Annotated in this window: 48 protein-coding genes and 3 pseudogenes (1 of these 51 running past the window's edge); 32 read left to right on the top strand and 19 right to left on the bottom strand. The window is 38.4% G+C overall.

Going from position 1 to position 57,671, the window contains the following annotated elements:
* The 8 genes and pseudogenes from CIK00_RS16600 to CIK00_RS16570 all read left to right on the top strand — a co-directional run.
* Positions 1 to 162, top strand: the 3' portion of a protein-coding gene (locus tag CIK00_RS16600; protein WP_193435484.1) for a tetratricopeptide repeat protein. Its footprint begins 2,034 nt before the window's first position; the window shows 162 of its 2,196 coding nt (coding positions 2,035-2,196); the start codon falls outside the window, past its left edge; its stop codon occupies positions 160 to 162.
* Positions 163 to 246: 84 nt separating this feature from the next.
* Positions 247 to 835 (top strand): annotated as a pseudogene (locus tag CIK00_RS21720) (AAA family ATPase); the annotation flags it as partial.
* A gap of 80 nt (positions 836 to 915) precedes the next feature.
* Positions 916 to 1,263 (top strand): annotated as a pseudogene (locus CIK00_RS21715) (AAA family ATPase); the annotation flags it as partial.
* Between the two features lie 8 nt (positions 1,264 to 1,271).
* Complete coding sequence (locus CIK00_RS16590) at positions 1,272 to 2,207, top strand: DUF58 domain-containing protein (protein ID WP_101769769.1); 936 nt, start codon at positions 1,272 to 1,274, stop codon at positions 2,205 to 2,207.
* Positions 2,207 to 2,731 (top strand): DUF4381 domain-containing protein, encoded by a 525-nt coding sequence (locus CIK00_RS16585; protein ID WP_101769768.1) that lies wholly within the window; start codon positions 2,207 to 2,209, stop codon positions 2,729 to 2,731. Before CIK00_RS16590 ends, CIK00_RS16585 begins: the two co-directional genes overlap by 1 nt.
* Complete coding sequence (locus CIK00_RS16580; RefSeq protein WP_101769767.1) at positions 2,721 to 3,827, top strand: VWA domain-containing protein; 1,107 nt, start codon at positions 2,721 to 2,723, stop codon at positions 3,825 to 3,827. Before CIK00_RS16585 ends, CIK00_RS16580 begins: the two co-directional genes overlap by 11 nt.
* Positions 3,820 to 5,523: a vWA domain-containing protein gene (locus tag CIK00_RS16575; protein WP_101769766.1), complete on the top strand. Its 1,704-nt coding sequence runs from the start codon at positions 3,820 to 3,822 to the stop codon at positions 5,521 to 5,523. The genes CIK00_RS16580 and CIK00_RS16575 overlap by 8 nt, the downstream gene beginning before the upstream one ends.
* The gene (locus CIK00_RS16570; RefSeq protein WP_101769765.1) at positions 5,523 to 6,857 is read left to right on the top strand and encodes a BatD family protein; all 1,335 of its coding nucleotides are present in this window, start codon (positions 5,523 to 5,525) and stop codon (positions 6,855 to 6,857) included. The genes CIK00_RS16575 and CIK00_RS16570 overlap by 1 nt, the downstream gene beginning before the upstream one ends.
* A 222-nt stretch (positions 6,858 to 7,079) precedes the next feature.
* On the opposite strand, the gene CIK00_RS16565 is transcribed toward CIK00_RS16570, so the two are convergent.
* Together CIK00_RS16565 and CIK00_RS16560 are read right to left on the bottom strand one after the other, a co-directional pair.
* On the bottom strand, positions 7,080 to 8,774 hold the full coding sequence (locus CIK00_RS16565) for an alkaline phosphatase family protein (protein WP_101769764.1): 1,695 nt from the start codon (positions 8,772 to 8,774) through the stop codon (positions 7,080 to 7,082).
* A 34-nt stretch (positions 8,775 to 8,808) separates the two neighbouring features.
* Positions 8,809 to 8,922, bottom strand: a pseudogene (locus CIK00_RS16560) (sulfatase); the annotation flags it as partial.
* 342 nt (positions 8,923 to 9,264) lie between these two features.
* Between CIK00_RS16560 and CIK00_RS16555 the strand changes: the two are divergent.
* From CIK00_RS16555 to CIK00_RS16545, 3 genes are all read left to right on the top strand, one after another.
* Entirely contained in the window at positions 9,265 to 10,584 is a 1,320-nt protein-coding gene (locus CIK00_RS16555; RefSeq protein ID WP_101769763.1) for an anaerobic sulfatase maturase, read from the top strand.
* A 63-nt stretch (positions 10,585 to 10,647) separates the two neighbouring features.
* On the top strand, positions 10,648 to 11,649 hold the full coding sequence (locus tag CIK00_RS16550; protein WP_233426572.1) for a HEAT repeat domain-containing protein: 1,002 nt from the start codon (positions 10,648 to 10,650) through the stop codon (positions 11,647 to 11,649).
* A 396-nt stretch (positions 11,650 to 12,045) separates the two neighbouring features.
* Positions 12,046 to 14,622, top strand: coding sequence for a glycosyl hydrolase family 18 protein (locus CIK00_RS16545; RefSeq protein ID WP_101769762.1), 2,577 nt, complete (start codon positions 12,046 to 12,048; stop codon positions 14,620 to 14,622).
* A gap of 123 nt (positions 14,623 to 14,745) precedes the next feature.
* On the opposite strand, the gene CIK00_RS16540 is transcribed toward CIK00_RS16545, so the two are convergent.
* From CIK00_RS16540 to CIK00_RS16535, 3 genes are read right to left on the bottom strand one after another with little or no spacing between them, the layout of a single operon-like run.
* Positions 14,746 to 15,249 (bottom strand): RNA polymerase sigma factor, encoded by a 504-nt coding sequence (locus CIK00_RS16540; protein WP_227990303.1) that lies wholly within the window; start codon positions 15,247 to 15,249, stop codon positions 14,746 to 14,748.
* Positions 15,231 to 15,926, bottom strand: a complete 696-nt coding sequence (locus CIK00_RS21190; protein WP_107249878.1) for a hypothetical protein — start codon at positions 15,924 to 15,926, stop codon at positions 15,231 to 15,233. Before CIK00_RS21190 ends, CIK00_RS16540 begins: the two co-directional genes overlap by 19 nt.
* Positions 15,927 to 15,937: 11 nt before the next feature.
* Positions 15,938 to 16,405, bottom strand: coding sequence for a DUF302 domain-containing protein (locus CIK00_RS16535; protein WP_101769760.1), 468 nt, complete (start codon positions 16,403 to 16,405; stop codon positions 15,938 to 15,940).
* Positions 16,406 to 17,171: 766 nt separating this feature from the next.
* On the opposite strand from CIK00_RS16535, the gene ygjK reads away from it, so the two are divergent.
* A complete protein-coding gene (gene ygjK, locus CIK00_RS16530) occupies positions 17,172 to 19,802 on the top strand; it encodes an alpha-glucosidase (RefSeq protein ID WP_101769759.1) in 2,631 nt (876 codons plus the stop codon).
* A 128-nt stretch (positions 19,803 to 19,930) separates the two neighbouring features.
* Here the strand turns inward: ygjK and CIK00_RS16525 are convergent, their stop codons facing one another.
* Positions 19,931 to 20,338, bottom strand: coding sequence for an NUDIX hydrolase (locus tag CIK00_RS16525; RefSeq protein WP_193435483.1), 408 nt, complete (start codon positions 20,336 to 20,338; stop codon positions 19,931 to 19,933).
* Positions 20,339 to 20,589: 251 nt separating this feature from the next.
* On the opposite strand from CIK00_RS16525, the gene eptA reads away from it, so the two are divergent.
* A complete protein-coding gene (eptA, locus tag CIK00_RS16520; protein ID WP_101769758.1) occupies positions 20,590 to 22,197 on the top strand; it encodes a phosphoethanolamine transferase EptA in 1,608 nt (535 codons plus the stop codon).
* Positions 22,198 to 22,327: 130 nt separating this feature from the next.
* Positions 22,328 to 22,687 (top strand): diacylglycerol kinase, encoded by a 360-nt coding sequence (locus CIK00_RS16515; RefSeq protein ID WP_045035391.1) that lies wholly within the window; start codon positions 22,328 to 22,330, stop codon positions 22,685 to 22,687.
* Between the two features lie 111 nt (positions 22,688 to 22,798).
* Here the strand turns inward: CIK00_RS16515 and speB are convergent, their stop codons facing one another.
* Positions 22,799 to 23,716, bottom strand: coding sequence for an agmatinase (gene speB / locus CIK00_RS16510; protein ID WP_101769757.1), 918 nt, complete (start codon positions 23,714 to 23,716; stop codon positions 22,799 to 22,801).
* A 103-nt stretch (positions 23,717 to 23,819) separates the two neighbouring features.
* Complete coding sequence (gene speA / locus CIK00_RS16505; RefSeq protein ID WP_101769756.1) at positions 23,820 to 25,739, bottom strand: biosynthetic arginine decarboxylase; 1,920 nt, start codon at positions 25,737 to 25,739, stop codon at positions 23,820 to 23,822.
* Positions 25,740 to 26,515: 776 nt separating this feature from the next.
* Here speA and CIK00_RS16500 point away from each other — a divergent pair.
* Entirely contained in the window at positions 26,516 to 27,433 is a 918-nt protein-coding gene (locus CIK00_RS16500) for a DUF808 domain-containing protein (protein ID WP_101769755.1), read from the top strand.
* A 92-nt stretch (positions 27,434 to 27,525) separates the two neighbouring features.
* On the opposite strand, the gene CIK00_RS16495 is transcribed toward CIK00_RS16500, so the two are convergent.
* Complete coding sequence (locus CIK00_RS16495; RefSeq protein WP_101769754.1) at positions 27,526 to 27,624, bottom strand: oligogalacturonate-specific porin KdgM family protein; 99 nt, start codon at positions 27,622 to 27,624, stop codon at positions 27,526 to 27,528.
* A 398-nt stretch (positions 27,625 to 28,022) separates the two neighbouring features.
* Between CIK00_RS16495 and CIK00_RS16485 the strand changes: the two genes are divergently transcribed.
* Both CIK00_RS16485 and CIK00_RS16480 read left to right on the top strand, forming a co-directional pair.
* Entirely contained in the window at positions 28,023 to 29,630 is a 1,608-nt protein-coding gene (locus CIK00_RS16485) for an NAD(P)/FAD-dependent oxidoreductase (RefSeq protein ID WP_101769753.1), read from the top strand.
* A gap of 448 nt (positions 29,631 to 30,078) precedes the next feature.
* Positions 30,079 to 30,756, top strand: coding sequence for a YoaK family protein (locus CIK00_RS16480; protein WP_101769752.1), 678 nt, complete (start codon positions 30,079 to 30,081; stop codon positions 30,754 to 30,756).
* A gap of 75 nt (positions 30,757 to 30,831) precedes the next feature.
* Here CIK00_RS16480 and CIK00_RS16475 read toward each other — a convergent pair whose 3' ends face one another.
* Entirely contained in the window at positions 30,832 to 31,725 is an 894-nt protein-coding gene (locus CIK00_RS16475; RefSeq protein ID WP_101769751.1) for a dihydrodipicolinate synthase family protein, read from the bottom strand.
* A gap of 274 nt (positions 31,726 to 31,999) precedes the next feature.
* Between CIK00_RS16475 and CIK00_RS16470 the strand changes: the two genes are divergently transcribed.
* The 8 genes from CIK00_RS16470 (at position 32,000) to CIK00_RS16435 (ending at position 39,071) form a co-directional block, all read left to right on the top strand.
* Positions 32,000 to 32,869 (top strand): MurR/RpiR family transcriptional regulator, encoded by an 870-nt coding sequence (locus CIK00_RS16470; protein WP_101769750.1) that lies wholly within the window; start codon positions 32,000 to 32,002, stop codon positions 32,867 to 32,869.
* A gap of 265 nt (positions 32,870 to 33,134) precedes the next feature.
* Positions 33,135 to 33,851: an N-acetylmannosamine-6-phosphate 2-epimerase gene (locus CIK00_RS16465; RefSeq protein ID WP_101769749.1), complete on the top strand. Its 717-nt coding sequence runs from the start codon at positions 33,135 to 33,137 to the stop codon at positions 33,849 to 33,851.
* The gene (locus CIK00_RS16460) at positions 33,848 to 34,744 is read left to right on the top strand and encodes an N-acetylmannosamine kinase (RefSeq protein ID WP_101769748.1); all 897 of its coding nucleotides are present in this window, start codon (positions 33,848 to 33,850) and stop codon (positions 34,742 to 34,744) included. Before CIK00_RS16465 ends, CIK00_RS16460 begins: the two co-directional genes overlap by 4 nt.
* 42 nt (positions 34,745 to 34,786) lie before the next feature.
* On the top strand, positions 34,787 to 36,265 hold the full coding sequence (locus CIK00_RS16455; RefSeq protein WP_101769747.1) for a sodium:solute symporter family protein: 1,479 nt from the start codon (positions 34,787 to 34,789) through the stop codon (positions 36,263 to 36,265).
* 77 nt (positions 36,266 to 36,342) lie between these two features.
* Positions 36,343 to 36,807 (top strand): N-acetylneuraminate anomerase, encoded by a 465-nt coding sequence (gene nanQ, locus CIK00_RS16450; protein ID WP_101769746.1) that lies wholly within the window; start codon positions 36,343 to 36,345, stop codon positions 36,805 to 36,807.
* A gap of 67 nt (positions 36,808 to 36,874) precedes the next feature.
* Positions 36,875 to 38,032 carry an N-acetylneuraminate epimerase gene (locus tag CIK00_RS16445; protein WP_101769745.1) on the top strand — a complete coding sequence of 386 codons (1,158 nt, stop codon included), beginning with the start codon at positions 36,875 to 36,877 and terminating at the stop codon, positions 38,030 to 38,032.
* Positions 38,033 to 38,174: 142 nt separating this feature from the next.
* The gene (locus CIK00_RS16440) at positions 38,175 to 38,831 is read left to right on the top strand and encodes an HAD family hydrolase (RefSeq protein WP_232574742.1); all 657 of its coding nucleotides are present in this window, start codon (positions 38,175 to 38,177) and stop codon (positions 38,829 to 38,831) included.
* Positions 38,832 to 38,852: 21 nt separating this feature from the next.
* The gene (locus CIK00_RS16435; RefSeq protein WP_101769743.1) at positions 38,853 to 39,071 is read left to right on the top strand and encodes a TIGR02450 family Trp-rich protein; all 219 of its coding nucleotides are present in this window, start codon (positions 38,853 to 38,855) and stop codon (positions 39,069 to 39,071) included.
* Here CIK00_RS16435 and CIK00_RS16430 read toward each other — a convergent pair.
* Both CIK00_RS16430 and CIK00_RS16425 read right to left on the bottom strand, forming a co-directional pair.
* Positions 39,068 to 39,544, bottom strand: a complete 477-nt coding sequence (locus CIK00_RS16430) for a methylated-DNA--[protein]-cysteine S-methyltransferase (protein ID WP_101769742.1) — start codon at positions 39,542 to 39,544, stop codon at positions 39,068 to 39,070. The two genes, CIK00_RS16435 and CIK00_RS16430, sit on opposite strands and share 4 nt — an antisense overlap.
* Before the next feature lie 66 nt (positions 39,545 to 39,610).
* The gene (locus CIK00_RS16425) at positions 39,611 to 40,534 is read right to left on the bottom strand and encodes a M14 family metallopeptidase (protein WP_101769741.1); all 924 of its coding nucleotides are present in this window, start codon (positions 40,532 to 40,534) and stop codon (positions 39,611 to 39,613) included.
* A 240-nt stretch (positions 40,535 to 40,774) separates the two neighbouring features.
* On the opposite strand from CIK00_RS16425, the gene CIK00_RS16420 reads away from it, so the two are divergent.
* The 6 genes from CIK00_RS16420 (at position 40,775) to CIK00_RS16395 (ending at position 48,070) form a co-directional block, all read left to right on the top strand.
* Entirely contained in the window at positions 40,775 to 41,311 is a 537-nt protein-coding gene (locus CIK00_RS16420; protein WP_101769740.1) for a Dps family protein, read from the top strand.
* Between the two features lie 503 nt (positions 41,312 to 41,814).
* Positions 41,815 to 44,658: a xanthine dehydrogenase family protein molybdopterin-binding subunit gene (locus CIK00_RS16415; protein ID WP_193435482.1), complete on the top strand. Its 2,844-nt coding sequence runs from the start codon at positions 41,815 to 41,817 to the stop codon at positions 44,656 to 44,658.
* Positions 44,655 to 45,185, top strand: coding sequence for a (2Fe-2S)-binding protein (locus tag CIK00_RS16410; RefSeq protein ID WP_101769739.1), 531 nt, complete (start codon positions 44,655 to 44,657; stop codon positions 45,183 to 45,185). The genes CIK00_RS16415 and CIK00_RS16410 overlap by 4 nt, the downstream gene beginning before the upstream one ends.
* Positions 45,182 to 46,453 (top strand): cytochrome c, encoded by a 1,272-nt coding sequence (locus CIK00_RS16405; RefSeq protein ID WP_101769738.1) that lies wholly within the window; start codon positions 45,182 to 45,184, stop codon positions 46,451 to 46,453. Before CIK00_RS16410 ends, CIK00_RS16405 begins: the two co-directional genes overlap by 4 nt.
* A gap of 74 nt (positions 46,454 to 46,527) precedes the next feature.
* Positions 46,528 to 47,508, top strand: a complete 981-nt coding sequence (locus tag CIK00_RS16400; protein WP_101769737.1) for an XdhC family protein — start codon at positions 46,528 to 46,530, stop codon at positions 47,506 to 47,508.
* Positions 47,468 to 48,070: an NTP transferase domain-containing protein gene (locus CIK00_RS16395; protein ID WP_233426571.1), complete on the top strand. Its 603-nt coding sequence runs from the start codon at positions 47,468 to 47,470 to the stop codon at positions 48,068 to 48,070. The genes CIK00_RS16400 and CIK00_RS16395 overlap by 41 nt, the downstream gene beginning before the upstream one ends.
* Positions 48,071 to 48,170: 100 nt before the next feature.
* Here the strand turns inward: CIK00_RS16395 and CIK00_RS16390 are convergent, their stop codons facing one another.
* The 3 genes from CIK00_RS16390 to CIK00_RS16380 all read right to left on the bottom strand — a co-directional run bounded on the left by CIK00_RS16390 (position 48,171) and on the right by CIK00_RS16380 (position 51,391).
* Complete coding sequence (locus tag CIK00_RS16390) at positions 48,171 to 49,223, bottom strand: succinylglutamate desuccinylase/aspartoacylase family protein (protein ID WP_101769735.1); 1,053 nt, start codon at positions 49,221 to 49,223, stop codon at positions 48,171 to 48,173.
* A 270-nt stretch (positions 49,224 to 49,493) separates the two neighbouring features.
* Positions 49,494 to 50,795, bottom strand: coding sequence for a peptidoglycan DD-metalloendopeptidase family protein (locus tag CIK00_RS16385; RefSeq protein WP_101769734.1), 1,302 nt, complete (start codon positions 50,793 to 50,795; stop codon positions 49,494 to 49,496).
* Between the two features lie 281 nt (positions 50,796 to 51,076).
* Positions 51,077 to 51,391: a hypothetical protein gene (locus tag CIK00_RS16380; RefSeq protein WP_101769733.1), complete on the bottom strand. Its 315-nt coding sequence runs from the start codon at positions 51,389 to 51,391 to the stop codon at positions 51,077 to 51,079.
* Between the two features lie 156 nt (positions 51,392 to 51,547).
* On the opposite strand from CIK00_RS16380, the gene CIK00_RS16375 reads away from it, so the two are divergent.
* Positions 51,548 to 51,988 carry a bifunctional diaminohydroxyphosphoribosylaminopyrimidine deaminase/5-amino-6-(5-phosphoribosylamino)uracil reductase RibD gene (locus tag CIK00_RS16375; RefSeq protein WP_101769732.1) on the top strand — a complete coding sequence of 147 codons (441 nt, stop codon included), beginning with the start codon at positions 51,548 to 51,550 and terminating at the stop codon, positions 51,986 to 51,988.
* 125 nt (positions 51,989 to 52,113) lie between these two features.
* Here CIK00_RS16375 and CIK00_RS16370 read toward each other — a convergent pair whose 3' ends face one another.
* From CIK00_RS16370 to cspE, 4 genes are all read right to left on the bottom strand, one after another.
* A complete protein-coding gene (locus CIK00_RS16370) occupies positions 52,114 to 52,425 on the bottom strand; it encodes a cation diffusion facilitator family transporter (protein ID WP_101769731.1) in 312 nt (103 codons plus the stop codon).
* 763 nt (positions 52,426 to 53,188) lie between these two features.
* Entirely contained in the window at positions 53,189 to 55,183 is a 1,995-nt protein-coding gene (gene tkt / locus CIK00_RS16365; RefSeq protein WP_101769730.1) for a transketolase, read from the bottom strand.
* Between the two features lie 81 nt (positions 55,184 to 55,264).
* Entirely contained in the window at positions 55,265 to 56,215 is a 951-nt protein-coding gene (tal, locus tag CIK00_RS16360; RefSeq protein WP_101769729.1) for a transaldolase, read from the bottom strand.
* A gap of 638 nt (positions 56,216 to 56,853) precedes the next feature.
* Complete coding sequence (gene cspE, locus CIK00_RS16355) at positions 56,854 to 57,066, bottom strand: transcription antiterminator/RNA stability regulator CspE (RefSeq protein WP_045028318.1); 213 nt, start codon at positions 57,064 to 57,066, stop codon at positions 56,854 to 56,856.
* Between the last annotated feature and the right edge of the window lie 605 nt (positions 57,067 to 57,671).

Here is a 57,671-nt window from a genome sequence, read left to right as displayed (position 1 = left end):
TTAGCAACAGCGTTCAGTTTGAGTGCAAATCCGCAGCATTTATTTGCCCAGTGTGATCTGTTGTTAAAAGCGAAATCATCACAAGCAAAAGTTTGTATTACTCAGTTGGAACAATACGCCCCTAAAAATGTCATTGATGCACTTAAGAAACGGCTTTATTGATGAGGACTATAACCAATAGTTATGGCGGATTTGATTAAGATAATACGCAGTCAATAATCAGGCAAGTGGGCATAAGGAGAAAACATGAATCAAACTCAACAGGCTATTACAACGCTTATATCTCAAGTCGAGGCATCGGTGATTGGTCAATCCGATGTGGTTCGTGCACTTGTTATTGGGTTATTAACGCAGGGACACGTTTTACTTGAAGGATTACCCGGCACAGCAAAAACACGCTCAGTTAAGTCATTGGCGGATAATTTACAGACCTCATTTGGACGAATTCAATTTACGCCTGATTTACTGCCTTCCGATGTAACAGGAACTGAAGTCTATCAAGAATTAAATGGTAAACCGCAATTGCATTTTCAAGCAGGACCTATTTTTAATAGCATTGTGCTTGCTGATGAAATTAACCGCGCACCCGCAAAAGTTCAAGCGGCGTTATTGGAAGCGATGGCAGAAAGAACAATAACCGTCGGTGATAAAACGCACGTATTACCAGAACTTTTTATGGTGTTAGCAACGCAAAACCCCGTAGAACAAGAAGGAACGTATCCACTACCCGAAGCGCAAATGGATCGATTTATTATGAAGATCAGCGTTGATTACCCTGATGATGATGCTGAACTTGAGATTATTCGCCTTGTGCGCCGTGAAGAAACTGATTCTAAGCTAACCGCTGAACCGGATACCGATAAAAATAACGCTAATACTAATACTAATACCAATATTCAATTAGATCCCTCCATTGTGATGCAAGCACGAGCTGAGCTTGCGCTAGTGGAAATATCTGAAATTAGCGAACGTTATATTGTGGCGTTAGTGATGGCAACGCGTAAACCTGAACGTTATTTAGCATCGTCACTTTCTCGTTGGATAGAGGTGGGAGCAAGTCCTCGCGCTTCAATTGCATTAGATAAATGTGCGCGTGCTTATGCATGGCTACAAGCGAGAGATTATGTTGAACCTGATGATATTCGAGCAATGGCACATGCTGTTTTAGGGCATCGGATTACGTTGAGCTATGACGCATTAGCTGATGGTGTGACTCAACAACAAGTGATAGATGAATTGTTGGATTATGTTGTTATTGGGTAGGGCTTTTTATGAGTAAAAAAAGCACAGACAGCCGTATTCATTGTGAATATAGCCAACTTATTAAATTACAATCTCAAGCGGGATTTTTCAGCTTATTACCCAATTTAAAAGCAGGTACAGCGTTGTCGGGTCGCCATTCGTCTATTTTTCGAGGACGGGGATTAAATTTTGAAGAGTTACGACATTACCAATTAGGGGATGACATTCGTAATCTTGATTGGAAAGTGACGCTGCGAACGGGAAAACCCCATGTTCGCTCATATACCGAAGAGAAAGATCGCAATTTTATTATTTGTGTCGATCAACGCAGCAGTATGTTCTTTTCATCCATTGATACCATGAAATCAGTGGTTGCCGCAGAATTGGCAGCATTGACCGCATGGCGCATTCTTAAAGATAGCGATCGTGTTGGGTTTATTATTAATACTCCTGATCAAATTCATTGGTTAAAGCCAAAGCGATCTCAAGCTGACCTGCTGCATCGATTACAGCTATTGTCTAATGTGAATCAATTGCTTGATGTCACCAGTAGCGATAACAATGAGGTTGGATTTACTCAATTTGTTACGTTATTAGGTCGTTTGAAACTCAAAGAAGCCACCATCATTATCTTAAGTGATTGGCATGGGGCCACGGTTGATGAAATTACCCATCTGAAACATCTACAAAAACATAATGATGTATTAGGGGTATTAATTTCTGATCCTTTTGAATCTCAGTTTCCATCGCAATACAGCCATTGGGTGGTGGGTGATGGAGCGTATCAACTTAATTTAAGTGATGCTAAGCGGTTTGACTTAGCCAATAAAGGCTTAGGTGAACATCAAGATTTAAAGAAAGAGCAATTAATTCAACTGATGGCGACAAAAGGGCTGCTACTGATTGAAGCGGATACGTCGGGTTATCATCTTGAACAATTTAAACGTGCAATTGGAGGCCGATAATGAGCATTCATGCGCCACCTAGTAATTACATGTTAAGAAATATGAGTGAGGTGACAATACCTGATCATGTGAGCTGTTTTCCTCAAACTATTGGCTGGAAAGTCGTTGCGGCTATTTTGATTGTTGTCGCTTTATATTATGTTATTCAATCGATTAGGTTGTGGTGGAATAACCGTTACCGCCGAGAAGCAATGGCTCTGATGACCGTCATGCAAGCCTCAATAAATAGCACCAGATTGCCTTTAGATATATTTGAAGTGATGAAAGCGGTATTAGTTTACCTTAATCCTCAAAAAGCCAATGCCTTTGGTGAAAAATTCCTTACTGATTTAGATGAGTATCGCTCACCACAAACTACACTCTTTAATGATGATCTTGGTCAGAAGTGGATGCGGTCTTTGGTGCAAAAACAGTATCCATTATCCAAGCAAGAATTATCAGCACTAATGACGTTATGCCAGCAATGGTTAGTCGAACATGCTGAACTTCATTTAAAGACAAATGGAGGCCAAAATGTTGTTTAGTCAATTGGAGTTAGTGAATCCATATTGGTTATGGCTATTACCATTACCGATTATTATTTATTGGTTTATTCCTGCTTATCGCACCCGTCAATCAGCGATAAAAGTGCCTTTTTTTGATGTGCTAGTACAAGCGTTAGATGAAACGCCGTCTGCGGGGGCAAGTCAGTTAAGTGCTAGTTATTGGCAAAAAACATTGCTAATTATTTCATGGTGCTTATTAATTTTCGCCTTAACTAAGCCGACTATTTTAGGTTCACCACAAACACGAGAAAGTTTAGGGCGAGATGTGATGGTGGTCGTGGACTTATCAGGCTCCATGGCTGAGCGAGATTTTGTCTCAAAAACAGCATCTGATAATGGTGGTGTTCAGAAAATATCACGCTTAGATGCTGCGAAAGAAGTATTAGCTGATTTCGCAACAACGCGTCAAGGGGATCGCTTAGGGCTGATTTTATTTGGCGATGCTGCGTTTGTGCAAACACCATTTACGGCGGATCAAAAAGTATGGTTAGCACTCTTAAATCAAACTGATGTGGCAATGGCTGGCCAAAGTACCCATTTAGGTGATGCAATCGGGCTTGCGATTAAAGTGTTTGAGCAAAGTGCATCTGCCGAACTTTCTATTTCAACCGAGCCTCAACAACAGAATGAAAAAAATGAGAAACCTCGAGAGAAAGTCGCGATTGTATTAACTGATGGTAATGATACTGGCAGCTATGTTGAGCCGATTGATGCCGCTAAAGTTGCTGCGGCTAAAAATGTTCGTATTCATATGATCGCCATGGGGGATCCCACCACGATTGGAGAGAAAGCATTAGATATGGATGTGATCAATCGGGTTGCAGAAGTATCTGGAGGGCAAGCATTTCAAGCTATTAATCGGAATGAATTAGAACAAGCTTATGCGGCAATTGGTGAGTTAGAGCCGCAGTTATATGAAAGCACCACATATCGACCTAAAAAGTCGATTCATCAATACCCGATTATGCTGATTGTAGTGATGTATCTGTTTGGCTTTGGGGTTGCAACGATGCGACGACAGTTGACATCATCGTCAAATAAAGCCGCACCAGACTCAGGAGAAAAACATGTTTAATTCCCTGATGTGGCAACAAATTGTCGATAATTTTCATTTTATTCGCCCGTGGTGGTTATTGCTCTTGGTTCCTTTTTCCATTGTGATTTATTTACGCTGGAAACAAGATTCAAACAATGAATGGCAGCAACAACTACCGCAACATTTGCGTCGAGTTTTAACCATTGGTGATAGTGGTTGGAAGAAACAATTACCGCTGAAGTTGTTAAGTGTATCCATGCTGGTGGCGATTATTGTGTGTGCTGGCCCGACATGGGAACGTGAAGCTTCACCTTTTGGGGAAGATAAAGCCGCTTTATTGATTGTGCTTGATAACAGTGAATCTATGTTACAAAAAGATCTTGCCCCTAATCGCTTAGAACGTGCGAAACAAAAGATTCGAGATTTAATTGCATTACGTCAGGGGGGTAAAACAGGGTTAGTCGTTTTTGCAGGTTCAGCGCATTTAGCGATGCCATTAACCAAAGATGATGCTGTTTTTGCCCCTTTTTTAGCGGCGATTCAGCCTGATATTATGCCGATGAAAGGGAAAAACGCTGAAACAACGTTAGCGTTAATTGAGCCTCAACTAGGCTCTGAAAGTGCGGGGACTGTTTTATTGATCTCTGATGGCGTAAACCCGGCAACGATTGAAGCATTTGAAACGTATTTCTCAACCAGTCCTCATCAATTATTGGTGCTGGCAGCGGGCAATAACGATCGCGTCAGTAATGAACCTCTTGATTTGGCATCACTTAAATCTCTTGCAAAAAATACGCAGGGGAGTGTAGTGGAAGTGACTATTGATGATAGTGATATCAAGGCACTTAACCGTAATATTGAACGCCATATGCAATTAAATAATGAATCTGCAATGCCATGGAAAGACATGGGGTATTTTTTGCTGTTTCCCGTAACATTATTGATGTTGTTATGGTTTAGAAAAGGGTGGTTAGTCAAGTGGTGTTTAGTGGCGGCTATTGTGTTTCCAAGTTTTTATTCAACGACCACTTATGCGGAAACAGTAAGCCTAAAAGCGGCCACAAATGAGCCGATAGCCGATGTTACGATGTGGGATAAGACAGTACATTGGTGGATGAATATTTGGCTGACGCCGGATCAACAAGGGCAATGGTATTTTAATCAGTTTGATTATTTAACCGCAGCAAAGCGTTATCAAGATCCTCTTAAAAAAGGCATCGCTTATTATTATGCGAGTGAATATAAATTATCTCACAGTACTTTTTTACAAGTAAAAACACCCCAAAGTCTTTTTAATGCTGCGAATGCCCTCGCAAGGCAAAGAGAATATGTTGCTGCGCGTGATCTTTATCAGTTATTGCTTGATAGCGGTGAACTTGAAACGGAATTAAAAGCACCGGTCGAAAACAATTTAGCCCTTATGCAAGGCATCGTTGATGAAGTAAATCGTATTAGTGAAAGCCAAAAAGGCAGTACTGATGGTCCTGAAGAGTCGTTTGAATTAGGTGATGATAAGCCTAAAACAGGGGATGGCGCTGATGAAAAAGTGGATGCTGCAATGATGGCAAAAGAGACGCTTAATGCGAATGAAATATTAGGCAGCCAAGAGCTTGCTGATAAATGGCTGCGTCGTGTAGAAGCTGATCCTAAGTATTTTTTACGTGCTAAATTTCAATTGCAGCTTCGTTCGCAATCAGTGGATATAAAAGATGTGTCTAACGAGGAGATTAAATAATGCCTCCCTATAATGCTCACCATTATTTTCAACGCTACGCTATCTATGTTTTGGTTATGCTTGCGCTCACATTGCTGTCAATAAGTGTTAATGCACAAGCAAGCACAGTCAATATGGTTGATAAATCAGATCAAGTGACAATAAAAACATGGTTAAGTGATACCGATAATATCCGCAAAAAAAAAGACAGCAAGACGTCAACCTATGCCGTTAATCAACAAATTATTCTCTATATCGAAGTGATTACACCACGATGGTTTACTGGCGGAACGCGAATCGCACCGATTGAAATACCCAATGTAGTAGCTAAACAGCGCAATCCATTAGCGATGAATTTTACCGAAAAAAAAGAGGGTATTACCTGGATCCATCAACGTTGGGAAATAACATTATATCCTCAAGCTGAGGGACATTTTGTGGTGCCCTCAACGGCTGTAACGGTACAAGTATCACGTCCTAATTCAACCAATGCCACAGGGGTTTTATATACTGAACCACAGGCGTTCTCCGCTATTATTCCATCAGGTTTATTAAGTGAGCAATCGGCATGGATTTCTGGGCAAGATTTCTCGGTTGAACAGCAATGGAGTCAATCTAACCCTGAATTAAAAGCAGGGGATGCGATCACGCGAACTTTAATCGTAAAAGGGTCGAATACTTTAGCAATGTTGATTCCAAAATTGATTCAACCAATAGCGACTGCGGATTATCAAATCTATCCTCAACCTAATCAATTAAGTGATTCACAAACTCGTGGTGATTATTTATCTGAGCGAAAAGAATCGGTTGTTTATGTTCTTCAAAATGGCGGTAATGTGAGTTTCCCTGCTATTCATTTAACCTGGTGGAATACTGATAACCAAACATTAGAAACTATTACCCTTGAGGGACAATCTTTTTATATTGCGCATACATTAAGCTCGTGGCTACACCAATATTGGCATAGATTAATCGCCTTAATTATTGCGATTGTGGTGATAACGTTGATTGGGTTTAAAACTATAACCTATTATAAAACACACCCGTTACCTGCTTGGTTTATTTATGCTAACGCCGTAAAACAACAGCAATGGAGCCAAGTGAGAGTGTTACTTTACCGCGTATTAAGAAAGCACAGTGATCAGTTACAATTAAAACAATATTGTGTGACGACTGATTGGCAACAAGATGCGACTCAGTTTCAATCGCACGGTATTACAAAAAAATTATCACTGTCTTTATGGCAACAGATCACTCAATCAGGGCGAGGTTTGAATGCTATTTGTGCAAAGTGTAAGCCCAAGCCTGTTTTTCCGCAATTGACCAAACAGCGAACAAAATACAAGAAAAATTAAGCGTATTAACACAAAAATGAGATGAGGTTGTTGTTTCATTTTGCGGATTACTTGTTGTGAGAATCATCCTCGTATTGATGAGCTTGAGGCAAGAAATATTGTTATAAGAGTGGCCATTAATGGTTAAGACAGTAAATAAAAAAAGCAGCATTAAGTGAATAATGCTGCTTTGTTATTTAAAGCGTTTTATTGTTATTTACGAGGTTGATATAACTTCAGAAGTTAGTTTTTGATCACTTCCGTTAATATCTGTCCTGTTGCGCCGCTAGGTTGTGTAATGCCTAAGATACTTGATAGTGTCGGGGCAATATCATAGGGCGTGATCTCACGGCTAATCTGTTTATCATCAATATTGTATCCCGCGAAGATCACCGGTACATAGGTGTCATAACGCCACGGTGAACCATGAGTAGAGGCGATAGTTAAGCCATCCATGTCATTGATAAAGTTTCGTGGCTGGTAAACGATATAGACATCACCTGAACGTGCTGGGTGATAGTTATTTTTAACCAACTGCATAGTATGCGTATTCGGTACTTGGTTTTTCTCTATATCAGTACTGGTAACGGCGTATGCAATTCCGTTTATTTTTAATAGTTCTTCTGCAACCACCATCTGAACTTTTTCAAGCGAGACGCCTTTCTTTTTTATGACGTTATGGTTTAGGTAAATATAAGGCTGAGCATACAAACGAATGGCATCCTCTCCTAAACTAAATTCAGTTTTTAAACGTGTCAGTAATTGAGGGGAGATTAATTGTTTTTGATCAAAGGTGGCTGGTTGGTGGCCCCCTAATGCATTAACAACCGCCGGTGCTTCTGATGCACCGTGATCGGCAGATAAAACAATCAGGGTATTTTCTAATCCAACCTGTTGATCAATATTCTTTAAAAGCTTGGCAATGGTTTTATCCAATCGAATTAAGTTATCTTCTGTTTCTAAGCTCGTCGGGCCATACATGTGAATGACATAATCGTTAGATGAAAAGCTTACCGATAAATAATCAGGAAACGTCCCTTTGCCTAAGTTTTCTTGTTTTAATAATGTGCTCGCAAAGTTCTCGGTGAGTTCATCACCCGCAGGGCTTACTGTTAGCGTGGTACTGTAATATTTATTGTCGACTGAGCTATATGGGTGAGGGAAAGTGCGTTTAAACCCATCGAGGTCAACTTTATAGTCTGGATTGCTCTCTTTAACCGTGTATTTCTCTGGGGGAAGAGAGAGCTCCCAACGTGTATTTGAATATTGCTCAGCCAGTTTTTGTTGATTCCAATATGTTACCCATTGTGGGTATTTATCGTAATAATAATTGCTGGTAACAAATTCTGATTGTGCTTTTGAGAACCAAAAGGCTTTGCCTAGGTGGCCTCCCAATGAAATAGCGCCTCTATCTTTTACTGATACTGAAAATATTTTCGATACGCCATTATTTGAAATTGCTAATTCATCACTAAACGTTGTCGCCAGAATTGGATCTGGTGAGCGTCCATCTTTGGTGGCTATTTTTTGGGTAGGATCTATTTCTGTTGCTTTATTGACGCCAGCACCGGCGTTTAACATTTGGTAATTGCCGTCTTCGACATTATAAACCAAGCGTTCTTTATTACGGTCGTACCAAACATTACCCACCATGCCATGAACACTCGGGGGAGCACCCGTTGCGAGAGATACGTGGCCGACAATGGTTTCAGTATTGCCGTGTTGATAATATGCATTAGTATAATAAGTGCCATTATCCATTAAATAACGAAAACCATCGTTACCAAAATTGGCTTTATAGCGTTCAAGTAAATCACCTCTTAGTGCATCAACCGTAATTTGTACTATCAATTTAGGTTTTGGCGGGGCTGCGAGAGAGGTTATTGGAATAAGTAACGCACTTGTGAGCGTTATATAACACAATATTTTATTTTTCATTATGGATTCCTTGCCAATATACGCGGGGAGCGTGTTATTTTTTTACGTCTTTTACTAAACGTAGTCCTATATCTGACATGATGATAGATTGGCTTGCAAAATTTCTGCGATAGTTTTCAGATTCATTGGCGTTATAAGAAAAGTTACCGCTATCAATACGAACCATGTCTTGATTTATTTGCTGAGCAATAGGGTGTGGTGGCGTTTTGGTACAACCTATTAAAAATGCACTTAGTAACATTAATGTTAATGATATTTTTGTTTTTGTAAAAAAAGAAGCTATAAACATGATGTTCTCAACAGTAATGATTGTCCGTTTATTATACAGTTAAAGAACTTTCTAAATTGGAATAATACAGATAACTAATTTGTTTGTTCTTTTTGTTTATTATGAAGTTAGAACTTATATCGTGGTTTGATTTAATAGATGGATTCGTCTATTTGTTAGATAACTTTGTACTATTAATTTTGTTATAAAATAGGAATTTAAATGATTATTACTCAAGGGCCTCAGTACCAAGGTAAAGCCTCAAAGCGATTACATGTTATGGCAAAACCCATTGGGGCTGTGTGTAATATCGATTGTACGTATTGTTATTATTTGAGCAAAGAAGACTTACTTGACTATAAAAAAGGGTGCTCTCCACAAATGGATGACGCGACTCTAGAAACCTATATTCAGCAATATATTGAAGGCCAAAATACCCCTGAAATTATTTTTTCATGGCAAGGTGGTGAGCCGACATTGCTAGGTTTAGATTATTTTAAAAAGATTGTGGTATTGCAGCAAAAATATCAACCTGAAGGCGTTATTATCTCCAATGACCTTCAAACCAATGGCACATTATTAACCCCACAATGGTGTGAGTTTCTGGTGGAAAATAATTTCTTGGTTGGATTGAGTATTGATGGTCCTGAGTTATTACATAATGCGTATCGTACCAATAAAGCGGGTCGAGGAACGTTTAAGCAAGTGATGAAAGCGGTAGATTTATTACATCAATACGGTGTGAAATTTGCCACATTAACGTGTGTTAATAACCTCACTAGCCGTAATCCTCTTGACGTGTACCGTTTCTTACGTGATGTGGTTAAATCACCTCAAATGCAGTTTATTCCGATTGTAGAACAAAAAAGTTTTCGAACTGTCGCCCCTCAAACTGAACAAACCAGTGCTCAATTACGCCAAGGTGATAAACGTTTAATACCCGGCAACAAACAATCGATTATGGAACCATGGTGCGTGTCTGATCAAGCATGGGGAGATTTCTTAATTGCTGTGTTTGATGAGTGGGCTCAGAACGATGTAGGTAAAGTGTTTGTTCAATATTTTGAAGCCAGTGTTGAAACATGGATGGGACGTAAAAACCCATTATGTACACTAGGTGAAATTTGTGGCAAAGGTTTGGCGATGGAACACAATGGTGATGTGTTCTCTTGTGATCACTACGTTTATCCTGAATATAAAATTGGCAATATTCACCATCAGAAATTAGATGAATTGGCTTATAGCCGTAAGCAACAACAATTTGGGTTTGCAAAAGCGAAAACCCTGACAATGCAATGCCAACAGTGTGAGTATAAGTTTGCCTGTCATGGTGAGTGTCCTAAAAATCGATTCATAAAGACTAAAGACGGTGAGCCTGGGTTAAATTATTTGTGTGCGGGTTGGCAAAAATTCTTTGCTCACGCGGATAAATCGATTGCTTATATATTGAATATGTTAGGGCATTCGGTGCAGCAAGGTAAATACAGTGATGCAAAGCGATTAGAAGCACAACGGGCGGCGGTTTATCATACTAAATTTTAATATAGTCCACTGTTTAATGAATAAGGCGGATAAAGAAGACGATAGTATGGAGTGTTACCCGTGATGAATAAGATCAAGAAATATGCAGCGATAGGATTAATGAGCGTGTTGAGCTTTTCTATTTCATCTTATGCTGCAACCGAGATGGCACCTACAAATCAAGTGCAGAATATGCCGATTGAACAACAATTGGCATATGTTGCTCAAAATAAAAATGAAACCGTTATAAAACGTGCCGAGGCGTTACGTCAATTGGCTCGTTACCCAAATCAAAACAGTTTGGTTGCGGTTGCGCGGGGGTTAAAAGACCCCAGCCCTGTTATTCGTGAAGCGGCGATTACGGGATCGAAATTATATAAATTTGAACATCGGTGGCGAATGCTTACGCCGCTTTTAAATGATGCTGAATTTAATGTGCGCATGGCTGCGACTGTTAATTTGTTGCGTAATTACCAGACGATGAATGTCGATCAAAAACATAATTTTGAAGCGTCATATCAGGATCTTGTCGCGTATTTACAGCGTCAACCTGATCAGCAATTGTTATTGGCAGATGCCTACCGTTGGCATGGTGAATGGAAAGAAGCTGAGGTTATTTATCAGCGATTAGTGAAAATTGACCCGAAAAACAGTCAAATTTGGCTTAATTTATCTGATAACTATCGTGCTCAAGATCAAGATGAAAAGGCTTTGGTTGTTTTAAAGAATGCAATTAAACAATTACCGCAAGAAGCGAGTCTATATTATGCAATAGCATTGACTCAAGTACGGTTAAATCAAAAAAAATCAGCGGCTGAATCAATGACGATAGCCACCACGTTGGCGGATAATAATAGTTATTATTGGTATCTTAATGGTGTATTACATCAAGATTTTGATTTAACTGTAGCGATAGCATCATTTGAAAAAGCCTATTTGATTTCGGGATCACCAGAACAATTGTATGCCTTGTGTGATATTTATATTAGACATGGTAATGAAAAAGCGAATGCATGTATCACTGAGTTAGAAAAATTGGCACCAGAGTCGGTGATTAAGCAATTAAAGCACAATCGTAAAGAATGATTTTCTTTGTCTCTGTGACGTTTAAATTTTATTACAATTAAGAATAAGGGAAATATAGGCATCAATTTATTTAAAAACTTGTTGATATGTTTTTAAATAAATTAAGTAATAAGGTAATTAAAAATAACAGATAAATAATTTCTTAATCACTATAAATAAAACAAAATCAATTTTAAATAGAATAATAAATAAATTATATCATGTTTTATATTTTTTATGTTTTATTGAAATATTATAAATAATTCTATTTTGGAATTATTGTATTGGTTTTTTCAGAGATTACGCTATTAAGTTATTCCCCTACAGACTAAATTCAATCAATTGCAAAATATTACTTTATTTATTTTTTTGTTTAAATAATATGCATCGCTCTTCTTACATCTCAGCGAAAAATAAATGAAAAATAAAGCACTATTAGCCTTAATGATCTCAACAGCGTTATTTTCTGGACAATCTCAAGCAGCAGCCCCGGGTAAACCAACTATTGGTTGGGGTGATTATAAATTTTCACTTGTAGAGCTTAATCGTGATGAAATTGCTTATAGTAAAATTGTAAAAGCGCTACATGATGAAATAACTGTTGATGTTTCATGGGATGCTTATTCAGGCGAGCCAGCAACCACAGCACGAGTATTAATTAATGGCTCTGAAGTTTGGATAGGTGATGGTGCTGCAAAGTCTGCTTCATTTAAAATGAATAAAGGCGGTCGTTATAAAATGCAAATTGAACTGTCTAATAAAGACGGTTCTGTTGTTTCAGATGAGAAATTACTGCTTATTGCCGATACTGATGGTAGCCATTTAGAACCATTAAAAACGGAATTTATTGAAAACAATAAAGCTTATCCAAATACAACCAATAAAGTTGTTGGTACTTATTTTGTTGAATGGGGTGTTTACGGTCGTAAATATACCGTTGATATGCTACCCGCTAAAAACCTAACACATATTCTATATGGTTTTGTACCAATGTGTGGTGGTGATGGGATTAACGACAGTCTTAAAACCATTAGCGGTTCTTTTGAAGCATTACAAAAAGCGTGTGCAGGCACTAATGATTTTGAATTAGCTATTCACGACCCGTGGGCTGCGATTCAAAAGGGCCAAACAGGTGTTGATGATTGGTCTGATCCGTATAAAGGTAATTTTGGTCAGTTAATGGCGTTAAAACAAGCCAATCCTGATCTGAAAATTTTGCCATCTATTGGTGGTTGGACATTATCTGACCCATTCTTCTTTATGGATGATGACGCTAAACGTGCCACTTTTGTTGCTTCAGCAAAGCGTTATCTACAAACATGGAAATTCTTCGATGGTTTAGATATCGATTTTGAATTTCCTGGTGGTGAAGGTGCAAACCCAGCGCTTGGTAATAAAGACAAAGACGGCAAGACATATAACTTGATTTTAAAAGATTTACGTACGATGTTGGATGAATTATCCGCCGAGACTGGTCGTAAATATGAACTGACTTCAGCCATTAGTGCAGGTCCAGATAAGATTGCAGTTATTGATTATAATGAATCTCAGCAATACTTAGATAATATTTTTGTGATGTCTTATGACTTCTATGGTGCTTTTGATTTAAATGATTTAAACCACCAGACGGCATTACATAAATCGAGCTTAAAAGAAGAAACTAAATATTATACGTCGCTAGGTATTGATGCGATGTTAGCCCAAGGCGTTGAACCTAAAAAATTAGTGGTTGGCGTTGCCGCGTATGGACGTGGTTGGACGGGTGTGAGTGGTTATACTGAAGGCAATCCATTTAGTGGTAAAGCCACTGGACCGATTAAAGGTACATGGGAAAATGGCGTTTTAGATTATCGTGATATTGCCAATAACCATATGGGTGAAGGTTGGACTTATAGCTATGATGAACAAGCTGAAGCCCCATATCTTTTTAACGCATCATCTGGTGATCTCATCACTTATGATAATGCTCGCTCAGCAATCGCTAAAGGTAATTACGCTCTTGAAAATAATCTAGGCGGTGTTTTTTCTTGGGAAATTGATGCTGATAATGGCGATATTCTAAATGCAATGCATGAAGGCCTTGGGCATGGTAATACTACACCGCCAGTAGAACCTGAAAATCAAGCGCCAGTTGCTCATGCGGGTGCTGATATTACCGTTATAGGTTCTCGTACTGTGATCCTTGACGGTACGAAGTCTTATGATCCTGAACGTGAAATATTGACTTATCAGTGGCAACAAACTGCGGGTAATAAGGTTGCTATTGTTAATGCTGATACTGCAAAAGCTGAGATTGATGTTACTGCGACAGAAAGCGATCAAGAGTACACATTTGTATTAACCGTCACTGATATTGAAGGGTTAACGGCAACTGATTCAATTGTTATTGCTCATACACCTCAACAAGAAAATCATGCGCCAGTGGTTACTTTAGATCGTTTATATAAAGTAAAATCTGGAGAAACCCTCAATATTACAGCACAAGCAACAGATGCTGATAATGATGCTTTGATTTTTGATTGGACTATTCCAACTGATTTAGCTGTTATTGGTAGCCATAATGCTGAAACTATTACATTAAAAGCGCCTCAATTAGAGCAAGATACAACATATGAAATTGTTGTTAGCGTAACTGATGGTGAACTTGATGCCCAAGCTAACAGTGTAATTACCGTTGCAAAAAAAGTGGGTGGTGATGTTGTTGATCCGGAAGAAGGTCAATACCCTGCATGGAATAAAGTAACAATCTATACAACTGAAACGGTAAGCCATAATGGACTTGTTTATCAGTCAAAATGGTGGAATCAAGCAAGTGAACCAACACCAAGTAATGAAACATGGAAATTAATCAGTGATGTACAGCTTGGTTGGGATACAAATATAGCTTATAGCGGTGGTGATATCACAACGCATTTGAACGCCTCATGGGAAGCTAAGTGGTGGACAAAAGGTGATGAGCCGGGTAAAGCGGATGTATGGGTAAAAGTAAAATAAGTCATCTTTATTAATCAAGACACGGTGAAATAACAATGTTGTGTTATTGCGATTAATGGGATCAAAAAGCCGAGTGTTTAAAAACACTCGGCTTTTATATAAAATGACCAATAAGATAAGACCTTATTTTTCCAGATATTCTTGCATCATTAATCGTCCGCGGTGAATCCTGCTTTTGACTGCCATTCTTGTTAGTAATAATTTATCAGCAATTTCACCAATCGATAATTCTTCTAAATCTCTCAATAATATGACAGATCTGTATTTCTCAGGTAGTGAATGAATAGCGGCAATGATATCTAATCGTAATTCAGGGCTAGAATAATAAGAAAATAATTCATGATAATCTTCTGGTAATTCATCTAAATTATTATTTGATTTCATTAGCTTAGAACACTCTCTTTTGATAATGATTAATAACCATCCAGGAAATGCTTCTACCGTTTTTAATGTCCCTATTCGTCGCCAAATAATAGCTAAAGACTCTTGGACTGCATCATCGACATCATTAGATGTACATTGTTTAAAAGCCATTTTCTTTAGTGTTGGTTGCCAGTCAATAAGCAGTTGTTCTGTTGCTTCTGAGCTTCCTTGTCTGGCCGCCTCGATTAGTTCATTTCTATCCATAATTGACGTTCTTTCTCATACAATGATTCAATATGTTTGGTGCTTTTTTGAGCAATGAGTCCAAATGTGGTTCCCCATGCAATGTGAGCAAGGTACACCGTTAATGGAAAAGCAATCGGCGCAAATTCTTGGCCAAAATAACCAACACCTAATATATTCATTACTGGGCTTAGCATAAAAGTAGTTGCTACAGTTATTGAATATAATGTGGCAAGCCACCATTTACCTTTGCCAAAAAGAACTAAATAGATGAATGTGAATCCAATACCATTCCAAAAATGATCACTCCAGCCAATTAAATTTGACCACCAGTTGGGTCCGACCATAAATTGATTGGTTAATTTAACACCCATAAGCATCGGTAAGTCCCCGGGCATGGCATTAAAATAACTGAAGCCAATACTTCTTACAATCTCCATGGCGATGGTGCCAATAATACCGGCCATAATAGATAGCATCATTATATTCATTAGTTGTTTATTTGGTGCTATGGCTGAATAAGCCAGAATGCTGAACCAAATAATCACGGCAGGTAATATTGCGTAAATACCTAACCAGTGGAATGTATACATTCCGGTTGCTGAGAGTGTAAAAGCTAAAGGTGATATTGAGGCTGCCATTAAGGCTACTAACATCACTATAGTATTACGATTATTTAACAATCTTAGTAGCCTCATGGGGTCTGCTCCTAGTTACGTGATGCTTGAGCAGCAATGTTCATGATTTTCTTTTCAAGCATTTTGCCTGGCATTTGTAACTTAGGTGAAATCATTGTTAATTGTTCTGCTGGGTTAAACCAACCAATTGATGTTTTATGGTTTTGCTCCCAAACATATAAACGTACTGGTACAACAGCACCCGCGGCTGGGAACATACTAAAAAGCTTTTTACCTGATTGTGGGCTACCGATTAAAAAGCTTTGTGCTCCTTCCATTTTCAATCCGGTCATTGACATCACTTTCGCTTGATCTATTTTCCCCATTACCATCATTTGGTTGTTTGTTGCTGCTTCTTGTATTGCTTGAGTTGTTTCAGCAAATGATTGTTGTGAAGCTACAGTCATAAATGCGTTTACAGGCGCGGCTACTGCACTTTGGCTAGCGATAAATAGAACAGAAGACATCAGTGTTGTTAGCAGAATATTTTTAGTTTTCATTAGATTTAATCCTTAAAGTAGAGACAAGATATTTTGTTTCTACTTTAAAGAGGCTAAAAATTTCAAAAAGGATTCAAAATATTTTAAATAAATTTAATATTAATATTTATCAATCAGTTACGATTGTTGTAAATTTGATTATTAAGAGGGCGTAGCAGAAAGTAGTCACTGATAAATGGGTTAATAATCCGGTGGTGCGTGATCATTATTATCATAAGTGCATAATATGGATGAATGGATTATCTTGGAGGTGATTATAATTACCAGTGATGAGGTTCACAGTTTCATTAAAAAAATGGCTGCTTAACTGTTACATTAATGGCTAAAAATGGTTACAAACGTTACATCAAGATTGTTTTTTCTGCGACTGTTTTGTTTTTGGATAGAGGATCGCATTACTTCTCTTTGTGGGGGTGTTTTTTGGTATCAACATCACATGGATTTTGTAAGAAATAATAATAAAATGCTTATTTGATAATGTTATTACTAGTTGAATTTTATATTCCTTTTAGGTCTTATTTTTATAGTGTGATATTCCTTCCTATATAAGCTCTTTTTTTAATAAAAAGTGTTTCAAAATATTTCTGTCATTTTTTTGTGCTCTATTTTAGTAAAATAATAAACGTGATTTACCTCAATTTTAGTTGTTTTTTTTACCTTTATTATCCACCGCAATTGCAGAGTACGGGTTGTATTCTGCCCACAAAAAATAGCTGTACGAATAATTATAAGATGCAGCTCATCATTAAATCTCGGGGGATTTTAAATGATTAAACAATCGACGGTAGCAAAAAAAACCTTATTAGCAGTGGCTGTGAGTTCGTTAATGTTTACTGCTGGGTGTAATACTGATGATAATGTAAATTCAATCAGTGAAGAGAAAGAAAAGCCACAAATCGCATTGAAATTTAAGAATATTCTTGATCGAACGGGTACACCTCAACATTTAGCTGAAGTGGGTGTTGGTGGTCATATGGCGTATACACCACTGCATGATGACGGTGCATGGCATGGACATTTATTACCGGATTTAAAAGCACACCCTGAAAATAAAGGTGGCTTTGGTGCGACAGCTATCACTGAAGAATATAATACCTCTGTCGCTGAATACTTTGATAAGTTATCGATATTAAAAGCGGGTCAACCCGTAGATTTTAGTGCGGAGGCTCATAGTATTCCGGGCGCATTAATTCAAACAATGACAGCCGACAGTATTAAGGTTGAAATGAAGTTACAGTTTGTATCTTCACGCTCATCGATTGTTGAAACGATTATTACTAATACGACGGGTGAAAATTTAGAACTCGTGTGGGACGGTAAACTGGTTGACGGTTATTATGCCAAAGATGGTAAACCTGATCCTAAATACAAGTCTACGGTTGCTGAACAACTCCCTAATTTGACCCGTGTAATGACATCGAATGATAGCGGTGACATTGATATTGCCTTTGGTAAAGAGCGTGAATCATGGATGGTTCGTACTAGCGGTAGTTCTGCATTTAATATTCATCGTAATATAGCGACCACAACCCATGTTAATGGCCTTGAATATCAGTCTGTTGCTGAAATTGGCGCGGAGCCAACTCATACGTTATATACCGTCTTTAGTCACACTCTAACGGCTGCTGAGTGGCAACAAGAAAAAACAGTAGTGAGCGATATTCTACAACACCCTATTCGTTATATGAATGCAACGACTGAGCGTTGGGAGCAATATCTTCAACATGGCTTAGTAAATAAAAATGCCACCGTAGATCAAGAACGTGTAGCAGTGAAAGCAATGGAGACATTGACCGCTAACTGGCGTAGTCCTGCTGGCTTTGTTAGCTATGATACGGTGACACCATCGGTTACTGCACGTTGGTTCTCTGGTAACTTAACATGGCCGTGGGATACGTGGAAACAAGCGTATGCGATGGCACATTTTAACCCTGATTTAGCGATGAATAACATTCGTACCGTGTTTGAACATCAAGTAAAAGCCGATGATATATTACGTCCTTACGATAAAGGCTATCTACTAGATGTGGTTGGTATGAACATGTCTAAAGAGCGTGGTGATGCGCTTGGTTTAACTGAAATGAATGATTCACAGTCATGGAATGAACGTAATACTAAACCATCATTAGCGTCATGGGCGGTGTGGGAAGTTTATACAACCTTAAAAGATAAATATAACCGTGCTGATGATGCTCAAGCGTGGTTGGATGAGATGTATCCTAAGTTGGTTGATTACCATAACTGGTGGTTAACAGCGCGAGATACCAATAATAATGGTATCCCTGAATATGGCGCTGCGGTTGATCCTGCACATACAACTGAAGATGGTCAGTTAATTTATGAATATAAAACGGCGGCTGATCCTGATAAATGGATTTCAGCTAAAGGTATTGCTGAATATAATAAATTATTAGAGTCATTCGATTACATTGATATCCATAGCCCAGCACAAACCGCTGCGTCATGGGAATCTGGGCGTGATGATGCTGCGGTGTTTGGTTTTATTGATACTATTGCTGATGCTCAAGGTCTAACTGACCTTAGTGAAATTGCACTTATTGATCAGCTTGGTCGTTATGCTCATAAACAACATGGGTTTGATAATACTTATGCTGTGAATGGTGAAAAAGTAACGTATGCCAATACGAGTGAAGATAATACGGCTAAATTAAACCAAGCGAAGAAAGATTGGCAGGTTAAATTTAGTGAAAACCGTGATGATAGTGGTCAATTAGTGGGTTATTCACTAATGCAAGAATCTGTTGACCAAGCATCATACTGGTACAGTGATAATAAATTCTTAGCACAAATTGCAACAGCATTAGGTCGTAATGATGCTGCGGCTGATTTTACTGCAAAAGCAGCAGAAACGAAAAAGTACATTAATCAATGTATGTTTGATCGTAATACTGGTTTTTACTACGACATTAATATTAATGCGACAGAAGCGGCACAATTAAATAATGGTTGTGCGGGTAACCCGATTGTTGCGCGTGGTATGGGGGCGGAAGGTTGGTCGCCACTGTTTAATGGTGCTGCTGATGAGATGACTGCCGCTGCCGTTGTGAAAAACATGATGGATACCGCTAAATTTAATACTAAAGTGCCATTAGGAACAGCGGCAAAAGATAATCCAGCGTATGGCGCAGATATTTATTGGCGTGGCCGAGTGTGGGTTGATCAATTCTACTTTGGTGTTAAAGGCATGACGAACTATGGTTATACCGCACAAGCGAATGAGATGGTTAATAAGTTGTTTAACAATGCGGAAGGCCTAACCCTTGATCGTCCAATTCAAGAGAACTACAACCCAGAAACGGGAGCCGTACAAGGCGCGAATAATTTCTCTTGGAGTTCGGCGCACTTATATATGCTTTATAATGATTTTCTAAAATAGGGTAATCAAGTTTTATTAAATATAAGCTTGATTGAGTAAAAGCAGGGTACTTTTCCCTTTGTACCCCTTAAATCACGCCAATACATGTTTGTGTATTGGCGTTTTTTATATGGATAATTTTACGATGATTAATCGATTAAATTTTGGGCTTTTAAATACGCAAGGATCATTAATGTTGCACTTGAGCTAATCTCGATATCATTACTGTTGATCCATCGAATTTCTTCAATTTCAGCTGCGGGTAATAAGTTGCCATTATATTCAGCGTAGTAGCATGTCATGTTAACCATTACACCTTGTGCTTTACCATGGGCTTGTGCTTGAAAACTATCGGCATAGCAGAGTGATTTAGGCACAAGATCAACCGATAACTCTTCTTGTATTTCACGAATTAATGCCTGAGCATCCGTTTCGTCCGCATCACGTTTTCCGCCAGGAATATAATAGAGTGATTTTCTATATGAGCGTACTGCAAGTAATTTACGTTGGTCAATATGAAGCCAGGCAAGCTTATCAATAGGTTGAATAGTGTTCATTATTTTTTCTAGGTGATTTTTAATATAGTGTTTTTAGCAAAAATAAAGAAAAGTGACTATCATTATATGATAGCATTTGTTCAGCAGGGCAAATGGTTTAGTTTTGTGTCTATTACTTATCTTTATAGACATAATCATCGCCCTTAATGGAACAATAATCGCCACGGTTGGCTTTATGCTTACCAGTGTCTCTCACCATCAATGTGCTGGTAGTTTATGTAATCGTTATGAAATATTAGGAATACTCCATAATGAATTTTCGTTTAACCAGTACCAATTATATATTACTCGTTGCTGTTTTTTTTGCTGCTGTACAAAATATTGCTTTATGGGAACATTTAAACGAATTGTTTTCAAAAAGCAGTACTAATGATGTGTTTTTTATTGCCACTATTCCGCTATTTATTCTTGCGGTATTAAATATCATTTTTAATTTATTATTGTGGCCATGGTTACAGCGACCTTTGCTTGCGGTATTGATCTTTATATCAAGCCTAGTGACTTATGCTATGTGTAGCTACGGGGTGTATTTTGATCATGGTATGATTGTTAATGTATTTGAAACGAATCCTGCAGAAGCTGGCAGTTATTTCTCTATTGCCGGTGTTATGTGGATAGTCGTGATTGCTATTCTTCCTATAATTATATTGTGTCAAATTAAGGTTGTTTATCGTTCTGTAGTAAAAGAATTAATTGCCCGCAGTCTAAGTATTATTGTTTCACTATTAATTATTGTTATTATTGCGGCGGGTTATTATAAGGATTATGCATCATTAGTACGTAATCACTCTGAAATTAAAGCGCTGATTAATCCGACCAATTATATTTCAGCCACTTTTCGTTATGCAAAATATCAGTTGATTGAAGCTAAAATGCCATTTACTCAGATTGGATTAGATGCCAAGAATACCCATCAAGGTGATAAACATAATGTTGTTGTAATGGTGGTTGGTGAGGCTTCTCGTTCAATGAATTATTCATTAAATGGGTATGATAGGGATACTAACCCGGAGTTATCCAAGCATAATGTCATTAGCTTTTTAAATGTAAAATCGTGCGGTACAGCGACAGCAGTATCACTACCTTGCATGTTTTCTGTGATGAATAAATCCAATTACAATGCGATAACGGCTCGTCATCAAGATACTGCCATGGATGTTTTACAGCGAGCTGGTATTAATGTGTCTTGGAAAGATAATGATAGTGGTTGTAAAGGGGTGTGCGATCGGGTTAAGCATATTGTGATCAAGGCTGATGATGATCCTAAACTTTGCCATGATGGTAGTTGTTATGATGCGGTGTTACTTAAAAATTTACAGACACAAATTGATATGGCTAAGCAAGATACATTAATTGTGCTGCATATTATTGGTAGCCATGGCCCGACATATGATGATCGCTATCCACCTAAGTTTAAAGTGTTTAAGCCAACCTGTAATACCAGTAACTTGCAAGCATGTAGTCGTCAACAGGTCACCAATACTTACGATAATACGATTTTATATACTGATCATATTTTAAGCAGTGTAATTAATATGCTTAAACAAGATGACAGTAAAGCTAACACTGCGATGATTTATATGGCGGATCATGGTGAATCATTAGGTGAAGATGGGGTCTATTTACACGGGCTACCGTATTCTATTGCGCCTAAAGAGCAAACTACAGTGCCTTTGATTTTATGGTTGTCGCCAGCTTATCAGCACAGCCAGCATATAAATCGTCAATGTTTACAACGTGAAGCTGTGGCTGGTGGTTTTTCACAAGATAATTTGTTCCATTCATTGTTGGGAATGATGGATGTTAAAACAAAAGTTTACGATGCTAAATTAGATATATTTGCTCAGTGTCGACAGTAGTGTTTTTTGACGAAATAAAAAGTAAAAGTGACCATAAGAATACTTTTACTTTTATTTAGTTGCTTAAAAGGTATTATTTGTCGCAAGTGAGTCATTTACTTACAATAAAAATAAAGAAAGAGAGATAACGATGAAACCTGGGGCGACGGGATTACAACGAATTATTGATGCGACTGGATATTCGATGCAGGGTTTAAAAGCAGCATGGATTAATGAAGCCGCTTTTAGACAAGAGAGTATTTTATTAGTTGTAATGACGGTTATTTCGTTTTTTATGCCAGTAACAAAACTTGAACGACTAATGATGATTAGTTCATTATTTATTGTTGTTATTGCAGAATTGGTTAATTCAGCGATTGAAGCAGTAGTTGATCGTATTGGGCCTGAACACCATGAATTGAGTGGTCGTGCTAAAGATATTGGTTCGGCGGCCGTTTTTGTTGCGTTAGTGATGGTAGCTATTATTTGGGGCAGTATTTTATTTTTATAGTCACTCTTTAATCGAGTTATAAATTAACGCCAGTATTTTTGATTATTAAAATACTGGCGTTTTTATGCTATTACGCAGCTACCATATTATGTGACTATCATATTGCATGATTTATTGTTTCTGGGTTGCCCAAAGATGCAATAAATCTGTCGCAATCGTGGCGGCGGCTAATGCCGTAATATCTGCATGATCATACGCAGGGGATACTTCAACCACATCCATACCTATTAAATTAATACCTTGTAACCCACGAATGATTTTCAGGGCTTTATCTGATGTTATGCCACCACAAACTGGCGTACCAGTGCCTGGTGCGTAAGCTGGATCTAAACAATCGATATCAAAGGTTAAGTAAACAGGCATATTCCCGACCGTTGTTTTTATTTGTTCAACAATCTGCGCCACACTCCAATCATTAGCCGTGTCAGCCGAGATAACATTAAAACCCAGTTTGTTGCAATGTTCTGTACGAATACCAATTTGCACTGAATGTGTAGGATCAATTAAGCCTTCATTAGGCGCATGATAGAACATCGTACCATGATCAAATTTACTGCCTTGATCGTAAGTATCAGTATGGGCATCAAAGTGAATTAATGCCATTTTACCAAATTGTTTGGCATGGGCACGCAACAGAGGCAGAGTAACGAAATGATCACCACCAAAAGTAAGCAGTGTTTTCCCTTGTACTAATAAACCACTGGCGTGTGCTTCTAAGCGTTCACACATTTGACCAGCATCACCACAATCAAACACTAAATCACCACAATCAGCGATTTTAATTGATTCTAATAAATTAAACGTCCACGGCCAGCGTTTACCTTCCCATGCTAGGTTAGTTGATATTTGACGAATAGCACCCGGCCCCATACGACTACCCGAACGGCCCGTGCTTGCCATATCAAACGGCACCCCAGTAATAATTACATCAGCGTCTGATTCTATTGGTGAGAAGTTTAATGGTTGACGTAAAAAGCCAAAAGCGTTGGCGTATAAAGAGTAATCTGGGTAGTTAGCGAGTGTTGCCATGATTTTCTCCAACAACAAGATAGGGCGAAGGCCCACTAAAAGTCCTATCACTACTTTTTATAGTGATAGGATGTTCTAAAATAGGACGACTAATTGTTTAGTCTTAAATTGCGCGAACATCTTCTAGATAAGTATATCCTTCGAGCCCATCTGCTAGTTCTTTGAGAATAGCGTCACGTTCATTTTCCGCCAGATGTTGCTCTGCCATTAGCTGATATTGACGTAAAAACTCATTAGCATCTAAGTGTACATAACGTAATACATCACCGACGTTATCGCCACGATTGATTTTTTCGATGTTATAACCGCCATCAGCCGTGCAGCGCACAACCGCAGTATCTGTATCCCCAAATAAATTATGCATATCCCCTAAAATTTCTTGATATGCGCCGACCATAAAGAAACCAATACGGTAAGGTTGATCGTCACTCCATGTTGGAACGGGTAATGTACTTTCAATACCTTGGTTTTCAACATATTGATCAATTGCACCATCGGAATCACACGTAATATCAAGAATAATTGCGCGACGCTCAGGGGCTTTATCTAAGTTGCTTAATGGCAAAATAGGGAACACTTGCTCAATTCCCCATGCATCTGGTAATGATTGAAATAGAGAAAAGTTTACAAAAAACTTATCGGCTAAACGTTCATGTAATTCATCCAGCAGTGGTCGGTGGGCACGGTTTTTTGCTGACAATGTTTGAGCAAGCTCATGACATAAACGTAAACTGATTTGTTCAGCCCATGCTCTATCAATAAAACTGATCATGCCAACGGCAAATAAGGCGTGAACTTCAGCTAAATCACTTTGGTTATCATGATAAAGCTCAACCAATGAACGGTGATCTGTATGTTCGGTTAGCTCTTTCCAAGAACGCCACATATTATGCAAAATATGCGGAGCATCCTCAGCAGGGGGATTGATCGATTCTACTTTGTAACTTTCAATACCCACTACATCGGTAATTAAAACCGCATGATGAGCAGTTAGATTACGGCCTGATTCTGAAATAATACGAGGCATTGATATGTTGTATTCTTTGCAGATATCACCTAAAACATACACTACATTATTGGCGTATTCATTGATGCTGTAGTTCATAGAACAGCTGCTTTGACTACGTGTACCTTCGTAATCAACCGCTAAACCGCCACCGACATCAACGGTAGATATACCCACACCTAATTTTTTAAGTTCGGCATAAACACGACCAGCTTCACCAACGCCATTACGTACATCACGGATATTGGCAATTTGTGAACCTAAATGGAAGTGCAATAGCTGCAAGCAATTGAGCATGTCACGTTGACGTAGAGCATCAATAACAGTTAATACTTGTGATGCAGATAAACCAAATTTAGATTTTTCACCACCGCTAGCTTGCCATTTGCCTTTACCTTGAGAAGCAAGACGTGCGCGAATACCTAAGCGAGGTGTTACGCCAAGTTCCGCTGCTTCTTGTAAAATAATATTGAGCTCAGAAAGTTTTTCTAGCACGATATAGACTTCGTGACCTAGCTTTTCACCGATTAATGCTAATCGAATGTATTCTCTATCTTTGTAACCGTTACAGACAATCACTGAGCTTGCTTCTTGCGCCATTGCAAGTACCGCCATCAGTTCTGGTTTGCTGCCAGCTTCTAAGCCTAATTGACGTTGTTGTTTAGCATATTGGCTTTTTAATATTTCGCTAACCACTTGTTGCTGTTGGTTTACTTTAATTGGATAAACCGCAAGGTAATCACCTTGGTAACCATAATTTTCAATGGCTTGATTAAAAACGCTACAGAGACTATCTACGCGGTGATGGAGAATGTCGGGAAAGCGGACTAAAACAGGTAATGATGCACCTGCTGCAATCAATTCATCAGCAAGTTGTGATAATCCGATAGTATTGGTTGGGTTATTAACATCGGGACGGGCGATAACAGAACCGTCTTGTGCTATATCAAAATAACCTTGACCCCAGTAAGGTGTATTGTAAACATTACGGGCATTATTAATTGTCCAATCACTCATTGTTTAATCTCTTCCTGAGCGAAAATACGCCGGCCTAAAAGTGCAGATGATAAACATCCCTGCGAGGCTGCAGTAAATATCGAAATAGTGTGATGACTGACGCGATAATGGTCAGAATAAAAGTGCTTTGTTATTGAAATCTAATGACACCATTGTCGGTGTTATAGCATTTTCAATTACAAGCTACTGGGACTACCTGAACTGGAATCATCATTACAAGTCATGAACAAGCGGGATGTTCTTCTTGATTGATTAGGTTTGGTATTAGCGGTTGCGTTATTGCATATTTTATTGAGGCTAAGAAATGCCCTCGAGTATAATGCAGCAAGAGTTTTCATTGTCATTACCCTTAAAGGTAGTGCTGTTACAACAAGCACAGTATGACAGGGAATAAGAGTGCCCGATGCAATCTCAGTCTACACCTCAAACCAATAATTGGGTGCGCTGCGATTAAACAATCGAATTGTTTTTAGCGCAAACAAAAAAGATTTATCGTTATCATAAAAGATGATTATTATTACAATTAAATCTGTAGATTAAAAGAAGTGGATAACCATAATAACAGTGTGTTTAGTAACAATTATGGTTAATTAATTGACGATTGAGCATTGTAAATTATTGAAGGTTAGGTCAACTGTTTCTTTGAAAATTAACGGCAATAAATAGTATATAATAGTAACAATTAGTTACAAATAATGTATTGAATTCGTTTGTTATATTTATAAATACGAAATTGTTAATTTAGAATAGTATAAGTTTTTAGTGAGGAGTATGCAGTGGCTGGCGCAAGTTTATTAACATTACTTGATGATATTGCAACCGTTCTTGATGACGTTGCATTAATGACGAAAGTGGCAGCACGTAAAACTGTTGGCGTATTAGGTGATGATTTGGCGCTAAATGCCCAGCAAGTATCTGGTGTGCGTGCTGAGCGAGAATTACCTGTAGTATGGGGCGTTGCAAAAGGCTCTTTTAAAAATAAACTAATTTTAGTTCCTGCAGCATTATTAATTAGCGTTATTGCGCCATGGTTAATTATGCCAATGCTATTGCTGGGTGGTTTATTTCTATGTTTTGAAGGTGTAGAAAAAATTGCAGAAAAATTATTTTCTCATGGTGGTGAAGAAGATCAACATGAGCATGAACAACTAGCAACAGAAAATATTGACTTAGTTGCTTATGAACGTGAAAAAATAAAAGGTGCTATTCGGACTGATTTCGTTTTATCTGCTGAAATTATCGTGATTGCGTTAGGTACGGTACAGAATCATCCATTTTTAACTCAAGCTATTGTGGTGAGTTTGATTGCGATTGTTATGACCGCCGGTGTTTATGGTGTTGTTGCTGGTATTGTGAAGCTTGATGATGCTGGATTGTACCTTGTTAATCACAGTAAAGGCGCTGGCTTACAACGTAGTCTGGGTTCATTGCTAGTGAATGTAGCACCTTATCTAATGAAAACATTGGCGATAGTAGGCACCATTGCAATGTTTTTAGTGGGTGGCGGTATTGTTGTTCATAGCATTCCGGCGGTGCATGTAATCGTCGAACATTTAGCACAGTTGGTGACTTTTACTGGTGCTCATTCGATTGTACCCCCGTTACTGAATGGCGTTGTAGGTGTGGTTGCAGGTACGATTGTGGTGATTGTTGTCACTATCGTGAATAAGATCCGTGGAAAATCAGCACATTAATTTATAGCAGTTAAAAACCTAAACGCTATAAAATAAAAAATGCCAGTGATGATAAGTCACTGGCATTTTTTGTTGGTTATTCGTTTAGATTATTACCATGTGTATTTAATATCCATGCGGTAACGCGTTTGACGATTGTCTGTTACTCGACTTTGGCTAACATTATCCACTTCTACGAATGGACACCACATTGTGCCTTCTACTGTTTTGTAGGTAGATAGTTATATATTTAGTGCAGAAATAAGCGATGGCATGGGTCGATCCAAAAACACCAAAACCAAACTTCCATAATCCACAAACATTTGGTCGTTGTCAGTTAGTGAAATAATTACCGTTAAGTAAAATTCAGGTAGTTAAAAAATAAGGTTTATATCGATATTTATATAATACGGTATAAGCCTTTTTTATTTTATGGGGATTTGCCTATTTTTTGTGGTGGTGTTTTCGATGGGAATATAATGCAAATATTGGGATAAACACTAAAGTCTGTGAGATAATACTTGGCTAAGGTATAAATCAGTCACATTAAGACTGGATTTATTCTCTCCGAGATATTTTTATTGTATTCCCAATCGAGTTAGTGGACTTAATGATACGTATTAATGAAGTTAAATTACCGTTAGATCATAGTGAAGTAGCTTTACATGATTTTGTCATCAACAAGTTATCGATAAATAAAGACCAACTAGTTGATATTCATGTCTTTAAACGCGGATATGATGCCCGTAAAAAGAATGATATCTATCTGATTTATACTTTAGATATCACGTTAAAAGACGTTGATGAAGAGCAATTATTAACGACATTTGCTGACGATCATCAGGTGAAAAAATCACCAGATACTAGCTATAAATATGTTGCTCAAGCACCTAAAGATTTAACTGAACGTCCAATCGTGATTGGTATGGGTCCGTGTGGTTTATTTACGGGACTGATTCTCGCTCAAATGGGATTTAACCCTATTATTTTAGAGCGCGGAAAATCAGTACATGAGCGCGCGAAAGATACTTTCCGTTTTTGGCGTACGCGTGAGCTAAACACTGAATCAAATGTGCAATTTGGTGAAGGTGGTGCAGGTACGTTCTCTGATGGTAAATTATACAGCCAAGTGAAAGATCCACATTTCTTAGGCCTTAAAGTTAAACAAGAATTTGTTGCAGCAGGTGCACCAGCTGAAATTATTTATGTTAGTAAGCCTCACATTGGTACCTATAAATTGGTAACAATGGTTGAAAAAATGCGCAGTAAAATCATTGAGCTTGGCGGCGAAATTCGTTTCGAAACTCGCGTTGAAGAAATCAATATTGATGATAACCAAGTTACTGGCGTGACATTATCAACCGGTGAAGTGATCCCATCAAAGCATGTTGCATTAGCCATTGGCCACAGTGCGCGTGACACCTTCAAGATGTTGCACGACAAAGGTGTTCATTTAGAAGCACAATCATTCTCGGTTGGTTTCCGTATTGAACATAAACAAGCAATGATCGATGCAGCGCGTTTTGGTAAAAATGCAGGTCATCCATTATTAGGTGCTGCTGATTATAAACTGGTTCACCACTGTAAAAATGGTCGTTCTGTTTATAGCTTCTGTATGTGTCCTGGTGGCGTGGTTGTTGCCGCTACATCTGAGCTTGAGTCTGTTGTGACTAACGGCATGAGCCAATACTCACGTAGCGAGCGTAATGCTAACAGTGCGATTGTTGTTGGTATTTCACCTGAAGACTTTGCTAATGATCCAATGCAAGGCATCGCACTTCAACGTCAGTTAGAGCGTAATGCTTATGTTCTTGGTGGCAGTAGCTATGACGCGCCAGCACAATGTGTTGGTGATTTCTTAGCGGGTAAAACCATTAGCCAAATGGGCGATGTTGAACCGTCTTATAAGCCAAATGTTAAGTTAACTGACCTAAGCAGCAGTTTGCCTGATTATGCGATTGAAGCGATTCGCGAAGCATTGCCTGCGTTTAATAAAAAGATTAAAGGTTTCTCAAATGCCGATAGCATGCTAACGGGTGTTGAAACGCGTACATCTTCTCCAGTACAAATTAAACGTGGAAAAGACTTCCAAAGCATTAATACTAAAGGTTTATATCCTGGTGGTGAAGGTGCTGGCTATGCGGGTGGTATTTTATCTGCGGGCATCGATGGTATCAAAGTTGCCGAAGCGATTGCGCTTGATATGTTAAATGCATAATTAGTTAAATCAAAAGGTGTAATAACAGCAAATCAGTACAATGTTATTGCACCTTTTATTGTTATTCCTCATGAGCCCTTGGCGGTTATTTTCTGGTTCTTCTTCTGCTTGTTGTTTTCTTTCCATTTTTTCTTCATTAAATGAAATAACGTCAGAATATCGCATTAATATAAAGCGAATTCTTTATATGTATTTTTTAATTGGTTTTTTTAAAAGTAAAAAACAACATATCTTCATTTTTTATTATTGACTATTGTTATAAAAATCAAACAATATTGGATTGTATTTTTATTATGTGATTTGCATCACTAAACTGAAGTTGCTAGCTATGCTGAAATATTTGGTTACAATAGCGTTCAGCAAGGGTAAATAGCCTCTTTAGATTAATAGAGTGCTAAGGGTTTACTGATAGTCATAATATGGAAATATAGTCGGATATACATAGTAAATGTTAAATGAAAGGCGGTTCTTTTTATCATTAATGCCATATTTGTTATTGTTTATTGCTGGTACTGTTGATTCGGTTGGGTTTTTACATCTAAAGAATGGCGTGTTTGCTTCTTTCATGAGTGGTAACTCGACCCATATGGGAATGGTATTAAGTTATCATGACTACCCACGTGCTGCTGTTTATATTGCAATTTTGAGCATTTTTATTATCGGTTCCATGTCAGGTGAATTAATTGCCTTGTCGGGACGTCGGTTCTATCGTGGCGTGGTGATGGCATCGGTATCGGTTGTGCTGATATTCGCCATTATTATGGAGTCTTATCTACCTTTTTTAGCGATTAATTTTATTCTATGTTATGCCATGGGAATGCAAAATATCGCGTTACGATTGACGATTGAAAAATCAATTCCACTAACGTATGCCACTGGGTATTTAGTTAATATCGGTCGGTTATTGGCATTGGCAATTGTTGGTCAAGGTGATCGTAAACGGTTGATGCAATACCTTTGTTTATGGGGTGCTTTAATTTGTGGCGCGATGAATGGTGGCTTTATAATGCAAATAATACCTCAATATTCATTATTTCCGCCATTAATATTAACAACTTCAATCGCTATGATATTGTTTTATATTGAACATAATCATCACTCAACCCCGATTGATACTGAACTGTAATATATATTAATTTGCACAGTAAAGAATAAACAAGCCAGCAAAAGTTGCTGGCTTTTTGTATATAAAAAAGAATGATTAAGACGCTAAAATAGCATCACGCATTTTGCACATCACATCTTGTTTTTGTTCTGCTGTTAATGTGCGTAATGGTAGGCGAGGGTTGCCGGCATCAATATCATGTAACATCATGGCTGTTTTACCCGCCGCGACACCGCCGTATTCAACTAAGACACGAATAAGCGCAATCACATTGTCCATTTTATTGATCACTGTTTGATTATCACCTTTAGAAAAAGCATCCATCATGTCGTGATAAAGTGGCGCAGCATAATTATAAGTACTGCCCACTGCACTAATTGCACCTACCGCTAATGCACCAGGGAAATATTCATCAACACCCCACGGCACATCAAATTTACTGTCACAAACGCGTAAACAACGTTGGTATTCATATAAATTAACGCTATTAAATTTAACGCCATATAAATTAGGGATCACTTTATCAGCAGCAATTAAGAATTGTTCCATATCAACCGTTACGCCACTCATTTCTGAGTGGTAGTAATAGAATCCTTTAGAAGGGGCAGCGTCAGCGACAGCTTTGCAATAATTAACTAAATCAGTAACGTTATTTGGTTTAAAGAAACAAGGACCAATGGCAGAGGTTGCATAAATGTCTAACTGATCAGCATGACGGGTTAATTCAAGTGTATCTGTAATGCTTAACGCACCAGTATGAATAATAAGTTTCAGTTGGCCTGCACTTGCCTGTACCCATCGCTCTGCAACCGCTTTACGTTCTGCAACTGAACAATGAATGCCTTCGCCAGTTGTACCTAAGACATAAGCACCAACAATGTTGGTATTAATAAGATGTTTAGCAATAGCATCAATAGCGACATAATCAATTTCACCATTGGCTAGAAATGGCGTATGAGGGGCTGCAATTAAACCTGTTAGCTTTTCCATGTCTAAGATCCTTATTTATGAAGTTTTACTTCTAAACTGTAATTATTTTGGAGTTGTATTATCATACGAAGTGATATTTGGGTTGGCAATAAAAAATAAACGACTTTGAGGGCTTTTAATGGAAACTGTGATCTATTGCTATTAATTGATTTTTTGAAATTTATAAAATATTTTTTATCGTTATTTGGCATTGGATTTGATTTTGGAGTAAAACTTCATAATGATAATACGATACAGATCGCCACCTAAGTTTGAAGAATGGCAAGGATAACGTATGAATGCAGCAACAGATGCAATTCAAGTGGGTAAAATTTTAGATACGTTAGGTAGTCTACGTGATAGCTTGACACCATCGGCACGTCGAATCGCTGATTATGTATTAGTACAACCTCAGCGTGTGACTGAGCTTTCAATTGCAGAACTTGCACAGCAAGCTAACGTTGGCGAAGCCAGTATTATTCGTTTTTGTAAAGGGATCAATTTTAAAGGTTTTCAAGATCTTAAAATGAAACTAGCGATTGAGGTTGCAACACCTCATGATACTGAAAAACACATGCTTGATACTGAACTAACCGCAGACGATGATGCTGAGCATATTGGTCGAAAGTTACAACAGACGATCAATAATGTATTAGGTGAGACATTAAATTTATTAGATTTTTCTGAATTAGAAGCGGTGGCTTGCGCTTTGCAACAGCAAAAACGGATTTATTTTTTTGGGGTTGGTTCCTCTGGCATTACTGCAGAAGATGCGAAAAATAAATTAATGCGGATTGGATTTGATGTGGATGCGTTAACCAATAATCATTTTATGTATATGAAAGCTGCATTATTAAACAGTGATGATGTTGCGATTGGTATTAGTCATTCAGGAACATCAAAAGAGACCATTAAAGCGTTAGCATTGGCCAAAGAGTGTGGTGCAATTACCGTGGCGCTGACGCATAATCCATTATCTCCGTTGGCTGAATTGTCTGATTATGTATTAATTAATGGTAATAGACAGGGGCAATTGCAAGGGGATTCTATTGGCACTAAAATAACGCAACTATTTGTATTAGATATGATTTATACTTTATTGGTTCGTGATAATCCTCAACATACACGTCAGCAGAAGTATAAAACAACTCAAGCGTTAGATTAAGTATTTACCTGAAATACCCTCAAGGTCACATTCAAATGTGGCCTTTTTTTATGGGTGCAATATAGCCTTGTTGGTTATTCAATAAATATTAATCGCAATTGATGAATTATTTTTTAACTGTGATTTACATCGTGAATTTGGCGTTATTTTAGGCAAAGAGTGTGCAATATCTCTCTATTTAAAAAGTTCATTATTGCGTCACTCCAACGATAACGACATGATGGAGTCAAACTTCATAACGTTGATATTTTTGGAGCTAACGATCATGGTTAAGCGTTCACAAACACTTCTTGCTCATATAAATAATGGTTTTATCTCTTCTTGCCAGCCTGTTGATGATAGCCCAATGGATCAGCCTCAGATTGTATCGGCAATGGCGCAATCATCAGTTTTAGGGGGCGCTGCGGGTTTACGTATTGAAGGTATTGCAAATTTACAAGCAATACGTCCTCATGTTGATGTGCCTATTATCGGTATTATTAAGCGAGATTTAACGGATTCAGCAGTAAGAATTACGCCATTTGTACAGGATGTTGCTGATCTTGCGGCTGCTGGGGCTGACATTATTGCGATTGATGGTACGCAACGTCAGCGTCCTGAAACGGTTGAAAATTTAATTAATGCTATTCATCAACATGGATGTTTAGCAATGGCTGACTGTGCGACTTTGGCTGATGGTGATATGTGCCACCAATTAGGCGCTGACATTATTGGTTCGACATTATCAGGTTATACCGACGGTGAGGTACCGACGGATCCTGATTTAGAACTTGTGATGGCTTTACACCAACGTGGTTATTTTGTGATGGCTGAAGGGCGTTATAACTCACCAGCGTTAGCGGCTCAAGCAATGACAGCGGGAGCGAATTGCGTCACTGTCGGTTCTGCAATCACGCGTGTTGAACATATCTGCCAATGGTTTAAAGAAGCGGTAAACACAGCCGCAACTACAGATGAATTATCCCTTAAGGATATCGCATGAGTGTTTGTTTAGCGGTTGATATTGGTGGCACAAAAATAGCAGCCGCATTAGTTGATAGTGCGACTAACCATATTGTTGACCGTCATCAAATCGTAACCCCTAAATCGCAACACCCCGCGGTATTTTCCGCAGCATTAGCCTCTTTATTAACGCCGTTTATCGCGCCGGCTGATTTTGTAGCTATTGCCTCAACAGGAATTATTAATAACGGGATTTTAACCGCATTAAATCCCGCGAATTTAGGCGGCTTAAATCGCTTTGAATTAGTTGACGAAATTCAGCACATTACAAAATTACCGACGTATGCAATGAACGATGCTCAAGCGGCGGCATGGTATGAATTTATTTCGTTAACCCCTAATAATAATACCCATAATATGTTGTTTATTACTATTTCTACCGGTATCGGCGGTGGATTAGTGTTGAATCAACAATTACAAACGGGTGCTCGAGGTATTAGTGGTCATATTGGACATACTGTTGTTGATGCTAATGGCCCTGTGTGTGGTTGTGGTCGTCAGGGATGTATTGAAAAAGTGGCTTCAGGTACGGCGATCGGTGAGCTTGGTACTGCCTTATTTAAGCGTCCATGTACTGGACAAGAGGTGTATCAACTGGCACTTGAAGGTAATAGTGAGGCGTTAAATATTATTCATTCTTCAGCGGCGGCGGTAGCGGAATTAATTGCCAATCTGACGATTAGCTTAGATCTCGATACGGTCGTTATTGGCGGTAGTGTTGGTCTTGCACCCCATTATTGTGAATATATTCAACAGTATTTAAATGAAAAACCAGAACTTTATCGACCTCGTATTATTCCAGCCAAGTCAGGCGGTGATGCTGGGTTATTAGGTGCTGCTCATTGGTTTGCACGACAAGAAAGTCATACATAGAAATTAATTATCTTCTCTCAACCCTAAATGGTGAGGCTTAATATGGAAATTCAAGCATTTGGTACAATAAATTACATTGTACTGTTCGCATATTTAATTGGTGTCATGTTAGTTGGTGTCTATTTTGCTCGTCGTCAGAAGACTGCAGATGATTATTTTAAAGCGGGTGGCCGTATACCGGGTTGGGCGGCGGGTATTAGTGTGTTTGCGACCACATTAAGTTCGATCACTTTTATGTCTATTCCTGCGAAGGCTTACACTTCTGATTGGACTTTCCTTGTTGGGCAATATTTAGCGATTCTTGTTTTGCCTATAGTGTTTTATTTCTATATTCCATTTTTTAGAAAACTGAATTTAACGTCTGTATATGAATACTTAGAGCGTCGTTTTGATATTAAAATGCGTTTATTCGCCAGTATATCATTTATGTTATTTCATATCGGACGTATTGCGATTATTACTTATTTAACTGCACTTGCATTAATGCCATTTGTGAATATTGACCCATTAACTATTGTCTTTTTAATTGGTGTGTTATGTATTGTATATACTTTCCTTGGCGGTATTGAGGGTGTTATTTGGACTGATGTTATTCAAGGTATTATGTTGTCAGTTGCTGCGGTATTAATCTTTATCACTATTTGTTTTCAAGTCGACGGTGGTGTGACTGAAGTATTCCGCTTAAGTGCTGAACAAGATAAATACTTCCCAAGTTCAAGTTTTGAATGGAGTTGGACCAACAGTACCTTACCGGTATTAATGATTGGTTTCTTATTTGCTAACTTACAGCAATTTACCGCCAGTCAAGATGTAGTGCAGCGTTATATCGTAACGGACTCTATTGAAGAAACGAAAAAAACCTTGATCACTAATGCCAAATTAGTTGCTTGTGTGCCAGTATTCTTCTTTGCTATCGGTTCGGCGTTATATGCTTTTTATAGTCAAAATGCACAATTGTTACCTGAGAATTTTAATACTGGCGGTATTCTGCCTTTCTATGTTATTTCTCAAATGCCCGCTGGGATTGCAGGATTGATCATTGCTGCTATCTTCGCGGCTTCACAATCAAGTATTTCAAGTAGCTTAAATAGTATTTCTGCTTGTTTCACCATCGATATCTATAACCGTTTTGGTGAAGACAAGAATATACAGCAAAGCTTTAATACCGCTCGTATTGTGACTGTTGTTGCAGGTGTCTTAGGTGTTGCCGCTTCTATTTACTTAATTAAAAGTAATGAAAGCCAAATATGGGATGCATTTAATAGTTTATTAGGATTAATGGGTGGCCCAATGACGGGTCTATTTATGCTGGGTATCTTTGTCCGTCGAGCTAATGCAAATAGTGCTTTATGTGGTGTTATTGCAGCCGTGGTTGCAGTGCTGATTGCACGTGGCTTTACTGATTTGAATTTCTTCTTCTACGGTGTCATTGGTACGTTAATGGTTGTGGTCGTCGGTTTTATTACTGCACCATTATTTAAAAATAAATCAGCTGAAGAATTAGCGTTAGTTACTGAATAATACTAATTCGGTTAAAAATAAACTTAAAATAAAGCGGGGAAGATGGATGCTTTTCCGCTTTTCAAAAGGATAAGAAAATGATTTTTGGTGAAATTAAACAACCGTTACATGCATTACCGATGGCTTTTCAAAAAGCGATAACGTTTATTAATACCCATGATATGGCGCAGTTAGAGAATGGCCGTTATGAGATAGATGGTGATCGTATGTTTGCTAATGTGATGAGTTTTGAAACCCAAGCTGCAGCCGCTAAACAAGGTGAAGTACATCAACAATATATTGATTTTCAATATTTAATCAGTGGTGAAGAGCGGATAGATGTGTCACTTAATTTAACTGACTGCATTCCTGCGACTGATTATGATCATGACAATGATTTTGCATTAGTTGAAACGATGCCTAACACCAGTTCTTTATTATTAAAGCCTGGTATGTTTTTAGCTATTTTTCCGCAGCAACCGCATAAACCAGGTTGTGTTGTTACGACCCCGATGATGATTAAAAAAGTGGTTATTAAAATTCATCAACAATGTTTGGTGTGATTAGCTACTAGGTGAGAGTAGGTACTTGGTGTGATTGTAATGATGATTAGCATTGATTGGAGATGGTATGAAAAACTCATGTACTCGATTCGCAATGGTGTGTGCTTTCCTTTCTTTATCGACTAGCGTTACGGCACAACAATTGTGGCCTGATTTACCGCAACCCATTAAAAATGGTATCAGTGCGCAAGCTGATAATATCGTTTATGTTGGTTTAGGTGCGGCGGGCCAGTCGTTTTATGCGATGGATACTGCGAGTAGTCACCCTCAGTGGCAAAAGCTAGCGGATTTTATTGGCCCTGTTACGGATCAAGCAACGGCTGCGGCAATTAACGGGAAAATCTATATTTTTTCTGGATCAGGAAAAGCTGCCGTAACCGATAAATCGCCCATTATTTTTGATAGCGTTTATGTTTACGATATTAATAATAATACGTGGAGTAAACAAAACACCCGTACTCCCGTTGGGTTATTAGGGTCGTCAGCTTATCCTCTTAATCAAACCGAGATTGCTATTTTTGGTGGCTACAATAAACAGCAATTTGATCAATATTTACATGCTGTTTCGACTATCGATAAACAGACTGAATCAAAAAAATGGCAACAAACCGTTACTGATTTTATGGCTCGAGCACCTGAATCTTATCAATGGAATCAAGCTATTCAGATTTACCATACCGACACCAATAGTTGGTCGACAAAAGGTAACAGCCCTTATTTAGCAAATTGTGGAGCGGCCTTGGTTGGGGATAAAGATCGTATTACGCTAATCAGTGGTGAGATTAAACCCGGCTTACGCACACCAATAGTTAAAACAGTGACCATTAAAGGGGATGACGTTAATTGGCAATCACTTGCACCTTTACCTGATGCTGCTAGTGGCCAATTACAAGAAGGTGTTGCTGGCGCTTATGCAGGGACAAATCAAGGTTCATTGATTGTTGCTGGTGGTGCAAATTTTATTGGTGCAAGGGAAAAAGTGGAGCAAGGTCATTGGTTTGCCCATGATGGTTTACGTAAACATTGGAGTGACGATATTTATACTTACCGTGGTGATAAATGGGCGTTAGTGTCTACAAAATTACCACAAGGGTTAGCCTATGGCGCGTCTTTTTCTACGCCAGATGGGGTGTTAATGGTCGGGGGAGAAAATGCCACAGGCCAACCACAAGCGAAAGTGTATCTGTTACGTTATGAGCAATCGGATGTGCGTATTATCGATTGATCTGGCTATAACCGTAACCTCAAGCTACTGTTTTATAAAGTAGCTTGAGGTACAAAATAAGACGTGATCGTACTCGCTGAATTTATTGCACTTCATTGCTATTCGATGCATATATTCTTACACTAGTTAGGGTTATTTATTGATGATGGAGAATGGTATGTATGCACCGATCCCTTGCAATATGATCTGTGGTGTTATTTTTGATTTAGATAATACATTGGTGAGTTCCGCATTAGATTTTGATTGGTTACGTCAGCAATTAGGCTGTACTGTGGAGACTGATTTATTAGAATACATTTCTGACATTTCTGATCTTTCATTACGAACACAGCTAGGAAATAAAGTGATTGAGTATGAATTAGCTGACGCTCGTCAATCAACGATTATGCCCGAATGTGAAAATTTACTGTTGTATCTACGCCAACAAAAAATCCCTACTGCTGTTGTAACACGTAATTGCGCTCAAGCGGCAAAGCTGAAGATTGATCACCATCAATTACAATTTGATCGTATTGTTTCACGTGAAGAATTTCCGCCTAAACCTGCTCCTGATGCGCTACTTGATATTGCTAAACAATGGCGATTAGCACCTAAAAATATACTCTATGTTGGTGATTATATTTATGATTTACAAGCAGCTTTTCACGCTAATATGCCATCATGCTTAGTGACTAATGGTGAGGAATTACCCTTTATTGATCAAGCTTCAATTGTGGTTCAACAACTTGATAGCTTGACGGATATTCTACGTGAGCAAGCATATATGTCGTTACAAGAGCATGATAGTGTGGAAGTCTAGTCTTCAGTTAGGTAATTAATTATGGCTAATCCAGTAAACTCAAAAGCGTTACTTCATAGTAAATGGACGAAAGTGGTTGTGGATCACAAAGAAAAACATTTTGAGATAGTCACCGTATTATTTAATGATAATCAGCAAGTCGAAAAATGTGTTATTCAAGCTGTAATGACAAATAAACTGTATGACATTGATTGGCATGATTTAAAAAATGACCAAGTATGGATCATTGGTTGGAATTAAGCATGCTCTTGTTCTAACGCCAACAGGGTTTGTTTTTTATCTAACCCGCCTGCGTAACCGGTTAATTTGCCATTTTTACCAATAACGCGGTGGCATGGAATGACGATTGATAACGGATTTTTACTGTTTGCCATTCCAACCGCTTGGCAGGCTTTAATATTACCAATTGAGATAGCAAGTTGCTGATAACTCCAACACACACCATATGGGATTGTGCTTAACGATTGCCATACACGCTGCTGGAAATCAGTACCTTTAGGTGCTAATGGCAAATTAAATTGTTGGCGAGTCCCCGCAAAATATTGTTGTAATTGCCGTTCACACTCAATCAATAATGGGTGTTGTGGCATATACGTTGCTGTTTCAGGTTGCGGTGTTTGATGCTGATAAAGAATTGCTGTTAGCGCATTGTCTGTGGCGTACAGTGTTAAGCATCCAATTGGTGAGTCCATAGTGTGGAAGTAAGTGCACATAATAAAAAACCTTCGCGCTACACTAAAAAATCAGTATAGCGCGTTAAATAGTGGATAAAAAAGAGCTTACGAATGGTGGTGTTTTAAGTATTCAAGAGCACCTATAATTGCCGCAACTTGCGCCATATTACACTCTTGATCCGTAACGCGTGGGCTGTCTGGATAAACTTCAGTTGTTGAAGTATACAAAGCGTCAGTTACGCTAGCACATAAACCTAATGCTTTTAGTGGATAATTAATCACACCTTCTTGGGTAATCGGCTCGCCAATAATGTTGCCGTCACTATCAGCAGGTGCAATATGAGTAACATGGCGCACTGAATCAATAATGGCTTTTTGGAAATCATGTTGTGGGTTTTCAGTATCACCAACACCATAAAAACCGTCAGGTACGATATCGGCGATATATTCTTTACCGTCACGTGCCGCAAGCGCGGGTCTAAACTCACTTTCATCACTATCAGTGGTTTCATGTAAATCAAGGTGAGCAAGAAAATGCGTATGTTGAGCTTGAACGAGTTTCATCAATGCTGCCGATTCTTCTGCTGGGCTATTGGCATAAAATGAACGGTTCGGATCAACAGCATTTGGGTTCCAACGATTGATCGTTTCATATCCCCACGGACTAACACAAGGCACCACCAGAATATTAAACTCAGTGCTGTATTGTTGTGCTTTTTGTGCCAAGAAAGTTAATGCACCATGGACACCACTGGTTTCATAACCATGAATACCACCCGTGATTAATACTGTAGGTTTAGTGTTGTCCCAATCACGCGTTTTAATCGCAAACAAAGGGTACTTTTCAGGTGAATAAGAGAGTGCACCGTATTGTTCAACATCGAACTCTTCACTTAGGGTATGAATATGGCTAACAACCTGCTCAAGATAACTACGCTTAATGGTGGTTTGTGCCAACCATGCTGCTTTTTCTGTGGCATTCCATTTTATACCTGGAGTGCCAATTTCGTATTCAAATGAATTATCCATTTTCTTACCTATATTATTATTGAAGTGTTTATTTTTAGAGGGTAAACAGCTGACTATATTTAAGCAAATTATCAAGCCAAAAAAATAGAAATACTTATAATTATACTGAAATAAAATCACAATTATTTAGTAGAAGAAAGTAAAGTTAGCTTGCATTAATCTGCTGTTATTGGCTGTTGTCATACAAATCAGACGGCTTATAGTAATGACGTTCACAAAATTATTACTAAGGAAAAGATGATGAGTACTAGAATCTTGAATAAAGTTCAAATTGAAGATGCTAAACAACACCTTACTCGTCCTCTAGCCACACCTACCGATTTATGTGTAGACGCGACTAAAGAGATTAGTGGTGCGTTAACTGCAATTTTAGCTGATGTATTTGCGATTTATATGAAGACCAAAAACTTCCACTGGCATATGAGTGGTGCACATTTCCGTGATTACCATTTAATGTTAGATGAGCAGAGTGCACAGTTATTTGCAATGACTGATGATATAGCTGAACGTGCACGTAAAATTGGTGGTCGTACTATACGTTCAATTGGTGAAATCGCACGTATGCAGCGTATTTTAGATAATGATGCTGATTATGTTGAGCCTGCCGATATGCTTGCTGAATTGTGTGAAGATAATAAACAATTAGCCGCAGAGCTTCGAGCAGCACATATTTTATGTGACGAGCGTAATGATTTTTCTTCAGTGAGTATGATTGATAATTGGATTGATGAAACAGAACGTCGTGTCTGGTTCCTTTATGAATCATACCGTCATTGATATAGCGAGATATAATCTAATTATTTCGTTTATATATAATAAAAAAGGATAGGTTTAATAACCTATCCTTTTTTATTATATATGGTTTAACCGTAATAAAAATGACGATACGTTATAGGTTAACTTAATAACTTATAAATCAATATTAATTTAAATATTTGTCATTTTTTGAATGAAGATCTCTTTAACGTTGTAAAAATAGTTTATTTATTGTCTGTTTAGTAATAAAAAACTATTGAATACAAACCTTGTTGTTATTTTTATGTTGCATTTATTTGATTTGAATAAGTATTCATACTTTTTGCTTTAATTGATTGTTGCGTATATGACGAAGAGGTATAAAATGTTAAAGATTAAGCATATCTATTGTGCATAAATAGTAATTTTGAGTTGATGTTCTTACTTTTGTTAATAACCATAAGCATTGTATGGTATTTAATGAAATAGAATGTTCATCTTGAAATATAATAAAAATTATAATGAGAATGTTGAAGGAGTTAATCATGTCAATGGAACTTTCGCGAAGGAGTTTTATTAAACATGGTATCATCGCTGGTATCTGCGTTTATACTGTTCCCGCTTTAGCCCGATTTAATCTTAATTTAGATGGTAGTAATAGTTTAGTTGCTCCTGAATTAGCGGCATCTTGGAAATCTGATTTTAAAGTACGTTTTAGAAGTGATGCTATTGCTAAAGTCACGGGTGAAAAAGTGTATGGACGTGATTTGCGATCAACCGATATTGATGGTTGGCCAAGCGAGCAGTCATGGGCTTTTTATATTCGTGCCGATCGTGCTGATCGTATCTATCAAGGTGTTGATTTAAGTTTATTACCTGCAAATGCTCAGCCAAGTAATATTGTTACTGGATCAACATTAACCAAAGATAAGATTGAATTACCTCAATTTTTTGGCACTAATATGTTGGTTACTGAAGGTGCAATGCCTGACTATATTGGTCAAGCCGTCATGCTACTTATTTTTGATGACTTTATCACTTATCATCGCGCTAAAGGTATATTGCAATTTAATAGTGAAATTATTAAATATGGTAAACAACAACCGTTAGTTGCCGCAGAAAAAGATCCGTGGGGCGTGTGGCGAATTACTCGTGAACAAGGTAATGCTGCGGGTGTCTTGCCTGATAAATACAGTCCATTAAAAAATGGGGTTAATTTCCCTAACTATGTTGACCATAAACCATTTTGGCCTAAACCTAATTCTTTAGGCTCAGCATTAGAGCAACAAATGGCGGTTGCTGACGATATTAAAGCAAGTTTAAAAGATGAAAATAATTTTGTTTTAGATCGTAATTATCAAACTCAATTTATTGATCCGATGTTCTTAGAGCCAGAATGTTTCAATGGTTGGTTTGATCCTAAAACACAGACCATGCATACCATTCCTTCATCGCAATCTCCTGGTAACTTCTTTGGTTTTGCAACTAAGATGCTTAACAATGGGCCTCTTGCGGGTAACGTTAAAAACTTAGTCGTACATTCACCTTTTATTGGTGGTGGCTTTGGCGGTAAAGATCACACTATATTGCCTTTCTATGGTTTATTAGCGGCGATGTACAGTAAACATCCTGTACGTATGGCAAACGATCGCTTTCAACAATTTCAATCTGGTCTAAAACGCCATCCTTTTAAGATGCACAATCAATTAGCGATTGATAAAACTACCGGTAAATTCCAAGGAATTGTGAGTTACATGGATCTTGATGGTGGTGGTCGTGAAAATTTCAGCTCTGTTGTTGCTGAAGTAGGCGCGAGTGCATTGCAGTCAATTTATTATTTCCCTAAAAATGATATTACCGCTGTTGCCAATGTGTCTGAAAACCCAGCGTCAGGTTCTATGCGTGGTTTTGGTACGTTACAGACAATGTCAGCCATGGAAATGATGGTCAATGAAGCGGCACAATTGCTCAATATTGATCCGATTGATTTAAGACTTCGTAATACAATTAAAACGGGTCAATTGAATACTCAAGGTGCAGTACCAACCAGTACTGAACATTATGTTGAGATATTAAAACAAGCTCAACAACATGAAATGTGGACCCAGCGCGAGCAGCGTCGTAAAGCGTATGAAGCGAAGCATCCCAATAAACGCTTCGGTACTGGTTTTGCGATTTGTACTAAAGACTATGGTGCGGGTGATGACGCGCCTTCAACCTATATTGAAATGGATAAGACCGGCCGCTTAGTGATGGGGATCTCTGCAGTTGAAATTGGCACCGGAGCACAAACATCACAAGCTGCTGTTTTAGCAGATTATTTTGGTCGCCCTGCTGACGCTATCAATCTTGCTGAAGTGCATGGTTGGGATCCTCTAAAAATGATCAATACCCAATCACCGTTTACGATGAGCCAAGCCTACCAAGATAAAATGCAACAAAATCCACGTTGGACACCGACGATTCCTTATGCATCGTCTGCATCGACATCGGCTTATTTCCAATCTAAAGCAACAGAAAATGCCGCTAAAGTTATTTTTGAATATGGCTTATGGCCTGCTGCAAAAGCTATTTGGAGTAAGTTGTACTACAGCGGTGATCTTGCTGCGATGGATTTTGGCGTAATGGAAGACGCTGTTTGGGTTGACGGTAAGTTAAGTGCTAAAGGCATGGAGCCATTACCCCTTGATATGCTAGCACAACATGTCCATCAGCAAGGTTTAGTAACGGGCGCAATGGTGCATACATTTAACCGTTGGGGTTGGGTTGATGCTGATTTCACTGTTGAAGGGCAGACTCAAACTTATCAACTAGATGCAATGGCCGTGAAATATGGTCATGGTGCTAATGCGAATAAGAAAAAACTAATGGCCAGCAATGGTTGGCATTTATTGGATCGTCGCAATGTTAAATACCCAGCGACGGTTCTAAATAATGCGATGGTAGTGTATTACGCTCCTTGTGCCGTATTAGTTGAATTAGCCGTTGAAAAGGGCTCTGGTAAGGTTGAAATCGTAGCAACCCAGACTTGGCTTGATGCGGGTAAAGTGATCGTCAAAGAACTGGTTGAAGGTCAAATTGAAGGTGGCTTAGTGATGGGTATTGGGCATGTATTGCATGAATATTTACCACCAGGTGAAGAAGGTCCGGGTAACGGTACTTGGAACCTTAATCGCTATCAAGTGCCATTAGCGACTGATGTGGGTGTATGGAAAATGAATCATACTATTTTGCCGCCATTTAATAATTCTGACCAACGTAAAGGTATCGCTGAAGTGGTGATGATCCCAATTGTCGCGGCTGTTACCGAAGCTCTTTACCAAATTACAAATAAACGTTTTTACCACTTACCTGTAACGGCTAATGATATTAAGGAAGTACTTGCATGATCACTGTAACAATGACTATTAACGGTAATGTTGTCGGTCCAGTTGATGTTGATGAATCAGTGAAAATGATTGATTTTCTTCATGAATATCGAGGATTAACTGGTACTAAATTTGGTTGTGGTATTGGTGTTTGTCACGCCTGCTCTATCATTGTGGATGATGCCGATGGTGGATCACACACTGAGCGTACTTGTATTAATGGCGTCGGTAATTTTAACGGTAAAAAACTGCGCACAGTAGAAGGTCACGCTAAACGTAATTTAATGGGACAAATCACTGCATTAAGCCCAGTACAGCAAACATTTGTGGATCATTTTTCTTTCCAATGTGGTTGGTGTACTTCTGGTTTTGTTAATGAATCAACCGTGTTAGTTGAGCAATTAACCAAACAACCTGTCGATAAAGATCAGGTTGAAGATGTGATTGAAAACGCATTGAAAAAACATATCTGTCGTTGTTCTGGTTACCGTAAATACTATGTTGGTTTGCGAGATTTAGTACTATCACAGCCGGGGTTAGTCAAATGAAACCGAGTTTAAAAATCAGTGTCGTTTGTGGTTTGTTATTAAGTAGCGGTGCGGTCTATGCAGAGGCATCATCAACGGATACACAAGCGCCATTATCTGAAAATATGGCACAATTGATTGCGCAAGGTAAATATTTAGCGGCTGCGGGTGATTGCAGTGGTTGTCATACTATTGAAAGCGGTCAAGCGTATGGCGGCGGGCGTGCATTTGATACGCCGTTTGGTACTCTATATTCAACCAATATTAGTAGTGATAAACAACACGGTATTGGTAATTATAGTTATCAGCAATTTGTTGATGCGGTACGTAATGGTGTTGCGCCTAAAGGTAATTTATATCCGGCAATGCCTTATACGTCGTATCACCGTATTAACGATCACGATATGCACGCGTTGTATGCGTATTTCATGCAAACCAAACCTGCGACTCAACCGAATAGAGAAAATGGGATTGGTTTCCCTTTCAATATTCGAATGGGATTAAAAGTATGGAATCTTGTCGCGTTTGATAAACCGACCTTTACGCCTACTGCGGATAAAACGCCATTATGGAATCGTGGTAAATATCTAGTGCAAGGGTTAGGTCACTGTGGTGAGTGCCATACTCCACGTAATTTTATGATGGCAACGGAGCAAGATCATCCGCTTGAAGGTGCGGTGGTTAATTATCTTAATGCGCCTAATATTACGTCAAAAAATCTGACTCAAGAACATTGGACATTTAATAATTTAGCGCAATTCTTAAAAACAGGGCAATCGCCTAAAGGCACTGCCTTTAATGATATGTTCATCGTTGAAAAACATAGTTTAACTCAACTTAATGATCATGATATTACTGCGATAACCAGTTATTTATTGAATCAAGCACAACCATCACAATCAGCGGTATCACAACCGAAGTTAACGTCACTTGTCGCATCACAATTTGATACTAAACTACCAGGATACCGTATCTATATGGATAAGTGCTCTGGTTGTCATGGTCAAAATGGACAAGGAACACCAAACGTAGCCCCTGCGTTACAAAATAATGCGACCATTGAAAACAGTAATATTTTTAATACCGTAGCTGTGTTAAATAATGGTATTGAGCGCCAAAGTTATAGCCAAGAGCAAACATATTATGCAATGCCGGGTTATAAGAACAGTTTGAATAATCAACAAATGGCTGATTTGATAACTTACTTACATAAGCGTTTTACTACACAGATGACAACCACAACGGTGAAGCAAGTGGCTGACATTAAAAAGCAATTAGCGACTAATTGATCATGCGATTAGCCTGCATTATTGCAGGCTAACTTTGGTACTGTTGTTATAGTAAACAAAGTGATAGACGACTTATGAATGCCTTAGATAAACACGTATTATTAGATTGTCAGACATGGCTACAACAAGGGAAACCGGTGTGGTTATGTACTATTTTATCCACTTATGGGTCGGCTCCTCGTCCTGTTGGCGCTTTATTTGCAACTGATGGTCATATTCGCTCTGGGTCGGTATCTGGCGGATGTATTGAAGATGCTTTTATGAATTTAATTCAACAACATGGTCTTGATAAACCATTACAAGTGTTTGATTATGGTACTCACTTAGCCGCGAATGGTAGCGAATATGAACTGCCGTGTGGTGGTCATATCTCTTTATTAATCGAACATTTATACCCTGATTATTGTTATTTGGTTGATGACTGGTTAATGGCTGCGGAACAAACGTCCACCTTTATTCGTGCTGTCAATATTGAGACAGAGCAACGCAGTATTGTGACGGGTACAGAGACTACGGCATATCCTTCACCCTGGTTAACGGTGCATTACCAACAACATTGGCAATTATTATTATTGGGTATTAGCCAAGTCAGTGAAGAAGTTGCACGGTTAGCGATCAGAGCTGGATTTACCGTAAGATTGTGCGATGTTCGTGAAAATTACAGTCAAAGTTGGCGTTGGACTGCGGCAGAGGGGGGCGTTGATGTTGAATGGTGCTCTGCGGATGCTTTTGTTGAGCGCTACACCAATGCTTATACCGCAGTGTTAGCACTTGCCCATGATCCTCGTGTTGATGACATGGGATTGATGGGGGCATTAGAGTCCAATGCGTTTTATATTGGCGCATTAGGATCACATGCGAACAGTGATCGTCGTCGTGAACGATTAATGCGAATTGGTGAATATACTCAGTCTGAATTAGCACGATTGCATGCACCAATTGGCATTGCCATTGGAAGCAAAACCCCGTTTGAAATAGCCATTGCCGTGATCGCAGAAGTTATTGCAGTAAAAAATGGGATTAATTGTGATTCATGGCATTATCACCATGGTTGATTGTGTGATACCGGCTGCGGGGCTGTCATCACGAATGGGGGCATGGAAACCCATGCTACCTTATTGTGATAGTACACTGCTCGATATTGCCATTGAACACGCCTTGGTCTTTTGTTCAAGAGTGATCGTGGTGGCGGGTTATCGCGCTGATGAATTGGTACAGCGATACCAACATCAGCCACATATTCTTGTGGTGGTGAATCCTGACTATCAACAAGGCATGTTAAGCTCGATTCAAAAGGGTATTGCAGCCGTCACTAGTTCTCGGTTTTTTATTACTCATGCCGATATGCCGTGTATCGATCCGCAGGTATTTACGCTGTTATCGCAAATGCGTTATGGGCGAGTGGTCTTTCCTGGTAATAAACAACAAACAGGGCATCCCGTTTTAATTGATGCTGCGTTAATTCCATGCATTTTAGCCTTACCTATCACGGCTAAAATGAAGCAAGTACTGCAAACAGGTGAAGAGCAATATTTACAGTTAGATGCCACGAGTGGTATTTATCATGATATTGATACACCTGAAAAATATCAGCAATTACTTCGGACATGCAAATAAACAACAAGTTATAAAATAAATACCATAAAAAAGAGAAGCCAAATACTTCTCTTTTTTTGTGGGTTGTTTTTTAATATTTAATGATATTGATAACGCTGATTTAACTGGTCATGCCCCATTTTAAATCATCATCAAGCTCTTCAATCGCATCGTAAAGATAAGACTCAACTTGCTCTTCTACTAAGCCATCAGGCTCTTCAAAGAACGCGATATGAAAAATAGCATCACCTTCGTTGACTAGCGGTAAGGTTTGTTGACCAATAACAATGCCACCTTGTGGTGCAATCACTGTTACTTGATTACTGCCAGAAGGATCACTGATAGTTGCAATAATTTGGTTTTTATCGACTTTTTCACCTAATGCCACATGCGAACGTAGTAAGCCATCAGAATCAGCACGTACCCAACGTGTCGCCTTTGGCACCATTGGTTCAATCACTTTTTTACTACGACTCGTGCGTACCATCTCTAAATGTTGCATCACTTTTAATACCCCTTGCACACCAGAGCCTACCGCATGGGCATCAAGTCGAAGCGCTTCACCTGCTTCAAAGGTGATCACGGGAATATTAAATTCTTCAGCGGCAGCACGCAGTGAACCTTCTCGTAAGCTTGCATCAACTACGACAGGAGAGCCAAAGGCCATTGCCATTGCTTTTGCTTGCGGATTATCAAGGTTAGCGCGAATTTGGGGCAAGTTAGTACGATAAATAGCGGCAGTGTGTAAATCAACCACATGCGTTGCACGCCGTACTACCTGATTAAAATAGTGATATGCCATACGACCCGCGATTGATCCGCGCTCTGAACCAGGGAAACAACGGTTTAAATCACGACGATCAGGTAAGTAACGGGATTTATGTATAAAACCGAAAACATTAACCACCGGCACCGCAATAATCGTACCGTGAAGTTTTGATAAATCTATTTTTTCAATAACTTGACGGACGACTTCAATACCATTGAGCTCATCACCATGGATGGCTGCATTGATCAGTAATACGGGGCCTGGGTGTTTTCCATGCAGAATATCAACGGATACGGACAGTGGTGAATGCGTATAAAGGCGAGCTATCTCTAGTTCACAGTTGGCATGATTTCCCGGTTCAACCAGTAAATCTGCAAATTCAAATGGAGTATTTTTTGTGGCCATAGATACGTCCTGTATATGGGTGATTAGACGATGACGATTGATTAATGTTTTCGCATTAATATTACGTTATAACATCTTGAGAATAATCATTAAGTCCATTTTAAAACAGGAACAATATCACGTTTAATTAGTTTTTAAGTAACACAAATGTATCAAGGCGTATCAAATATGAATATTAGTCGTTGTTATACTGTTTAATAAAGGCATTACCGTTAGTCAGTAATGCCTTTATGGGGATAATTACGAATATTTCAGTTCGTTGATAATCATTTAAATATTATTTTCTTTAGAGGATAACGGTTGTCGCATTAAGTGATTATATTGTGTGACATCAAGTTCAAAGGCTTTTTTTTGTTGATGTGATACGGATGATGCTAATGGGATTTTAGCTGTCAACGGGTTTACTGGTTTTCCACGTACTAATAATTCGTAGTGAATGTGGGGACCAGTGACGCGCCCAGTACGGCCTGATAACGCAATTTCTTGACCACGTTTTACACGTTGACCAACTTTGACCAAGATACGGCTATTATGTAGATAACGGGTACTGTAATTAGCACTGTGTTTAATAACAACATAACGGCCAGCATAGGGGTGATTGGTTACACGAGTAACTACACCATCGCCTGTTGCTAATACATGTGTGCCTACTGGTGCGGCAAAATCAACCCCATTATGTGGTTGAATACGTCTAGTGACTGGGTGACGGCGATAAGGATTAAACTGTGAGCTAATACGGAACCGCTTTGCTGTTGGGTAGCGTAAAAATGCCGGCTGCAAGCTTTCACCATTTTGGTCATAAAAATTGCCATCAGCACTTAAATAAGCAGAATATTGGTTTTTTTTGGTATATAAGCGTACCGCTTGAAGTTCTGTATCACCACTTGCTTGATTATTGACATATTTTGCTTTGCTAACAATTTCAAATCGGTCGCCAGCCTGTAGATCACGATCAAAATTCAATTTGTCTTTAAAAATAGCCATAATCTCATGAATATCCGTGTAACTTAGCCCTGCTCTTTTTGCTGATGAGCTAAAACTACCACGAATTTCACCACTAATAACTTTTTCACGCCATATACCCGGTAAGGTGACTTCTTTAACCGTAAAATCGTTATTTTTCTCACGCGTATAATCAATCATATGCGCGACATTAAATTGCAGTTGGAGTTTATTTAATCGATGGTTACTGTCCGTTACCCAAAATCGTAAAATATCATTTGGACGTAAGTTATCAATTTGTAAGCTATTTAAATCTGCCGCCATAATGTTTTTTACATCGGTTTGCGGTAAGTTTAATTGTGAAAATATTTCGCTGAGCGTATCACCTTTTTTAACTTTGTATGAATAAGTAGGCGGTAATACAATATCTTTGATAACGGCTGCTGGTGTCAGCGTTTTTAATACAACTTGAGGAGTAGTAAGTAAAGGCAGTTGTATTTCTTTATGGTGTATTGAAGATGTAGTGTTAATTGATAATACGGCAGCAGTCGTGATGATTGAGAGCCCAAAAAGGCTAATAAGGCGATAGTTTATAAAATTAGTTAGTACTGTCGTTTTAAACGTAGACATAATGCTCGTCAGTTCTTTTATTTTTAATGAGTGCGTTGCACTTGGTTTATTTGGCGAGTAGGTATAAAAACATAGCCTTTCTGAACCTTAAATGAATTAATACTGTAGAGGCTATTTTTTTACTTAAATTTTCAGTAATTACGGCTGTAAGGTATAAAAATGATGATTATAGTGTATTTTTCATCTCAATAACGTAGAAAACACAGCTTCGTCCAGCTAGACGATGCAATATTAAGCTGGACGAATATCGTATTTATAGAACAAGATAACGCTTTATTATCTTAATTATTAAGGTTAGGTGTTGCCTTCGTGTAGTAAGCACTCGTGTGTTTTTTCTTCGGGATGAGTGTGACTTCTCGCTGTTCTAAATGCGGATCTTTGTGGGAATTTATCTGTAAATAGTTATTTTGATTAATTGATCGAACCACATCCATTTGAATTTTTTCTGTTGCCGTTAATTGATGAGTATGATCGATATATTCAATCATCTGTTGTGTTGTTAACGGATTCAGTTTTGTCGTGGTTGGTATTGATGCTAATGCCGATAATGAATGCAGTGACAGCGACAAAGCTAAAGTTATTATTAATCGTTTCATGAAAAACCTCATGTTATTCAGTGAGGGTATTTAATCCTACAGCACCTGAATTGAGACTGAGTTGTTAATTCATTTATCATTCATGGCTTCAACATAACGTTTAGGTTTTATTTCAGTATAGAATAGCCGTTCTGTGATTATAAAAGTGAAGGTGTTATGACAGATCTAGCGCAAGAAATTGGATTTATGCAACGCGCATTAATATTATCGCATCAAGCACTGCCTGCTTGTCGTCCTAATCCACCTGTGGGTTGTGTATTGGTGAAAGATGGGGAAATTGTTAGTGAAGGTTTTACACAACCCCCTGGTTGTCATCATGCAGAAGCAATGGCATTAGCCAATTATGATTTACCGTTAAATGAAGTGACGGCTTATGTCACTTTAGAACCCTGCTCGTTTGTTGGGCGAACACCATCTTGTGCGCATACTTTAGTTGAAAAGGGGATTAAGCGAGTTGTGGTTGCAACCCTTGATCCTGATCCACGAAATAGTGGCAAAGGAATTGATGTTTTAAAACAAGCAGGAATTGAAGTAAGTGTTGGTTTGTGTGAGCAAGAGGTTTTTGATTTTATATCGCCGTACTTATTAAATAAATAAAATATAAAATAATATTGTTATTAAAATAAACGAATAAAAGCCGATTTAAATGGATAATAAAATTATTACCACTATTAAATCGGCTTTTAAAATATAACTAATAAAAACGTAACGTAAATAATTAATTATTTAGTTGAAGTCTTGTGATGCTCGCGAGATGATTCTTTATGATCATGCTCTTTAGCTTTGTGATGACGGTGTTCGTCATGTTCGTGGCGATCGCCATGTGTTTGTTCTGGGTGTTTATGACCTACTGGATCACCACCATGTTGAGTGTGTGGATGGCTTTTTTCATGGTCACGTACTTCATGATGGTCACGGTCATGCTTGTGTTCTACATCTTCACCGTAACGATGTTCCATCTTCTCATGCTCAGCTTCAGCTGTATGTTGATGACCTTTTTGTGAACCTTGATGTTCTTGGTTATTGTGACTCATATCTTAATCCTTTAATAAACAGCGTTAATAATAAGTTGGTGTCTGTCTATAGGATTTAATCTACGCCTATTTTAACTTTGAACAATATACTTTTTTATAATCAAACATTCTATTTTTGATAATTGATGAATATTTTAAATAGGTATAGGAAGAAAAAATATCATGTAATAATTTAATTGAATATACCGTTTAATTATTATTTCAGTATGTAAAAATGGAAACATAGCTATTAATAATAATTATTTATTTAAGTAGATATAAAGGCGTTATTTGTTTTTTAATAGTATTCGTGCGTATTGATAGTTATTTATTATGATGAATCGTTTTTAAAACCAAAGGGCATATATAGGCGATAAGTACGGTTATTTAAATGTTAATGAATAATAAATCAAATGAGTAAAAAAAGTAGCATTAATCATCATGGTCAAATATACAAGATTATAGCGATAAAGCACCGATCTTAAATATTCAATGCTCAAGAAGTGGCTGTAGGGCTGATTTTTGAGTGTTTATACTAATCATAATCAGTTTCTGACCTAATTTAATGTCCATTTTTTCCCTTTCTAATAGTGAATATCCGCGAGAGTGATAGGGAGTCTACTACTTTGAAAGATGACCACTTAATTAATTGGATTGGTATAAGAGCTTATTATGAAACTAGGTGTGCTTTATAAAAAAGAGATAAAAAAATGGCCTAACATTTGTTAGACCATTTTTAGATTTATTATATAAGTGCGATTAATCACACGTTATAAATAAGCACTTATGCTAGTAGTTCTTTAGCATTGTTAACGATGTTTTCAACAGTAAAGCCGAACATTTTGAATAGCTCTTCAGCAGGCGCTGATTCACCAAATGTTGTCATACCGATGATGCGACCGTTAAGGCCTACATATTTGAACCAGAAGTCAGCAATACCCGCTTCGATAGCGATACGAGCAGTAACATCAGCTGGTAATACGCTTTCACGGTAAGCCGCATCTTGCTTATCAAACAAATCAGTAGCAGGCATAGAAACTAGACGTACTTGACGACCAGCGGCTGTTAGCTCTGCGTATGCTTCTGCTGCGATACCCACTTCAGAACCAGTAGCGATCAAGATTAGCTCTGGCTTACCAGCACAATCTTTAAGGATGTAACCACCCTTAACGATGTTAGCAACTTGCTCAGCTGTACGATCTTGTTGAGTTAGGTTTTGACGAGAGAAGATTAAAGATGTTGGACCATCTTTACGTTCAATCGCGTACTTCCAAGAAACAGCAGATTCAACTTGGTCACATGGACGCCATGTGCTCATGTTTGGTGTTAGACGTAGTGATGATACTTGCTCAACAGGTTGGTGAGTTGGACCATCTTCGCCTAGGCCGATAGAATCGTGTGTGTACACTTGGATGTTCTGAATTTTCATCAGTGCAGCCATGCGTAGTGCGTTACGTGCATACTCCATAAACATTAGGAATGTTGCGCCGTAAGGAATGAAACCACCGTGCAGTGCCATACCGTTGATCATTGCAGTCATACCAAATTCACGAACGCCGTAGTGAATGTAGTTGCCTGAAGCATCAGTTGGTGTGATTGACTTAGAACCAGACCACATAGTTAGGTTTGATGGTGCAAGGTCAGCAGAACCGCCCATGAATTCAGGTAATAGTTTACCGAATGCTTCAAGTGCGTTTTGAGAGGCTTTACGTGATGCAATGTTAGCTGGGTTTGCTTGTAGATCAGCAATAACTTTGCTTGTTTCAGCTTCCCAGTTAGTAGGTAGAGCACCTGTCATACGACGAGTAAACTCAGACGCTAGTTTAGGGAATGCTACTGTGTATGCTGCAAACTTCTCGTTCCAAGATGCTTGCTTCGCTTTACCTGCTTCTTTTGCATCCCACTCAGCATAGATGTCTGCTGGAATTTCAAAAGGACCGTAGTTCCAACCAAGGAATTCACGAGCAGCTTTAATTTCTTCAGCGCCTAGTGGAGCACCGTGACAGTCGTGAGAACCTGCTTTGTTTGGTGAACCAAAACCGATGATTGTTTTACAACAGATCAACGTAGGCTTAGTTGTTTCAGCTTTTGCTTCTTCAATAGCAGCATTGATTGCAGCAGCATCGTGGCCATCAACGTGACGGATTACATGCCAGTTGTAAGCTTCAAAACGCTTAGCAGTATCGTCAGCGAACCAACCTTCTACTTCGCCATCGATAGAAATACCGTTGTCATCCCAGAAAGCCACTAGCTTACCAAGACCTAGCGTACCCGCTAGAGAACATGCTTCGTGAGAGATACCTTCCATCATACAACCGTCGCCCATGAAAGCGTAAGTGTTGTGGTTGACGATATCATGACCTTCACGGTTGAATTGTGCAGCCATTGCTTTTTCAGCAAGAGCCATACCAACAGCGTTAGTAATACCTTGGCCTAGAGGACCAGTCGTTGTTTCAACGCCAGGTGCATAGCCGTATTCTGGGTGACCAGGTGTTTTTGAATGCAGTTGACGGAAGTTTTTAAGATCGTCAATTGATAGGTCATAACCTGTTAGGTGAAGTAGCGAGTACATAAGCATAGAGCCGTGGCCGTTTGATAATACAAAACGGTCGCGATCAGCCCATTTAGGGTCTTGTGGGTTATGGTCCATATGACCACGCCAAAGAACTTCTGCGATATCAGCCATACCCATCGGTGCGCCAGGGTGACCAGAATTTGCTTTTTGTACGCCGTCCATGCTTAGAGCACGGATCGCGTTAGCTAACATTTTATGTTCCATAGTGTTTCCACCAAAATATTAAGTAAATTTAAAATTAAGAAAGCGGCTCTAGGAGCCGCTTTCTGAAATAGTGCTTAGTGATTAAAGACGATCTGCGATCATTGTCTCTAGTTTACCTTGGTCTACTGCGAAGTTACGAATACCTTCAGCTAGTTTCTCAACAGCCATTGCTTCTTGGTTGTGATCCCATAGGAATTCAGCATGAGTCATTGCAGCAGGACGAGCTTTAAGCTCAGTTGCTGGAAGCAGTTTCTGTTCAACAACGCCTGTTGCATCTTCAAGTTCTTGAAGAAGTTGTGGGCTGATAGTTAGACGGTCACAACCAGCTAACTCAAGGATCTCACCAATGCTACGGAAGCTTGCACCCATAACAACTGTATTATAACCGTGTTCTTTGTAGTAGTTATAGATGCTAGTCACAGAGATAACACCTGGATCTTCTTGTGCTTCAAAGCTACGGCCTTCTTTCGCTTTGTACCAATCCATAATACGACCAACAAATGGTGAGATTAGGAATACGCCAGCTTCAGCACATGCACGTGCTTGAGCGAAAGAGAATAGAAGTGTTAGGTTACAGTTGATGCCTTCTTTTTCAAGAATTTCAGCAGCACGGATACCTTCCCAAGTTGACGCTAGTTTGATCAAAATACGATCGTTGCTGATGCCAGCATCGTTGTAAAGTTTGATTAGGTGACGAGCTTTAATTACGCTTTCTTCAGTGTTAAAAGAAAGACGTGCATCAACTTCAGTAGAGATACGACCAGGAACAACATTTAGGATTTCTTTACCAATGTTGACTGCAAGCATGTCGCAAGTATCTTTGATTTGCTGTGCTTTATCATTGCTTTGTGCTTTTGCATAAGCAATTGATTGGTCAATTAAAGGTGCGTACTCAGCAATTTGTGCTGCTTTTAAGATCAATGATGGGTTTGTTGTCGCATCTTCAGGCTGGTATTTGCTGATATCTTTGATATCACCAGTGTCAGCAACAACAGTAGTTAGTGCGCGAAGTTGTTCTAATTTTGTGCTCATATCGATCGACCTTATGTATAGGGCTTATGTCATGATGGCATTAGTTATAGCCTGAAATGCCACCATGTTCAAAAGAATTAATACTTACTCTAAGCACATTCATTATAACCGTTAGTTCACCGAGTGAACATATGGAATGCGCTAGAGCATTTGATAGATTGATAATTGTCTTTTTTAGCTTTTTTGTCAATTTAAAATGAGAATAAATCAAATTCAGATCGCAATAAAAGTCATTTTAGATTTTATTTATTGTTTGATTACCGATGTGATGTATTTTTTTGCTTTTCAGTAAGTGAGCATTTGATCTGCATGGTGATCATTTGCGCTAGTTGTTAATGGTGGGAAAGTTAATGTTTTATTAAATAATGCTCAACAAATGTTACATGATATCAATCAGAATAAGTTGGTAACCACATTTCATGCCCTCCTTTCGTTATTACCTACAGCAAATGTCTGCGAGAACGAGAGGGGATCTAGTGTTTTTGAAAGATGACGACTTAGAATGGGATTGGTATTCGCTCTGCTAACGTGAGGGCGTAGTTGTAACGATAGAGAAGAAGGGTTGAGTGGGTTAAATAGCAGATATAAAAAATGCTGGCCCATAGCCAGCATTTTTATTATTTATCAACGAGGATAAATTAGATAGCTACAACGTTTGCAGCTTGAAGACCTTTTTGGCCTTGTTCTACTTCGAAAGACACTTTTTGGCCTTCAGCAAGTGTTTTGAAGCCTTCAGAAGCGATAGCACGGAAGTGAACGAATACGTCAGCACCGCCGTTGTCTTGAGTAATAAAACCAAAACCTTTCTCTTCGTTAAACCATTTTACTAGACCAGTTGTTTGATTAGACATGTGATGTCCCTTATATAGATGATTAATTAACCGCTAAAATGCGATGTATTAAGTGGTTAAATTATTAATGTTACTGCCAAAACAAGGGAAACACTGAGGTACAAAACGATAACGTTGCTGTAGCTAAAAGTTTAACTGTGACTTGGTGTTGCATTTAATAACGTCCTGAACAACAGAACGAGACAGATAATAACAGCTGTTTGTTTTTTGTACAGCTATTTTTGTCAATATGAGTAAAAAAAGATTCTTGATTGTTGTGGCACTAGAAATAGCGGTGGACGATAACAGTATTATCAACTCTGATTTTTCGTAATTTCGCATTAGTTTTATTTATACTTTAGCCCCCGACTATTTAAGTAAACATCAATTCATCGCTTTTCTACTGAAATTATTCTTTTAAAGTAACAAAGCGTTACTAGTATTATGCTTCAATATGCATAGCTGAGTATAATTGCCTAAATTATTAATCATACTTCTACCTGATTACCACTATTTAACAGCCACTGTTAAATTATCTCCTATACTTCAATATATTGAAGTATAGGAGTGACGTTATGCCTAAGAATTCAATCCAATTTCAGAAAGGCTTTTCTATACCCGTATTT

Origin of the sequence: Photobacterium carnosum, from assembly GCF_002849605.1 — a bacterium.
GTDB lineage: Bacteria > Pseudomonadota > Gammaproteobacteria > Enterobacterales > Vibrionaceae > Photobacterium > Photobacterium carnosum.
This window is presented reverse-complemented; position numbering and strand designations above follow the sequence as displayed.

Coding starts and splice junctions, on each gene's coding strand:
- CIK00_RS16590 (WP_101769769.1), top strand. CDS start 1,272: ATGAGTAAAAAAAGCACAGACAGCCGTATTCATTGTGAATATAGCCAA.
- CIK00_RS16585 (WP_101769768.1), top strand. CDS start 2,207: ATGAGCATTCATGCGCCACCTAGTAATTACATGTTAAGAAATATGAGT.
- CIK00_RS16580 (WP_101769767.1), top strand. CDS start 2,721: ATGTTGTTTAGTCAATTGGAGTTAGTGAATCCATATTGGTTATGGCTA.
- CIK00_RS16575 (WP_101769766.1), top strand. CDS start 3,820: ATGTTTAATTCCCTGATGTGGCAACAAATTGTCGATAATTTTCATTTT.
- CIK00_RS16570 (WP_101769765.1), top strand. CDS start 5,523: ATGCCTCCCTATAATGCTCACCATTATTTTCAACGCTACGCTATCTAT.
- CIK00_RS16565 (WP_101769764.1), bottom strand. CDS start 8,774: ATGAAAAATAAAATATTGTGTTATATAACGCTCACAAGTGCGTTACTT.
- CIK00_RS16555 (WP_101769763.1), top strand. CDS start 9,265: ATGATTATTACTCAAGGGCCTCAGTACCAAGGTAAAGCCTCAAAGCGA.
- CIK00_RS16550 (WP_233426572.1), top strand. CDS start 10,648: ATGAATAAGATCAAGAAATATGCAGCGATAGGATTAATGAGCGTGTTG.
- CIK00_RS16545 (WP_101769762.1), top strand. CDS start 12,046: ATGAAAAATAAAGCACTATTAGCCTTAATGATCTCAACAGCGTTATTT.
- CIK00_RS16540 (WP_227990303.1), bottom strand. CDS start 15,249: ATGGATAGAAATGAACTAATCGAGGCGGCCAGACAAGGAAGCTCAGAA.
- CIK00_RS21190 (WP_107249878.1), bottom strand. CDS start 15,926: ATGAGGCTACTAAGATTGTTAAATAATCGTAATACTATAGTGATGTTA.
- CIK00_RS16535 (WP_101769760.1), bottom strand. CDS start 16,405: ATGAAAACTAAAAATATTCTGCTAACAACACTGATGTCTTCTGTTCTA.
- ygjK (WP_101769759.1), top strand. CDS start 17,172: ATGATTAAACAATCGACGGTAGCAAAAAAAACCTTATTAGCAGTGGCT.
- CIK00_RS16525 (WP_193435483.1), bottom strand. CDS start 20,338: ATGAACACTATTCAACCTATTGATAAGCTTGCCTGGCTTCATATTGAC.
- eptA (WP_101769758.1), top strand. CDS start 20,590: ATGAATTTTCGTTTAACCAGTACCAATTATATATTACTCGTTGCTGTT.
- CIK00_RS16515 (WP_045035391.1), top strand. CDS start 22,328: ATGAAACCTGGGGCGACGGGATTACAACGAATTATTGATGCGACTGGA.
- speB (WP_101769757.1), bottom strand. CDS start 23,716: ATGGCAACACTCGCTAACTACCCAGATTACTCTTTATACGCCAACGCT.
- speA (WP_101769756.1), bottom strand. CDS start 25,739: ATGAGTGATTGGACAATTAATAATGCCCGTAATGTTTACAATACACCT.
- CIK00_RS16495 (WP_101769754.1), bottom strand. CDS start 27,624: ATGTGGTGTCCATTCGTAGAAGTGGATAATGTTAGCCAAAGTCGAGTA.
- CIK00_RS16485 (WP_101769753.1), top strand. CDS start 28,023: ATGATACGTATTAATGAAGTTAAATTACCGTTAGATCATAGTGAAGTA.
- CIK00_RS16480 (WP_101769752.1), top strand. CDS start 30,079: ATGTTAAATGAAAGGCGGTTCTTTTTATCATTAATGCCATATTTGTTA.
- CIK00_RS16475 (WP_101769751.1), bottom strand. CDS start 31,725: ATGGAAAAGCTAACAGGTTTAATTGCAGCCCCTCATACGCCATTTCTA.
- CIK00_RS16470 (WP_101769750.1), top strand. CDS start 32,000: ATGAATGCAGCAACAGATGCAATTCAAGTGGGTAAAATTTTAGATACG.
- CIK00_RS16465 (WP_101769749.1), top strand. CDS start 33,135: ATGGTTAAGCGTTCACAAACACTTCTTGCTCATATAAATAATGGTTTT.
- CIK00_RS16460 (WP_101769748.1), top strand. CDS start 33,848: ATGAGTGTTTGTTTAGCGGTTGATATTGGTGGCACAAAAATAGCAGCC.
- CIK00_RS16455 (WP_101769747.1), top strand. CDS start 34,787: ATGGAAATTCAAGCATTTGGTACAATAAATTACATTGTACTGTTCGCA.
- nanQ (WP_101769746.1), top strand. CDS start 36,343: ATGATTTTTGGTGAAATTAAACAACCGTTACATGCATTACCGATGGCT.
- CIK00_RS16445 (WP_101769745.1), top strand. CDS start 36,875: ATGAAAAACTCATGTACTCGATTCGCAATGGTGTGTGCTTTCCTTTCT.
- CIK00_RS16440 (WP_232574742.1), top strand. CDS start 38,175: ATGATGGAGAATGGTATGTATGCACCGATCCCTTGCAATATGATCTGT.
- CIK00_RS16435 (WP_101769743.1), top strand. CDS start 38,853: ATGGCTAATCCAGTAAACTCAAAAGCGTTACTTCATAGTAAATGGACG.
- CIK00_RS16430 (WP_101769742.1), bottom strand. CDS start 39,544: ATGTGCACTTACTTCCACACTATGGACTCACCAATTGGATGCTTAACA.
- CIK00_RS16425 (WP_101769741.1), bottom strand. CDS start 40,534: ATGGATAATTCATTTGAATACGAAATTGGCACTCCAGGTATAAAATGG.
- CIK00_RS16420 (WP_101769740.1), top strand. CDS start 40,775: ATGAGTACTAGAATCTTGAATAAAGTTCAAATTGAAGATGCTAAACAA.
- CIK00_RS16415 (WP_193435482.1), top strand. CDS start 41,815: ATGTCAATGGAACTTTCGCGAAGGAGTTTTATTAAACATGGTATCATC.
- CIK00_RS16410 (WP_101769739.1), top strand. CDS start 44,655: ATGATCACTGTAACAATGACTATTAACGGTAATGTTGTCGGTCCAGTT.
- CIK00_RS16405 (WP_101769738.1), top strand. CDS start 45,182: ATGAAACCGAGTTTAAAAATCAGTGTCGTTTGTGGTTTGTTATTAAGT.
- CIK00_RS16400 (WP_101769737.1), top strand. CDS start 46,528: ATGAATGCCTTAGATAAACACGTATTATTAGATTGTCAGACATGGCTA.
- CIK00_RS16395 (WP_233426571.1), top strand. CDS start 47,468: ATGGGATTAATTGTGATTCATGGCATTATCACCATGGTTGATTGTGTG.
- CIK00_RS16390 (WP_101769735.1), bottom strand. CDS start 49,223: ATGGCCACAAAAAATACTCCATTTGAATTTGCAGATTTACTGGTTGAA.
- CIK00_RS16385 (WP_101769734.1), bottom strand. CDS start 50,795: ATGTCTACGTTTAAAACGACAGTACTAACTAATTTTATAAACTATCGC.
- CIK00_RS16380 (WP_101769733.1), bottom strand. CDS start 51,391: ATGAAACGATTAATAATAACTTTAGCTTTGTCGCTGTCACTGCATTCA.
- CIK00_RS16375 (WP_101769732.1), top strand. CDS start 51,548: ATGACAGATCTAGCGCAAGAAATTGGATTTATGCAACGCGCATTAATA.
- CIK00_RS16370 (WP_101769731.1), bottom strand. CDS start 52,425: ATGAGTCACAATAACCAAGAACATCAAGGTTCACAAAAAGGTCATCAA.
- tkt (WP_101769730.1), bottom strand. CDS start 55,183: ATGGAACATAAAATGTTAGCTAACGCGATCCGTGCTCTAAGCATGGAC.
- tal (WP_101769729.1), bottom strand. CDS start 56,215: ATGAGCACAAAATTAGAACAACTTCGCGCACTAACTACTGTTGTTGCT.
- cspE (WP_045028318.1), bottom strand. CDS start 57,066: ATGTCTAATCAAACAACTGGTCTAGTAAAATGGTTTAACGAAGAGAAA.